Source organism: Dorea sp. AM58-8, assembly GCF_003464045.1.
Classification (GTDB): domain Bacteria; phylum Bacillota; class Clostridia; order Lachnospirales; family Lachnospiraceae; genus Claveliimonas; species Claveliimonas ammoniilytica.
This window is the reverse complement of sequence record NZ_QSDM01000017.1, coordinates 1-57,671: the sequence shown is the minus strand read 5'-3', so window position 1 is coordinate 57,671 and position 57,671 is coordinate 1. Positions and strand designations below refer to the sequence as shown.

Below are 57,671 nucleotides of genomic sequence, written 5' to 3'. Positions count from 1 at the left end.
GGATCTCATTGCACAGCACCGGAACATCCAGTGCGACACCGTTACCGATAATGCTTGTAGTATGTCCGTAAAACACACCTGATGGTAATGTGTGAAGTGCAAATTTACCGTAATTATTAATTATTGTATGTCCCGCATTGGCACCTCCCTGAAAACGAACAATGATATCGGCTTTTTCGCCAAGCATATCTGTAATCTTACCTTTTCCTTCGTCTCCCCAGTTTGCGCCAACTACTGCTCTAACCATAACAATTCCTCCTGTGTTATTCATCTTGCTGATGACTATTGTGAAGCTATTCTTATAACAGCCATCTGATATTATACTATAAAATAATTTTTTTGTACATTGTTATTTACATCAAAGGTGCAATTAATCGTAAAATCTGCCCCATCACCTTATATGTAACTGGTCTGTTCTCCACTTCTGTCAGGCTGATTTTCTGACACTTTTTAAGTGTTTCCTGAAAATCCTGCTCAATATCCGCAACGACCGGATGATCATAGATATATGCACCACACTCAAAATGCAGATACAGGCTGCGGTAATCCAGATTAATTGTTCCTACAGTTGCAGTATCATCATCAGATACAAACACCTTGGCATGTACAAATCCCGGCGTATATTCATAGATGCTTACCCCCGCCTGAATCAATTCTTTATAATAAGTATGTGCCAGTACAAAAGCATACCATTTATCCGGAATATGCGGCATAATAATGATCACCTCTATACCGCTTTTCGCTGCTCTGGTAAGCGTTGTAATCATCTCACTATCCAGGATCAGATACGGCGTCATGATATGCACATACTTCTTGGAATGATTCAGAATATGGAAATACACTTCTTCGCCTACATTTTCATTATCATACGGATGATCTCCATACGGAATCACATAACCATGCGGTGGATCCGGCACTACATGCTTCGGTGTCAGATAGTTCTGGCAGTCCGCAGGTTCCATCTGATTGACTGCCCACATTTCCAAAAACAACATAGTGAAACTCTGTACTGCATCGCCCTTCAACATGATCGCCGTATCCTTCCAGTGACCAAAACGTGTGATTTCATTGGCATACTCATCTGCCAGGTTGACTCCGCCGGTAAACGCAACCTTGCCGTCAATTACACATATCTTACGGTGATCTCTGCTATTCTGCACCGTAGACAGGAATGGGATGATCGGATTAGACACCCGGCACTGGATGCCCATTTTGCGAATTTTTTTGTAATAATAATATGGGAAATTTGAAATTGCACACATGCCATCATACATAAAGCGAACTTCTACCCCTTCATCTGCTTTACGCTTCAGAATATCCAGCACCGTATCCCACACATGTCCTTCTGCTACAATAAAATACTCCAAAAAAATATAATGCTCCGCCTTCTCAAGTTCCCGGTAAAGTGCCTGCATCTTATCTTCTCCTAATGGGAAATACGTGATCTCTGTATTCTTATATACCGGAAAATGCATCTGACTAGAAAGATACGCCGCAAGATTCGCCTTGCCGGGACCTTCTTCCTTCAGTTCCTGCAGTACCCTCCTGTCCTGCTGCATATAAGGGCGCTCTTCTAACTTCAGATTCCGCAGTCGTCCTCTTACCCATCTGGTTCCAACTTTGCTCTTCACATATACATAAAACAAAGATCCGATTGCCGGAAATGCCATGACACACAGCATCCAGGTCATCTTAAATGCAGGATTATCCTCTGAATTAATAATATAAATCAGCACGATAATACCTAGTATTCGAAAGAAACCATTGATCACTTGTGAATACTGCTGCAGTCTGCTCATGGACACCACAAAAAGACCAATCTGCAGTAAAATCATAACCAACACAAGTCCGGTACGACTGAATATAATTCGAAATAAACCGCTTTGGACTTTTCTCAGCTTCTTCTTCTCCATATTTCTAATATTCTCCTCACAAATGTATATCTATCCCTTAAATCTGATACTCAGTGTAGCACATTTCCATATGCTTCACAAGAAATCTTTCCCAGAGCAGGAAAGCTCTGGTATTTTAGTAAAATTTTATATCGCACGCCTTTCTTTTTCTGTCAAAAAGTATTACAATACATTTGTATATGACGTAAATGTCAGAAAAGACTAGAAAGGAGTCATACCCATGTCAAAATTTTTCAAACGTGCATTAGGTCTTGCTGCTGTTGGTGGTGCAGTTGCTGCCGGAGTAGCTTATTATCTTAAAAAGGAAGATAACTCTGATGATTTTCTGGATGAATTCGATGACGATTTTGCCACCGAAGATTCCGATTCTTCTGAACGTGAATATGTTCCGCTGAACACTGCTCCTAAGGCTGAAGCTGAAGAAGATAAAACGAAAGAAGATAAAACAGAGGAAGCTGTAACACCTTCCGAGGAAGAAAATGCCGAGGATACTGAAGAAAACGAGTAAGATACTTATTAAAAACGAATAATATAGTAATCTGAAAAGATGCTGCCCGGAACATATTCCGGACAGCATCTTTTTCGGGTTACTATATTTAGGAGAGTGTTTCTTAATATCTTTTTATTTTGCAAGGTAGTTCTCCAGCGCATATGCGATTCCGCCTTCATTATTTGTTTTTGTCACATAGTCCGCTTTTTCTTTCAGTTCCGGAATTGCATTTTCCATTGCAATACCGATACCCGCAACCTCGAGCAATGGAATATCCAGTTCATGATCTCCAAATGCCACCACTTCCTCGCGCTTAATACCTAATCGATCACATATCTCACAAACGGCTTCACCTTTGTTAATTCCTTTTGGCAAAAGCTCAATAAATGTATCTGCTGAACATGCATAATCAATTTCCGGCCAGTTATAATTTTCAATTTCCTGATACATGATACGAATTTCTTCCGGATCAGCCGCAAGCAATATCTTGTTCGGGCCTTTTCCTTCTTTTTTCCACTGTTCCACAAGATCTTTTATATCAACAACAATTGGCTGCTGTTTAATATCAACAATCTCTTTTTCAATGAACTTGTCAATTCCAGTTACGTACCAGGTTTCTTCACAAAAAATCCATAATTGCAAGCCATGTGCTTTTGCAATTGTATTATAGACCTTTTCAAGAGTCTCTGCCGGCAGATATTTATTACTAATACGCTGATCACCAAGCAGAATATAGCTACCTGCATGACATACTTTCACGCATGAAATTCCTAATTCCTGCTCAATGAGTTCTACTCCTGCAGGCATCCGCCCGGAAACCAATGCAATCTTCACACCTTTATCCGCTTCTTTTTTCAATGCTTCTTTTACCTGAGGAAGTAATACTTTATTCTGATCCAGCAAAGTTCCGTCAATGTCTGTACAAATCAAACTATATTTCATGAATTTCATTCACCTTTCAGTACAACAAGCATTTTCTCTACGTTTCTTCTTCCATTTTTTAATCCAAGATTAATGATCAGACCGCAGAACAGTCCCACAGCCATGATAATAATACCAAGAATGCAGAAAAGCGATTGATTAACAGCACCTGCAATTCCTGCATATAGCAGTGCCATTCCTATTGTAGAAACAGCGATTGCACAGTTCTTCCAGAGTGCGATTTTACGAAGAGCCTGTGTCTGCATTTCCACTTCCTGCGATAAGTACTTTCTTTCATCTGCATTCATGATATTACCTCCTAATTAATATGCAAGATTTGGATCAAAGAATCCAACTAATACACCAACAAATGCGATTACTACAAGCAACAGCATTACCTTGATTGGTGAAAGTCTCTTCTTAGACATCAAAAACCAACACAAAATAATAAATGCAGCTGTAAGTAAACCAGGAAATACTGCATCCAGTTTATCCTGCAATACAAGATATGGCTCACCGGCATCATTTAACAGCTGCAGAGAAGTAGTTACACTTACCCACGTTGCAGATACCGCACCAATAACGATACCACCCAGAGTACCAATTGCATCTCTTAATGCTTCACCCTGTTTTCCGATCAGAAATTCTACTGCTTTTCCACCAAGCTCATATCCTTTGAAATACATGAATCTCATTCCAAAGTATGCAAATAAGTTCCAGACAATAATATAGAAAATTGCTCCAAGCGGTGATCCACCTGTTGACATTCCCATGGCAATACCAAGCAGGATCGGAATAACTGTTCCTACTACCAGAGAGTCACCAATACCTGCGATAGGTCCCATAAGCCCGGCACGAAGACCATTGATTGTCTCTTCATCTACATCTTCTGCACCATTTGCACGTGATTCTTCCAGACCTGCAGTGATACCTACAACTACAGAACCAAGCTGTGGTTCGGTGTTAAAGAATGCTGTATATGTATTCATAGCAGTTGCTTTATCATCTTCATTATCATACAGTTCTTCTACCAGTGGAAGCATAGAACAAAGGTAACCAAATGTCTGCATATGCTCCTGAGAGAAACAGGTCAGGTGTCCATAATACCAATTATGGAAAGATTTTAATAAGGCTTTTTTCGATAATTTCTTTTCCATGATTAGATATCCTCCTCTTCATCGTCAAAACCATCTGCTACAGCTGGTTTGTTAATTGTTGCCATTTTCAATCTGTATGTAAGAATAGCAAACATAGAAGCAACAACTGTTGCTGATACCAGATTAATTCCCATAGATGCTGCTAAAACGAATCCAAACAGGAATGGGACAAAATCTGTTATATTCTTTACAATCTGCTTCAGCAGGATAGCAATTCCGACACAAGGAAGTAATGCCCCTACAGTAAACAGTGTCTTCATAGCAATTCCATCCATTGGAAGAGCTGTCTTGATCAATTCAACTACGTTCGCTCCCATTTTACACATAATCATAGTCGGGATGAATGAACAAACAAGATGTGAAATCCAAGGAAGTCCCATATCGATAAGGTATAATTTCTTATACTCTCTCTTCTCTACTGCTTTCCATCCCATATGCTGCCACAGCAAGTTGATGGTAGCTGTTCCATAGAAAAGTACTGTTCCCAGAGTACCAACCATGGTTCCGAAAGATGTTGCCAGTGCAGCACCTTCTGTAGAAGCTGCATCTAATCCATAACTGTTTAATGCAACCATTGCAAGCGGAATACCAATGTAGCTGACTGCACGCACGTCAGCAGATACTGTTCCACCCGGTGTAACCAGAGAGATATATACAACCTGCATTGCGCAGCCAACCATAATACCTGTCGGAATATCTCCCAGGATAATTCCACATACCAGACCACCGATCAACGGACGACCTAATGTATAGTTACCAATTGATGATCCACCCATACCAGGCATGCTTGACAAACATGCAAACAATCCCAGCAGGATAGCTTGAATCCAACTAATCTGCATCTCATTTCCTCCTCTTATTTAAATCCGAACTGACCTCTGAATTTTGTCCAGTTTCCGATTGCCTCTTCCTTGATCAATGCAAATTCCACATTGTATCCGGCATTCATAATATTTTCCAGTGCCTGCGCCTCTTCCTGTGTAATAGACTGATTGTTTCCAAGTTTTGTGGTTCCCGGTCTGTCATTGCAAGGTCCGATAATCACTGTGTCAACTCCTGGTTTGAATCCCTGTTTTACAAGAATTGTTTCCATATCAATCGGATTTTTAGTAATCAGGAAATAGTTGTCTTTGCTCTGTAATACCTTTTCACATTTTGCTTTAAATTCTTCTAACGTCCATACAAATGTCTTTTTGCCACTTGCACTCTTATATGCAGACTTCAGAATCGGATTCTTGGCTGCTGCATCATTAACTGCAATTAATCCATCACATGGATATTCCAAAGCCCATCTTGTACAAGTCTGACCATGGATCATACGATCATCAACACGAATAAATGAAACTGACATTTTCTTCTTCCTCCTTAAATATCATCGTCATCTTCTACAACGTCTACTTTAAATTCTGCAATTCCGTCTTTTGCCTCTGGCATCATCATGTCCGGCATATCCTTCAAATCAACCGCATCTTTCATAAGTGCAGCATTCAATGCCAATGGCAGATTCATCCCACCAATGATTACTGTATTTGGCAGCAATCCTGCTTCTGCAATTACATTAGAAGCAATGGTAAGCGGAGAACCACCAATCAGATCTCCCAGCAAAAGAATTTCATCTTCCGGAGTAATGCAGGATATACATTTGCGGACATTTTCAGTATAAACATCAGCCCCCATTCCATTCTCAAGACTGGTAGAAAGAATGTCTTTTCTGTTCTCTCCAACAATCATTGATAATGCATTGTGCAGTCCCGGCGCCATCATTCCATGGCTAACCAATACTATGTACTTCATCCTTAACACCTCATTTCTTTCTTCCTTTTGTTTCTGGTATAACTATATAAAAAAAATGACACTTGTTCATCTCACAAGTGTCATGCTTTTCCTGTTACATTTGTCATCTATTCCCGAAAACAATTGTAATTACCAGCCACTGTTCTTTAGTTTTCTGTTGATTGATCGATTCCAGATAATAAGTTCCGTACCAATATTGGATTGTCCTTCTATTATTTCATTAATTGCACGATCAATTTCCGCCACAGCGTAATCATAATTTCGAAATCTAGGTGCTACTGCTGCATTTTCTATCGCATCGCTCAATATCTGCTGATCCAGTATACCAGATCCATCAATGTGCTGTCCGAGTTCCTGTGGTGCCTCGTCAGAATCTGTAACTGACTTTAATACAGATGCCCCTTCCGAGTATTTAAATATTTCAGACTGTATCTCTTTATCATATGTCAGTATTTTCATAAATTCCCAGGCATACTTCGCATTTTTTGTATTTCTGTTCATAGCGACCATAAGTGTATCTAACGAAGAGATATTATCCCCATTCGGTCCCGACGGCATAGGAATACATTCCCATTCGAATCCAGAATACTTTTTCACGCTCAAAGGATAAGACTTATATGCCCGATACTCCGAAAATGACATTGGCTGGAATGCCACATTACCTTTATCAAAATCTCGACTTCCAACATTGACTCCGCCACTGCACTCTTCCAGTCTGTCCATAAATGTAACTGCTTTTTTGGTATTCTCCCCGGCAAGATAACATTGTGTTCCATCCTGATTGAACAGTTCTACACCGTTGGAAGTAAAAGCATCTCTCCACGAATATCCAACTTCTCCAAACTGGTCAATTTCTCCATCTCCATCCGTGTCTTTCGTAACCTTACTACAAATCTCATAAAAATCATTCCAGGTCCAATCTTTTTCCGGCATAGCTATATCTTCCCGATCCAGTATCGACTTATTGACAAACATCAACTTCGGTGCACATTCATATGGAAGTGCAAATTGCACACCTTCCAACTGGCCATAGGCATAAGCAGAATCATAAAACTGTCCGTCATCAAATGTTGAATCACCAGCCGTAAAATCCGACAGATCTTTCAATGCACCAAGTTCTGCCAATCCGTTAAAATCATCTGGCAGTACAAAAAACACATCTGGTGTATCACCTGACAGCATTTTCTCTGCCAGCCACTCCGAATAGTCTTCTTTCATAATGCCACTCTCAAATCTAACCTTCACATTAGGATACTGTTCTTCAAACCTCTGAATTGCATTGTTCAGAATATAGTAGGAATATCCATTCTGTACTTCCCAATAGCTGTCTGAAAAAGCACCAACTGTAATCACATGCTTCGTACCCCAGGCAGTTCTTTTGTACATATCTGACTGAATCACTGTAGTGAATATGAGTATAATGGCACACAGCACTCCAATGATCACATTTTTTCTGCGACTGAATTTATCCATTATACCTCATCCCCATATTCCATATTTGCCACACCTGTCTGAACCGCCCAGATAGCAACTTGTGTGCGATCCCTCAGCGACAACTTGCTCAGTATCACACTGATACTGTTTCTTACCGTTCCTTCTGACAAACTGAGTTTTGCAGCAATTTCTTTATTAGACATTCCTCTTCCTATCAGTGCAACCATCTGCATTTCCATTGGTTTCAAACTTTCCGTCTGCTGCTTGTCCACCTGGATAGTCAGATTCGTCTGAGCCATTCTGGAAAACAGTTTCACTACCTTTGATGCAATATCTCCGTTAATCATTGCAGTCCCGTTATATACTTTGCGGATTGCTTCCGCTAATTCCCGCGTAGACGCTCCTTTTAACAGATATCCACTGGCTCCATACTTCAATGCATTAAACACATATTCATCATCATCAAACGTAGTCAGGATTACAATTTTAATCTCCGGATATTGTTCTTTGAGCACTTTCGTACATACTACTCCGTCCATTTCCGGCATTCTGATATCCATCAATATGACATCTGGTTTCTGCTTTTTCACAAAGCGTATTACTTCGCGCCCATTTCCTGCTGTACCAATCACCTCAAAATCATGCTCTAATCCAAGAACAATCTGCAGACTCTGCCGGATTAATTCCTGGTCATCCGCTATTAAAATCCTGATCATTTACACTTCCTCCATTCCCCGGCGAATCGGAATACAGGCTTCAACCTCAAATCCTTCTTTCCCATTGTATCTCAGGCTTCCACCCAGCATCTCAAGTCGTTCTTTCATATGATGCAGTCCAAATCCTTCCTTAATATCTTTACAGCCTATTCCGTTATCTTTGACGCTGATTTGCAACGTATCGCCTGTGCATCCGATCAACACCCGGATATAATTAGCATGACCATGCCGAATCGCATTTGTAATGCTTTCCTGGACAATCCTGTAAATCATATCTTCTTCGTCTTCTGTAAAACAATCCAACCGGGTATCACATTGATATTCAATTTCAGCATTAGTCGCTGTACACATATCGTTAATCGTTCTGCTTAATGCATTCTCCAAATCAAACTTCTCCAATGCATCCGGTCTTAATGCACGTACAGAACGACGTACATCTGTCATTCCCTGTCTTGCTACTTCTCCAATCGCACCCAACTGCTTTTTTGCGACTTCCGGCGCCACATCCATAAGTGCCATACATGCATCAATACCCGTAATAATTCCCGTCAGAGCATGGCCAATCGTATCATGGATCTCACGAGCCAAGCGATTCCTTTCCTTAGTTTCAGCCATTTTCACAGATTCTCTGGCATATTCTTCCAGTTGGACATTAGCATCCAGCAAATCACTGTACAGTGCATCTAGGCGTTCATTTAAAACCATAATACGCTCTTTTTCATTCATCTGCACCCGCATCAGCATGATCATATAAATAATAAATACCAATACATTCAACGAAGATGCAACATTTCTGATTCCAAGCCAAACAGCTGTAACATCCTTCTGATAATATGCAAGATACGCATCCAACGGTATGATATCCCGACAAATTGTGATCAGATCATAATCAATCAACAGATAAAACAGACCTATGATAACCGCAAATGGAATCTGTCCTTTTGTCCTCGGAATATACCTTATCGTATCAGCAAGAATAAGCAGAATCATACCTGTATAGCTAAATCCGAGAAAAGAACTGATCCATACAGCGATTCCCAGTTCCAGACAAACTTTTAGGACAAGACCTCTTCCCTGAATATTTTCCATATTCATTAACAATACACAACAACCGAATAAACATATCGTAAGAACCGGAATCTTCCACGGTGCTTCCGGCAGTGTATTCACCTGAGCCAGAAAATTCATTGCCGTATTCTCCTGAATATACCCCTGTAATCCACAGAATATCATTACTGATGTATACAGAATAATCAAAAAATTCAAATTCTTCATAACCCTGAGTATATGATTCAATATACGATTTTCATTCATATTCTATCTCCCTAGCTATTGCCATCTGTCTATTTCAAATTCTTCGACATTGTCCTGCGTAACCAGTTCTACTGGAATCAGTATCTTTTTTTCCACCTTCTTATGCTCTAGCAAACGATAAATAACTTCTGCCGCTTCGTTTCCGATTTCCGATGGGTACTGTGCTGCAGATGCCTTCATCATCCCTTCATATATCAGAGATTTTGAGTCTGGCGAGGCATCTATCCCATACACACCAACCTGATCCAGCAACTGCTTCTCATCCAGAGCTGCCACCACACCAATACTGGACAGATCGTTCAGGCAAAATACATTATCAAAATCTACACCCTCATCTATAACCTGCTGCAATTTCGGCATTGCAATTTCCAACTGTCCTTCGCAGTCAATCTCCTTCACAATGGTAATCCCTTCATGCCCACTCACCGTATCAATAAATCCACGCACTCTGTCCTGTCCGGATTTGGCAACTTTATGTGTCATAACCACCACTTTAGCCTGATTACATTGTGTCAGAAAATATTCTCCAACAATAACACCTGCCGAATAATTGTCCGATGTTATCGTACAATCAACCAGCCGCTCATCCTCTACGTCCGAATCAACCACCACTATATAAACATTCTGCTCTTTTGCACGTTTCAGCACAGAGGTCAGACTCTGCCAATCTACAGGAGTCACCACCAATACATCAATTCCCTTATCCAGCATCTCTTCAATCTGTTCAATCTGCCGTTCCGCATTCAGCGCCGGATCCCTGAGTATCAACTGATCTCCTTCTGATTCCACCTTTGCATTGATTTCTTCACTGATAATCTTATAGAATTCATTATTCATTGTCATATAACTAACTCCAATAAGATGCGCATTCTTTTTCTGATTAACAGAATAATCCTTTGTCGTCCAGCTGATGGAGCTAATCATACCGATAAGAACAATATTCACCACAATATAAATGCAACTGAATATTTTCTTCTTATTATTTTTCATTCTCATTCCCTCAATATTAATTCTCGTACGACTATTATAACACACAAAAACAGATTCTTATTATGCACTCCATATTCTACACAATATTTTTACAGATTCACGTATTTCTTCTTCTGAAAGATTTGCATATCCAAGCAAAACCGTTGCCCCCTGTTGCATTTCCCCAATCACATAATCAGATAATCCATACACTTTAATTCCTTCTTCTGCAGCTCGTCTGATCAATTCCTTTTCTGTAATTCCAGAATGAAATGTCAACAACAAATGTACTCCTGCATTTTCCCCTAATATTTTGCAGACCTTTGACAAAGGCTGCAAACCCTTGAGCAGCACATCGTGTCTTCCCTTATACAGGGCACGCGTCTTATTCAGATGTCTCTCATAATATCCTTCTTCAATAAAATGCTGCACGATAAGCTGGTCTACTTTGGAAACCGTCGAACTGATAAATCCACATTTTTCATGATAAACTGTCGCCAACTCTTCCGGCAGCACCATATAGCTCATGCGGATCGCCGGGGCAATGGATTTGGAAAATGTACCAAGATAGATCACTTTACCGTTCGCATCGCTTCCTTGAAGTGCCGGGATCGGCTTGCCCTTATATCGGAACTCGCTGTCATAATCATCCTCGATGATATAGCGCTTCTCTGATTCATTCGCCCATCCGAGCAGTTCAATCCTACGCTTCATTGGCATCACGATACCGGTAGGATACTGATGGGATGGCGTCACATATGCAATATCCGCTACAGATTCCCGAAGCATATCCACCCGCATACCATAACGGTCCATCTCTATTGGCTCTACCGGATATGACTGGCTGGAAAACAGACGATACGCCTGCTTATATGCCGGATTCTCTACTGCAATCACATGATTTCTTCCGATTACAGAGCACAGCATCATCAGAAGATAATCATTTCCTGCTCCTACTATAATCTGATGGGGATCACATTTCACCCCACGCGCCTGATAAAGATAATCACAGATTACTTTTCGAAAACTTAATTCTCCCTGAGGATCACCCAGGCGAAATAACTCCACCTCGTCATCCAGCAGGATCTCCTTGGAGAGTTTCCTCCAGGCATTATGAGGAAAACTCTTCAAATCTACACCATTTGGCGTAAAATCATAACGACAGGTCTCTTCCTTCTCCCGTACTTCCGGTATCTGTCGCTTCTTCACTTCTCTGATCTGATACAGACCCTCAATCTGCGCTACATAGTAACCCCGATAAGGTTCTGATTCAATATATCCTTCCGATAAAAGCTGTTCATAAGCCAGATCTACTGTACTCCGACTCACCTCAAGATGCTTTGCCAGCGCTCTGGTAGACGGAAGCTTCTCGTGGTATGCGAATTTGCCGTTTACAATATTTTCTTTAATATATAAATATATCTGTTCGTACAAAGGCGTCCCATTACGGGACGCCAATGTCATAGTCAGTTCATTCATCTGTTTATTCTCTTATTTCTTAGGCAGTCTGAAAGAACTCTTCAGAGATACAATACGGTTAAATACCAGTGCATCCGGTGTAGAATCCTTTGCATCAATACAGAAATATCCGTTTCTCACAAACTGGAAGCTGTCATATGCTTTTGCATCGCCGAAGTTCGGCTCTACAAAACAATTCTTTCTCACTTCCAGAGAATTCGGATTAATGTTCATAGATCCGTCTTCTTCATTATACACACCCTTCTCTTCATCGATCAGGTTCTCATACAGACGTACCTCTGCCTGTTTTGCATACGGTGCTGCCACCCAGTGGATCGTACCTTTGACCTTACGTCCTGTAAATCCGCTTCCGCTCTTAGTCTCCGGATCGTACGTACAGTGTACAACTGTCACATTGCCATTCTCATCTGTCTCATAGCTTACACACTTTACAAAGTATGCCTGCATCAGACGTACTTCATTACCTGGGAACAGACGGAAATATTTCTTCGGTGGCTCAATCATGAAGTCATCACGCTCGATATACAGTTCCTTGCAGAATGGAATCTTTCTCTTGCCAAGCTCTGGATTCTCCAGATTGTTCTCGGCTTCCAGCCACTCTACTTCTCCTTCCGGATAATTATCAATAACCAGCTTGATCGGATCAAGCACTGCCATCATACGAGAGCGCTTCATCTTCAGATCTTCACGGATACAGTACTCAAGCATTGCATAATCTACAGATCCCTGAGACTTGGATACACCACACAGATCTACGAACATCTTCAGTGACTCCGGTGTGAATCCTCTTCTTCTCAGTGCTGCAATAGATACCAGTCTTGGATCATCCCATCCGTCTACCACGCCATCCTGTACCAGCTTCTTGATATAACGCTTGCCGGTTACTACATTAGTCAGATATAACTTGGCAAACTCAATCTGACGCGGTGCCGGGTCAAACTCGCACTCTCTTACTACCCAGTCATACAGCGGTCTGTGATCTTCAAACTCCAGTGTACAGATCGAGTGTGTAATCTTCTCAATCGCATCCTCAATTGGGTGAGCAAAGTCATACATCGGATAAATGCACCACTTATCACCGGTGTTGTGATGATGCATATGTGCCACACGATAGATAACAGGGTCACGCATGTTGATATTCGGTGAAGCCATATCGATCTTCGCACGAAGTACCTTCTCTCCATCCTTATATGCGCCGTTCTTCATTTCTTCAAACAACTTCAGATTCTCTTCGATACTGCGGTCTCTGTACGGGCTGTTCTTACCAGGCTCTGTCAGTGTACCGCGGTACTCGCGGATCTCATCAGCACTAAGATCACAGACATAAGCCTTGCCCTTCTTGATCAGCTTCACCGCACATTCATACATCTGATCAAAATAATCAGACGCAAAATACAGATGATCCTTAAAGTCAGCACCCAGCCACTCTACATCTGTCTTAATAGACTCTACATACTCAGTATCTTCTTTTGTTGGATTCGTATCATCAAATCGAAGATGGAATGTTCCATGATACTTCTTAGCCAGCCCTGAATTAAGCAGGATAGACTTGGCATGTCCGATATGCAGATAACCATTCGGCTCCGGCGGGAATCTGGTGCAGACCTCTGTATATCTGCCTTCAGCCAGATCCTTATCTATCTCCTGTTCAATAAAATTCTTTGAAACTACTTCTTCTCCCATGGGTTTCCTCCTCATCGTCTTTCTCATCATGTGTTTTATCTTATCATAATTCCAGTTAACCCACAATACAATATTTTCAAATTTACCATTGACAAACTACGCTCTTATATTGTATATTAATCACGTTGCATATGAAATATATCTTATGCGTGCTGTTGTGGCTCAGTCGGTAGAGCGTCGCCTTGGTAAGGCGGAGGTCGGCGGTTCGATTCCGCTCAACAGCTTAGAGAAAAGAAGCCGGGAAGATTCTTACTTATTCAGAATCTTCCCGGCTTTGTTTTTGATTCTCTGTAATGCATTATCTATGGTTTTGGGGCTCTTCTTGAGAAGCCCTGCGATCGTCTTATAATCCGTTCCAAGAAGGTGCAGATACAGCACTCTGCTTTCCAGATCACTCAAACTCTCTTCCAGTTCCTCTCCGATGCGGTTCATGGATTCCTGCATGATCATCGCATGCTCCGGATTGCTCTCCACACCCGCTTCAATAGTATCCAGCACATACTCTCTGCCTCCCTGTTCCGCTTCTTCGTAAAAAGACACATAGGAATTAAGCGGTATATGCTTCTTCCGACCGGAAGCTTTTGCCGCGCTGTACATCTGTCTTCGGATGCACAGTCTGGCAAAACTTCCAAAGGACACTTCCTGCTCCGTATCATAATCACGCACCGCTTTAAACAGACCGATCATCCCTTCCTGGATCAGATCATCATTCTCTCCGCCAATCAGATACATTGCTTTCGCTTCTTTGCGCACTACATTTTTATACTTTTCCATGATATAATCCATAATCTTCTTATCACCATCTCGAAGATTGCGAATCAGCTGCTCATCTGTCAGCTGCTCATAGTTTGACGTGCCCATAACTGCTCCTGTTCTTATTAAAATTCAAGTCTCATTCTGAGTCTTTATCCCAATCTCTGTCTGACAATCTCATAAGCCAGTACACCTGCCGCCACCGATGCATTCAGGGAATCAATATCACCTTTCATCGGTATGCCTGCAACAAAATCGCAATTTTCTTTCATCAAACGGCTGACACCTTCGCCTTCATTGCCGATTACAAGACCGATCGGTCCTTTCAGATCCAGGTCGTACATCACCGTACCATCCATATCTGCACATACGAACCACAGTCCCTGCTTCTTCAGCTCTTCTACTGTCTTCTTCAGATTAGTCACACGGGCAACCGGCGTATAATTCAGTGCTCCTGCCGATGTTCTCGCTACTGTCGCAGTAAGTCCTACCGCTCTGCGCTTTGGAATGATCACGCCGTGTGCTCCCGCCAGATTAGCTGTACGAATGATTGCACCCAGATTATGGGGATCTTCAATATTATCCAACAGGAAAATGAACGGATCTTCGCCACGACTCTTTGCAAGTTCCAACATATCTTCTACCTGCGCATACTCATAAGCTGCCGCATGTGCAATCACACCCTGATGCTTTCCGGTCTCCGAAAGCTGATTCAGGCGTTCCTTTGTAACAAACTGCAGGATCACATCATGCTTCTTCGCCTCACGCACGATTGTACGGATCGGACCGTCCTGGCATCCATCCAGTACATACAGCTTATCCATCGGCTTGCCAGAACGCAGTGCTTCCAGCACTGCATTTCTTCCTTCTATTACGAGACTCTTACTCTCTTCATAATTCTCATTCATTTCTTTCATGACTGCTCCTCATTGTTATCCAGACTGTCCAGTCCCATTTTAATCAGTTCCAGCATTCTCTCATATCTGCGCTGCAGATAGAGATACCCCATAAGTGCCTCGAATCCGGTGGCGCGTCTGTAATCTGTCACAGACTGATTCTTTGCCGGACTGATCGTCTTGGAATTACGTCCGCGCTTATAGATCTGATGCTCCTCTTCCGTCAGTTCGTCCTGCAGCACACGCATCATTTTCGACTGACTGGATGCCTGTACGATCTGACTGGTCTCCTTGTGGAGCTTTTTCACCTGTTTATTGCCCCGGTTCAGTACCAGGTTCTTAATCACTAAATCAAATATGCAGTCCCCGATATATGCCAATGCAAGAGGTGAATAGGTCTCCGCCTCCACCTCCTGCATCTGAAACATCTCCTGCATACAAGTATCAAAATCCCACTTTATGCTTTTTTCCATTTTACTCCTTCTCTGGTATCCAGAAGTACAATTCCCTTTGCCGCCAGTTCATCACGGATCTCATCGGCTCTTGCAAAGTTCTTCTCTTTTCTTGCTGCCTGACGCTCTGCGATCAGTGCTTCAATCTCATCATCCAGTATTTCTTCCTTCTTGTCAACAATAAGTCCCAGTACATCAGTAAGTTTTACAAGCAGGTCATAAAGTGCCTTTGCATATTCCTTTGAACCTTCTGTCGTGGCTGTTGTATTAGCATATTTAACAAGATCAAAGATTGCTGCGATTGCATCTGCTGTGTTGAAATCATCTTCCATTGCAGTTTCAAATGCAGTTACGAATTCTTTTGTCTTAGCCAGATTATCTTTTTCAGCATCCGTCATGGATTCTTCTTTTGCCTGTTCCATCATGTAGCGAAGGTTATCTGCCGCGTTCTGAATACGCTCCAGACCGTTCTTAGATGCCTCCATCAGTTCCGCGCTGAAGTTCAGTGGACTTCTGTAATGTGCACTCAGCATAAAGAAGCGAAGTATCTGCAGATCATACTGCTCGCTGATCTCACGGACTGTACGGAAGTTGCCGAGAGATTTACTCATCTTGTGGTTATCAATGTTCAGAAATGCATTGTGCATCCAGTATTTGGCAAATTCTTTGCCGTTGCATGCCTCACTCTGTGCGATTTCATTCTCATGATGTGGAAATACCAGGTCTTCACCACCAGCGTGAATGTCAATCTGCTCGCCCAGATATTTTTTTGACATTACAGAGCATTCGATATGCCATCCCGGACGTCCATCACTCCACGGAGACTCCCATGACGGCTCGCCTTCTTTCTTTGGTTTCCAGAGTACGAAATCCAGCGGATCTTCCTTCTCGTCCTCACCGCTTACCAGCAGGGCACGATTACCGGAACGCAGATCATCCAGATTCTTATGAGATAATTTGCCATAATCTTTGAACTGTCTGGTACGGAAGTATACGGTTCCGTTCTTCTCATATGCATAGCCTTTCTCGATCAGAGTGCTGATCATATCGATCATTCCGTCAATTTCCTGTGTAGCCAGCGGATTAGTAGTAGCCGGCTCAATGTTCATGCCATCCATATCCTTCTTGCACTCTTCGATATAACGCTGAGAAATCTCCTCTGCCGGAACACCCTCTTCGATCGCTTTCTTGATGATCTTATCATCTACATCTGTAAAGTTGGATACATAGTTCACATCATATCCTTTGTATTCAAAGTATCTGCGCACGGTGTCGAACACGATCATTGGTCTTGCATTGCCAATATGAATAAAGTTGTATACGGTTGGTCCGCAGACATACATTCTTACCTTACCTTCTTCGACCGGTACAAATTCTTCTTTTCTTTTGCTCATGGTATTATACAGTCTCATTCTTCTTCTCCTTTTTTGCTTTATCTTTATTATTCTTTCTCAGTTCTTTTTCCAATTCACTGACTCGTTCTTTCAGCATAATGTTATCTCGCTGCAGCTGGCTGATATCGCTGGTAACCGGATCCGGAAGATGTACCTGATCCATATCCGCTCTCGGGATCTTCAGATTACCCATCTTCACGATACGTCCCGGAACACCAACCACAGTACAATTCGGCGGCACTTCATTCAGCACCACAGATCCTGCTCCGATCTTCGAATTCTCTCCTATGGTAAATGATCCAAGCACCTTTGCTCCGGCACTGACCATGACATTATCTTTCAGCGTAGGATGACGCTTGCCCTGTTCCTTGCCGGTACCGCCAAGAGTTACCCCCTGATACAATGTTACATTGTCGCCAAGTTCTGCTGTCTCTCCGATGATCACACCACTTCCGTGGTCAATAAATAACCCCTTGCCAATAGTTGCTCCCGGATGTATTTCAATGCCCGTCTTTCTGGCAGCTCTCTGGGAAATCCATCTTGCCAGAAAATAATGCTTACAGAGATACAGCTTATGTGCGATCCTGTAACTCAATATCACTTTGAAACTTGGATAAAGAAATACTTCCATATTGGATTTGATCGCGGGATCTCTCTCCCTGATCACATTTATCTCTTCCTGTATATAGGATAACGCTCCCATACAAACCTCTCCTTTTCATTCACACTAAAGCAGTCCGCATGTTATTATATCCGTTCAGAGCCACTTCCAAAATGCTGTTCTGAACGTAAATCATCGAAAGTGCCAAAAGGCACATTCCGAGATTGTACGCGGTCGTCAAGGTCCTTAGCAAGCTAGGACTTTGACTCGTCGCGATACAAATAAAAGCTTCGTCTCTTAAAAAAGAGACGAAGCTTAACTCCGCGGTTCCACTCTTATAGAGAACCTGACTTCTGACACTTTTCGTATCTGTCTGATTCTCCACTCCTGTACGCGTAACGTGCGTCTTACGTGCCCGGCTAATAATTGTCCCACAGACAATGGTTCACCAGACCAACTCCCGAATGCACTTCAGAAATACTTCCCTCAGGACTGCTTACAGCCGGTGACAATCCCTCTCTGCCAGTTCCGCCATTTCTTACTCTCTTCGTTCTGCGTCTTTCTCATATAGATTATATCTTATGCGAATTCCGGCGAATTGTCAACATTTTTAACCGCTTTAAGTGGAAATCTGACTTCCACTTTAAACATATCTCCTTCTATCGTCAAATGGAAGGTTCCCTGCTGTAATTCGGTAAAGCTTCTGGCAATCGCAAGTCCAAGTCCGGAGCCTTCTGTATTGCGGGATACATCCCCCCGCACAAAACGCTCCGTCAGATCTTCTGCCTTTACCGTTATCTCTGCCGCAGACACATTGAGAAGCTGAATCACAGCTTCATTGTCTTCCCGGCATACCTTCGTATATACTCTGGTTCCGTGCATGGCATATTTGGAAATATTCACCAGCAGATTTTCAAAGATGCGGTACGTCTTCTGACTGTCCAGTTCACAGATCAGCTTTTCCTCCGGCCAGGTACACCGAAAGCTCAGTTCTGCTTCTTCAAATCTGCTGTCCAACTCCAGCTTTACCTGTTTAAACAGATTTACCACGTCCACATCCATCTTGTTGAGAATTACCGTCTGGCTGGTTGCTTTACTGATCTCGAACAGATCCTCGATCAGCACCTTCAGGCGCAGAGATTTCTTTTCCAGTATCTGGATATACTCTTTCCGCTTCTCCTCATCCTTTTCCAGTTTCAGAAGATCCACATAAGTAATAATCGCGGTCAGCGGAGTCTTGAGATCATGCGACATATTCGTGATCAGTTCCGTCTTCATCTTCTGGCTTTTCACCTCTTTGTCTACCGCTTTCTGGTAACCATCCTGAATTTTCTCCAGTTCTTTCTTAAATGGATTAAACACACCCAGATCATCGGTCACTTCTACATTCAGGTTACCTTCTGCCATCTGATTGGTCGCATTTAACAGCAATGCATATTTATCCTTCAGATCGTTAAAATACTTACGCAAAATGAAGAATAATATGATTGAATAAATCACAACTGCTACGATTCCATAGAACCACAATACGGTAATTACCGTCAGAATCAGCGCATTGATCAGCACGATTTTCAATATTGTTTTATTATTCCGGTCGGTGAAATCAATATTATCAAAGGAACAATATACTTTCTCTATCCCTTTTTGTGCTTTTTTTATTGCCTTACTGCACCATCCCGGAATCTGTTTCCCATAGCGCACCAGAAGCACCCGTTCTTTCACATAAGCCGAAACTCCCATCACATAAACCTGACGTACACAGCCAGAACACCAGTAAGCGGCTGCGATAACAGCCATGCCCCACAGCATTTTTCCAGTTCCATCCTCCCGCATCATCAGCCATGGAAGTCCTCCGAACACGCCGGTTCCCACAGCAATGGATCCAACAAGGATTACCAATTCAAGAGGCGCATAAAATATTTTTTCATTGCCCGTCTCAAAAAATCGGAACATCGGAAATATCCACGCAGCCACTGCCATTACTACCATTTCTGCCGCCACATCGTTTGCCGCCTCTGACGTAGTCATATACATGTTATCGAGATTAACACTGAGGCAAAGTACAAAAAGCACCCATATTACCACAAATAATTTATGCCTGTTTTTCAATTTTGTATCCAACTCCCCACACCACCTTCAAATATTTAGGCTCTCTTGGATTGATCTCAATCTTCTCCCGGATATTGCGGACATGAACCATGATTGTATCCGTATTGATCGCTCTTTCATTCCAGACACGCTCATAGATCTCATCTGCCGAAAACACTCTTCCCGGATTCTTCATCAACAGCAGCAGAATCTTATACTCGATGGGAGTCATTTTCACCGATTCGCCATCCACCGTTACTTCCACGGTGTCCTCATTAAGTTCCAGACCTCCTACCGTATACACATGCTCCTGCTGTTCTTTTGCACCGAGTCGTTCCATAAATCTGCTGTACCTGCGGAGCTGGGAGTTCACCCTGGCGAGCAGTTCCATTGGGGTAAATGGCTTCGTCACATAGTCATCGGCTCCCATGTTCAGTCCCAGGATCTTATCTACTTCTTCTGACTTGGCAGAAAGAAAGATAACCGGAAAGTCATATTTTTCCCGCAGCTTTGCCGTCATGGTGATTCCATCCATCCTCGGCATCATGATATCTACGATCGCCAGATGAATCTCTTCCTGGTCAATCACTTCCAGTCCTTCCACGCCGTCCGTCGCCTGATATACCTGATAACCCTGGCTTTTCAGATAAATCTCAATTCCTTCCCGTATTTCCTTGTCATCCTCCACAATCAATACATGATTATATATTCCACTCATTCCAATTCAGCCTCCTGTTTCATCTACGCCTTTAGTATAGGGATTCATTCTTAAAAGAAGCGTTCGGAATTTCCAAAGATTTTCTAAAGAATATTTCCGCACGCTTCTGTTTTCTGCTACACCTCTTCGTCCAGACGAATCTTAGACAATGGTATAATCTTCTTCATTTCTTCCTTCATCCGATCCGACATGGAGACTCCTTCTTCCAGACATATTTCTTTTACTGTCTTTACTCCAAACAATAATTCACCCAGCGCTTCCACCGTCACTGTACCCTCGCTGTTCTCTTCTTTACCGTCCATCAGCATTACGCCAGAATGTTCCGTACCGGTCACTACCACCGTACGGTTATTCTCTTCAATGATCGGATCCGTAATCTGAAAGCACACCGCGGTAAGTTCACGCAGACTCACGGACGACAGCATCCGTTTAGCATCCGTAATACGGATCATAATCTTCGGTGCTTCTTCCTCTTCCTGCTCCGGCACATACGGACAGTTTCCCACTAGATGTCCATTCAGATAATACAGCATCAGCTTTGCATCCTCACTGGCATATTCTTTCATCAGCCGCTCGTAATACATTTCGCTTTTCAGCGTATATACCTGATATCCTTCTGCTTCCAACGCTGCATTTTCCGCATTCACAAGCATCGGAATATCCTGATTTGCCACCGGACGCACCTGACAGGTGATGCCATTTTCCAGCTGTACTTCTCCTCGTTCTCCAATTGGACAATACTCCAACTGTTGCTCATACACTGTACGAAATCCATACGGCGTATAGATTGCTTCTGCCGCTGGCATCAGATAGGTAAAACTCTCACCTTCCCGATACATATCCTTCAACGCCGTCTCTAGCAGTGCTTTCATAAAGCCACGTCCCCGATATGACTCTCTGGTCGCAACCGCCACGATATAATTTGCCTTCTTTTTCATGCCATTTACATTCAGTTCATACGGATTCAGATGCAGCATTGCCTGGATTCCTCCATCCTCTTCTGCCACATAAATCTGATTATCTTTCGTTTTCTCGGTATAATAATAATCTACGAAGCGCTTACTGTCCTCACTGAACACTTCTTCATACAACGGTCTAGTAAGTCCATGCTCTGTCTGCTCCAAATGTCTAACTTTCATCTATTTTGCTCCTTTCGGGCATCCGCCACATCCCTGGCATCCGCTTTCTGCACCAGTATCTACCGCATAGCTGTAATCTCGGATGCTTTCCAGTGCTGCAATCGCCTGGGAGGATATCCCTTCCCCAGTTCCGGTGAAACCGAGCCCTTCTTCGGTTGTTGCCTTAATATTGATCTGGTCTACTTCAATTCCAAGTGCTTCTGCAATATTTTTCCGCATTGCCTCAATATGCGGTGCCATCTTTGGTCGCTGCGCAATGATCGTAGCATCAATATTGCCGATTACGTAGAGATGCTCTTCCAGAAGCCCTCTTACATGCTGTAACAGCTTCACGCTGGAGATTCCTTTATATGCCGGGTCTGTATCCGGGAAATGCTTCCCGATATCCCCCAGTGCCGCTGCTCCAAGCAGCGCATCCATAATCGCATGGATCAGCACATCGGCATCTGAATGACCAAGAAGTCCCTTTTCATACGGTATCTTCTCACCGCCAAGGATCAGGTCTCTTCCTTCTACTAATTTATGGACATCATATCCCATACCTATTCTCATATATATCATCCTCCCTGGATATTTTTCGTAGTTTCTGTCTGCTGTATACGCAGGCAGGGTTCTCCTAAAGGATAGCATATGTATTCTGCTTTTTCAAAAAAAGTTTTCTACACGGAGGCTTATTGCACAAAAAAAGAAGCTCACATTCGCGAACTTCTTTTCAGTAGCGGGAACTGGATTTGAACCAGCGACACCACGGGTATGAACCGTGTGCTCTAGCCAACTGAGCTATCCCGCCATACTCTATATTCAGTTCTTATCGAACTGCTCACAGCTTGTTGCTGTAATGGGACCTACAGGGCTCGAACCTGTGACCCTCTGCTTGTAAGGCAGATGCTCTCCCAGCTGAGCTAAGATCCCTTTCGTTCAGCAGGTTAAGTTGTTTCCCTCAACCTGCTTCGCTATTATACAATTATTTTAAGGCAAATGTCAACACCTTTTTTGAAATTTTTTTTAAAAAATATTTTTATATACTTTTCACGCAATTATAAGGCATATGTTTTCCGTGCCACGCCCAGTTCTTCATTAGCCGGAATCACTTCTATTGTCACCGGAGAATCATCTTTAGAAATACATGCCGCCTCGTTACCGATCGCCTGATTCTTCTCTTCATCAATCCAGATCCCCATGTGTGCAAGCTTGCCACACACCTTAGATCGGATAGTTGCATTATGCTCGCCGATACCTGCTGTAAACACCAGGTGATCCAGTCCGCCAAGCTCTGCATAGTACATGCCAATATAACGCACAATATCGTTACAGAATATATCAACAGCAAGCTTTGCCCTCTCATTGCCTTCTGCCGCAGCCTCTTCTACCAGACGCAGATCGTTGCTCACACCGGAGATACCCTGCAGTCCTCCGTTCTTGGTTAATCCGTATAATACATCATCCAGATCCATGCCTTCTTTCTGTAAGAATGGAATAATAAATGGATCAATGTCTCCGCAACGGTTAGAATTATTGATTCCTACCTGCAGCGAGATTCCAAAGCTGGTGTCTACGCTCCTGCCATCATCAATCGCACACAAAGAACAGCTTCCACCTAAATGACAGGAAATGGTTTTTCCTGTAGATCCGTATTTTTCTGCCACTGTATCAGAGATATATTCATGGGATGCCCCGTGATAGCCGAGTCTGCGGATACCGTATTTCTCATACCACTCATAAGGAATACCATACATATAACGTTCTGCCGGAATGGTTCTATGAAATGCCGTCTCAAACACGCCAACAAGCTTCGCATCCGGTGTCAGCTTCTGAAACTGACGGATTGCACTCAGATAAGGTGTATTATGTGCCGGAGCAATCACCATATAATCCTCCATGCCCTGCAGCACGTCTGGCGTAAGCTCATGCACTCCATAATGATCCTTCGACAGCACCGTCTTAAATCCTACTCTCTCCAACTCGTCCAGAGAATTTAATACTCTGTGCTCCGGATCCAACAGACAGTCCAGGAACTTCTGAATACCGTCTGTATATGTAGGAATGCACTGCTTTTCTAACTTCACCGCATATTCTTCCGCGTCCTGATAATGAAAGATTGCATTATCTTCACTTCCCACACGTTCAATCTTGCCTGTTGCAAGCACACGCTCTTCCGGCATATCAAATAATTTAAACTTCAGCGAGGTACTTCCCGCATTACATACTAATACCTTCATAAAAGCCTCCTTTTACTCATTCATGCATCCTAAAATCTTGAATTAACTATAGCATAAAATGAAAAAGGATGCCACAACACATTATATGTTATGGCATCCCATCATTCTATATCAGATTACAATCTGTGATTCTAAATCGAAATTAGCAGATTCCCTGAGCCAGCATTGCATTTGCTACTTTCTCAAATCCGGCAATGTTAGCACCTACTACGTAGTTGCCCTTGTGTCCGTATCTCTCAGCAGCATCTACCATGTTGTGGCAGATATTTACCATGATTCCCTGAAGCTTAGCATCTACTTCTTCGAATGTCCAGCTCAAGCGCTCGCTGTTCTGAGACATTTCCAGTGCAGATGTTGCAACACCGCCGGCATTAGCTGCTTTACCAGGTGCGAAAATAACTCCGTTCTCCTGCAGGTACTCTGTAGCTTCCATTGTAGTAGGCATATTAGCACCTTCTGCAACCATCTTGCATCCGTTAGCAACAAGCTGTTTAGCATCTTCAATGTGAAGTTCGTTCTGTGTAGCACATGGAAGTGCGACATCACACTTAACAGACCATACGCCACGTCCTTCATGATATTCTGAATTCGGACGGTAATTCTTATATTCTGTCAGTCTTGCACGTTTTACTTCTTTGATCTCTTTCAGTGCTGCCACATCAATTCCGTCCGGATCATATACCCAACCTGTAGAATCACTACATGTAACAACCTTAGCACCAAGCTGCTGTGCTTTTTCAATAGCGTATGTAGCTACATTACCAGCACCAGATACAACAACCGTCTTGCCTGCAATATCATCACCATTAACTTTCAGAAGTTCTTCTGTCAGATACAGAAGTCCATATCCTGTAGCTTCTGTTCTTGCAAGTGAACCACCGTATGTAAGTCCTTTTCCTGTCAAAACTCCTTCGTATACGTTACGGATTCTCTTGTACTGTCCGAACATATATCCGATCTCTCTTGCACCTGTTCCGATATCTCCTGCAGGTACGTCTGTATCAGCTCCAATATGCTTGCAAAGCTCTGTCATGAAGCTCTGGCAGAATGCCATAATCTCTCTGTCAGATTTGCCCTTAGGATCGAAATCTGAACCACCTTTACCTCCGCCGATCGGAAGTCCTGTCAGGGAGTTCTTGAAAATCTGCTCGAATCCAAGGAACTTGATAATACCGATGTTTACTGATGGATGAAGTCTGATTCCTCCCTTGTATGGGCCAATTGCACTGTTAAACTGTACACGGAATCCCTTGTTGACCTGAACCTGTCCGTTATCATCTACCCAAGGTACACGGAACAGAATCTGTCTCTCTGGCTCAACAAGTCTTTCGAGAAGAGCCTCTTTACGATATTTCTCTTCGTTAGCATCAACGATTGGCTTCAGTGACTCCAACACTTCTTTTACTGCCTGATGGAACTCTGGCTGTGCCGGGTTCTTTTCAATAACTTTTGCAATAACCTCATCAACGTATGACATTCTTTTGTCCTCCTAATTGCATATATTTTTCTCATATCATATTATATTACGAACCATCAAAAAACAAGAGGTTTTTTTGCTGTTTTTTGTTTTTTTTGCAATCCAATCTCCGTTTTCCTGCAAAAAAGACAAAAATAATCAATTCTTTTGTCCCTATTTTATACTATTTATTCTCGCATACCATCTATAAACTATAAATGCTTTATTTTCGAATCTGCCACATTTTTTGCATCAACGCACAGACAGCCCTCCGGGATATACTTCCCAGAGGGCTGCCACACATTTCAATCAACTTATTTAAAATACTCTACACCTGATTCAAATACTTTCATATCCTGCTCACCATAGATATTAATTGCTACAGAACGTCCTCGTCTCTCGGAATGCGCCATCTTACCAAGCACTCTTCCGTCCGGGCTTGTGATTCCCTCGATCGCGCAGTAAGATCCATTAACATTCCACTCTTCATCCATAGTAATATTACCCTCTGGGTCACAATACTGGGTTGCTACCTGTCCATTTGCAAAGAGTTTGGCAAGCCATTCTTTGTTAGCGACAAAACGTCCCTCTCCATGAGATGCAGGATTGGTATATACTCCGCCAAGCTCTGCTTTCTGAAGCCATGGAGATTTATTTGTAACCACTTTGGTATATATCATCTTGGAAATATGGCGTCCAATCGTATTGTATGTCAGTGTCGGTGCATTCTCATCCTGTCCTACGATATCTCCGTTTGGTACAAGACCAAGCTTGATCAGTGCCTGGAATCCATTACAGATACCAAGTGCCAGACCATCTCTCTCATTCAAAAGCTTCTGCACTGCCTCTTTCAGTTTTGCGTTCTGGAATGCAGTTGCAAAGAATTTGGCTGATCCATCTGGCTCATCACCTGCACTGAATCCGCCCGGGAACATGATGATCTGCGACTGACTGATTGCTTTTTCAAATACTTCTACCGAATCACGGATATCTGACGCATCCATATTGCGGAATACCTTGGTGATCACCTTTGCTCCGGCGCGCTCAAATGCCTTGGCACTGTCATATTCGCAGTTGGTTCCAGGGAATACCGGGATGAATACTGTCGGCTGTGCGATCTTATGCTCGCATACATATACCTTAGATGCACGGAACAGCCCATCTTCTCCAAGTTTGCCATCAGAAGACTTCTCTTCTCCCACTTCCGGAACTGCACTTCCTGTCTCTTCTCCGGATACGGTCTTAAATACTCTTTCCAGAGTCTCTTTCCATGCGTCTACTGCTTCTTTCATTGTGATTATGGTATTACCATATACAAAGTTCGGCTCTGCAGTCACTTCACCGATCTCAACATATTCAAATCCAAGTTCATCAATCTTATCAGCTTCCACCTCAGCCACGATATCTGTAAATGCCGGTGCAAATAACTGACCTGCCGGAATCTCGTCAGACAGCTTCACACCCATGCTATTACCAAATGCCATCTTGCTAACTGCCGGAACTACACCGTGACGATCCAATACATATGCAGATAATACCTTACCTGTATGCACTCCCTCCGAGAACTTCTCGTAAACTGCCATCAGTTTCTCATAATCCGGAAGATCATACTCTGCCTTTGGAGTCTTGATCCAGATCAGCTTGCTTCCCGCTTTCTTAAGTTCCGGAGTAATAATATCTTTTTCTTTTGCCACATCTACTGCAAATGATACCAGTGTCGGCGGTACATCAATATCCTCAAATGTACCTGACATACTGTCTTTACCTCCGATAGACGGAAGTCCAAATCCAAGCTGTGCATCATATGCGCCAAGCAGTGCTGCAAACGGCTGGCTCCATCTGTGCGGGTCTTCTGTCATACGACGGAAGTACTCCTGGAAAGTAAAACGAATCTTCTTATAATCTCCACCTGCTGCCACAATCTTAGCTACAGACTCTGTCACTGCATAGATTGCACCATGGAACGGGCTCCAGCTCGACAGATATGGATCAAATCCATAGCTCATCATCGTTACAGTATCACAGTCGCCCTTCAGTACTGGAAGCTTCGCGACCATTGCCTGTGTCTCTGTCAGCTGATATTTGCCGCCATGAGGCATGAATACAGAACCAGAACCAATGGAACCGTCGAACATCTCTACCAGACCCTTCTGTGAGCATACGTTCAGGTCTTTTAATGTCTCCAGCCATTTCTCCTTTACATCTGTCACTTCCACTTCATCTGTGAGAATTGTATCTGCACGGTTCGGAATATCTACTGCTACCATAGTCTCCTGATGTGCTCCGTTGGTATCCAGAAATGCACGGGACAGATTCACGATATCCTTGCCTCTCCAATTAAGCACCAGTCTTGGATCTTCTGTTACAACCGCCACCTTAGTAGCTTCCAGATTCTCTTCGCTGGCATATCCCATAAATTCATCTACATCTTTTGGATCTACGACAACTGCCATACGCTCCTGAGATTCGGAAATTGCAATCTCAGTACCATCAAGTCCTGCGTATTTCTTAGGCACCTTGTCCAGATCAATCTGCAGACCATCTGCAAGTTCACCGATTGCTACAGACACGCCACCTGCTCCAAAGTCATTACATTTTTTAATCAGACTGCTGACTTCTTCTCTACGGAACAGTCTCTGAATCTTACGCTCTGTAGGTGCATTACCTTTCTGTACCTCAGCACCGCAGGTCTCGATAGACTCTTCTGTGTGTACCTTAGAAGAACCGGTAGCTCCACCACAGCCGTCACGCCCGGTACGTCCACCAAGAAGAATGATGATATCTCCCGGATCTGAAGTCTCACGGATAACCGCACGTCTCGGTGCTGCTCCCATAACTGCTCCGATTTCCATACGTTTAGCCACATAATTCGGATGATAAATCTCTTTTACTGCTCCGGTTGCCAGTCCGATCTGGTTACCGTATGAGCTATATCCATGAGCTGCTTCACGTACCAGTTTCTTCTGCGGAAGCTTACCCTTAATCGTCTCTTTTACAGATACTGTCGGATCCGCTGCACCAGTCACACGCATAGCCTGATATACATAGGTACGTCCTGACAACGGATCACGGATTGCACCTCCCAGACAGGTAGCAGCACCACCAAATGGCTCGATCTCTGTCGGATGGTTGTGCGTCTCATTCTTGAAATTCACCAGCCACTCTTCTTCTACACCATCAACAGTTACAGGTACTACAATACTGCAGGCATTGATCTCGTCAGACTCTTCCTGATCCTGTAACTTTCCTTCTTTTTTCAACTTTCTCATTGCCATCAGTGCAAGATCCATCAGGCAGACAAACTTATCTTCTCTTCCCTTAAAGATCTCACTGTGATCAGCAAGATACTGCTTATATGCACCTTCAATCGGCTCTCTGTAATCACCATCACCAAAAGTTACATCCTTCAATTCTGTAGAGAATGTTGTATGACGACAGTGATCTGACCAGTATGTATCCAGTACCCGGATCTCTGTCATCGTCGGATCTCTGTGCTCTTCTCCTGCAAAATAATTCTGAATATGGCAGAAGTCACGGAATGTCATTGCAAGTCCCAGTGAATCATATAATGCTTTCAGATGTTCTTCATCCATCGTCTGGAATCCATCAAATACCTTTACATCCTCCGGCTCATCAAACTTTGTGATCAACGTCTCCGGCTTCTCTTCTTCTGCTTCTCTGGAATCTACCGGATTAATGCAGTGATTCTTGATTGCCTCTAACTCTTCTGCTGAAATACAGTTATCGCCTTTTCCATGAATAATATAAGTCGTAGCTGTACGGATAACCGGCTTCTCATCCTCCTTAATAAACTGCACACACTGCTCTGCCGAATCAGCTCTCTGGTCAAACTGTCCCGGAAGGAACTCTACAGAAAACACACTGTCTCCCTGCATGACCGGAACACTCTCTTTCCATAAAATATCTACCGGCATCTCAGCAAAAATACCTCTGCATGCCTTCTCAAACGTCTCATCAGACAGGTTCTCTACGTCATAGCGAATCAGGACTCTTACACTTTCTACATCCTTAATTCCAAGATAGCCCTTAATCTCATGTAACAGACCCTTTGCCTGAACTGCGTATTCTCCCTTTTTTTCAACAAACACCCGTTTTACATTACTCATAAAACTTCCTCCATATGGTTCTTCTCTACTAAATGTTGCTGTAAGGCCGGACGCCTTCTTATCTATGTCTTATCATACCACGCCTGATGTTATTAATGAAATTAATATAACTTAACTCTTTTATAAGTCTATCTAATCACTTAATTTTTCTTTTTATGTTTCTCCATGAAGATGCAAACTGCAGATACAACCCCTAATACTGCCAGACTTCCTACAAAAAATCCTCCGATCCGGAATACGAAATCATAAAAGAATCCCTCCGGAAGCATACGGATCATATAGTCTGTCGCCGGGTCAAACATCCATTGATCATTATCAAAAAATATCTCATGAAAAATGCGAAAATATTTATCAAAATCTGAAGCAAACAGTCCTCCTAACACTATTGTTATCACACCAGTAATGCCAAGTGTCACAAAATACGCCCTTGGAAGCAGCTTTATCATATCTGCTTTCCGTGCCGCCAGCAGTATCAAGATCAGCAGTACTGCCACCAGCATAATATTACGTATCTTAAGTCCTCCAAGAAACAGATTCTTTACTTCTCCCATATGAAACCTGTCCTGTTCATTGAAGAAATCCTGTGTTTCACCATCTACATCTGTAATTACCGAAAGTTCTGCCTTATTTCCGATCAGATATGCCATCATCTGGTCTGTCACATCCATAATGTTATCCATCGTCATATTCAGACTGTCTGCCACCTGATACTTCTTATATTCTCTTTCATAGAATCTGTACTGACTATCACCATAGATTGCCACTTGAAAACTGGTCAGCAAAAGTACACCTATCAGTAAAAACATCATAATCACTGCAGAAATCTTCTGTGTTTGCTTCATTTTATTTCTCCTTGTCTATTCTTTATTGTCATTCCATCCTTTTTCCCTTATAATATTTCCTAATGGGAGGAATTTGCAATGGATATTAATTATGAATTATATAAAGTATTTTACTATGTAGCAACTACTTTAAGCTTTCAGAAGCTTCTAAAAAGCTCTACATATCTCAATCGGCAGTCAGCCAGTCTATTAAAGCGCTGGAAGGAAAATTGTCTCAGACTCTCTTCATCCGCAGCACTAAGAAGGTACGCCTGACTCCGGAAGGCGAGATTCTGCTCCGTCACATCGAACCGGCGATCAGCTTGATCCGCCGTGGCGAATCACAGCTTCTGGAATCCATCACTACCGGTGGACAGATCCGAATTGCTGCCAGTGACACAATATGTCGGTATTTTCTGGTGCCATATATTGAACGGTTTCATCAGGCATTCCCGAATCTGCATATCAAGGTTATCAATGCAACTTCTATCCGCTGTGTCGATATCCTGAAAAACGGGCAGGCAGATTTTATCGTCGTGAATTATCCAAATGCTTACCTGAACAATCTCTGGTCTATCAAACGAATCAAACAGTTCCGGGATGTATTTGTAGCTAACCAATCTTTCTCGCAGTTAAAAGATCGAAAGCTTTCACTTGCAGAGCTCTCTGAGTATCCGCTTCTGATGCTGGACAAGCAAAGCACCACAAGCGAATTTCTGCACAGTCTCTTTCAGCAGCACCAGCTGGAACTGGTTCCGGAAGCAGAACTCAGCAGTAATGACCTGCTGATCGACCTTGCACGTATCGGATTAGGCGTTGCCTTTGTTCCTGACTACTGTGTACCTGAGGATTCCGACGAACTCTTTATTGTAGAAACCAGAGAATCCCTGCCACAGAGAGAACTTGCTGTTGTCTACAACGATAAGCTTCCGGTATCTCCGGCTGTGACAGAGTTCTTAACTTACTTTAATGAACTGCCGGACCAGAAACTTTGAATCTGATCTCTCACATTATGAATATTGCAATACCGGATACCTTTCCACTCTCGTGGAAAGGTATTTCTATATCTGGCTTCCCGAAAACGTTCATCCAGCAAAAGAATCACTCCTCTGTCTTCTTCCGTTCGGATTACTCTTCCTGCCGATTGCTGTACTTTGTTCATTCCAGGATATACATAAGCATAATCAAAACCATTCTGACCTCTGGCGTCAAAATAATTCTTCAAGAGTTCCCGCTCCAGGCAGACCTGTGGAAGTCCTGTTCCCACGATCACCGCTCCGATCAGACGCTCTTTTGCAAGATCAATCCCTTCCGAGAAAACTCCGCCCATAACACAGAATCCCATCAGACTTCCCTCACGTTCCTCTTCAAACCCTTCCAGAAAAATTTCCCGTGCTTCTTCCGACATATAAGGTGCCTGTACCAGACACTCAATCTGTCCGACATTATACTCTTCTCTTCCTTCTGATGCGCTCTGTTTCCTGTCTGCTAATTCTACAAAAGCGTCATATACCTGTTCCAAAAAATGATAAGATGGAAAGAAAGACATGTAATTGCCTTCTTTGGCAGATGCCATCTCATAGAGATATTCTGCATACCGTCGGTACATCGTCTCGCCTCGCATGGTATATCTGGTACTCACATCCGTTCCCAGCAATAATCTGCTCTGGCTTTCTTCAAATACCGTTTCCGCATACACTGCATAATCATCCTTCTCTGTGCTGAGCAGTTCTTTATAATACTGTATCGGCAGTAATGTAGCCGAAAACAATATCGTACTATTCCCTTTCTCAATATATTCTTTGAGATTCACCGCAGGATTCACACAAAACAAGCGGAGGAAAAACTCTCCATCCTTTGCAAGTTCTGCATAGATCAGATAATTTTCATCCAGCTTCTCATACACCGTAATAAACATACGTACTTCAAAATATAACTTCAGTACATCCTCGCGCTCTGCAAACTGCTTATAATCCTCCAGGAACCGTTCCATCTCCGCCATCAGTGATAACAGCTTCAGATAAACATGCATGACACTGTCAAGCACTGTCACACCATCACAGTTTCTCTTTAGTTCCAACAGTTGTCGATTGCACTCTTCCAAGCGCTTTGTCAGTCTCATATCAATATGCTTTACCTGTCGCTTCACCCGTAAGATTTCTTCTTTGCACAGACTGGCACTGTACATTTCTCTGCCGCGTTCTACAAGATTATGCGCCTCATCGATCAAAAACAGATATTCTCCTTTTACGCCCTCTCCAAAAAAACGCTTCAGATGAGCGTTAGGATCAAACACATAATTATAATCACAGATTACGGCATCCATCCAGATTGCAGTATCAAGCCCCAGTTCAAATGGACATACCTGCCATTTCTTCGCCTGTTCTTCCAACACGCTTCTAGTGACTGCATCCTGTCCTGTGATCAATTCATAAACTGCATCATTCACTCGGTCAAAATGTCCCTTTGCATAAGAACAGTACTCAGGATTGCACTCCGCTTTATCGCAAAAACAGATCTTCTCTTTTGCAGTCAGCGTAATCACTTTATACTTCAATCCCTGTTCTTTCAGAGTATTAAATGCACCTGCGGCTGCCGTTCTGGTAATCGTCTTTGCTGTCAGATAAAAGATCTTTTCTCCAAGCCCTTCACCCACTGCCTTCACCGCAGGAAACACGGTTGCCAGAGTCTTCCCCGTACCTGTAGGTGCCTGAATAAATAATTTCTTCTTTCGCAGGATCGTCCGATATACTGACGATACCAGTTCTCGCTGTCCCTTTCGGTAATCATAAGGAAACTCCACCTGCTTCACAGATGCATTGCGTTCTTCCCGCCATTCAATCTGGAATCTTGCCCACTTCTCATACCGATGCATCAGATCCATAAACCATTCTTCCAGCTCGTCTGCCTTATATGACTCACGGAACCTGCGAATATCCTCTGTCTCCATATTACAGTAAGTCATCTGCACATCAATCTCAGCCAATTCCTTTTCTCTTGCATAAATACAGGCATAACACTTCGCCTGTGCCAGATGTACCGGAACCGGTTCTTCCATCCGCTCCAGATCCTTGAACACACCTTTAATCTCATCGATACATATCCGTTCTTCCTCAATAATTCCATCTGCCCGACCTTCTACCTGTATGTCGAATGTATCAAATTCCACCACCCGGCGTAGCGTAACCTCCGGATGATAAGAGGCTCCCATCCGTTTCTGAATCTTGCGGTGAAGCTTTGCTCCCATCTGCATAGCATCCTTGTCCTGAGCTGCTATTCGATTGTCAATGTCTCCGCTCCTAAGGATGAATTCCACCAGATTACGGACTGAGATCTTTACTTTTTGTCTGTCCATAACTTCCATCTTTCTTTCCGATTTGTTATGAACCATTGTACACTATATCGGATCGTTATTCAAATTCCACCAGATTCTTTCTGCACCATAACGGTAGATGTCCCATCTGACATCGTGGATTCTTTCTCTCCTTAATCGCGATCGCATCTGTAAATTCTTTCCACAATTCACTGAACTTCTCTTCCTTCGCTGAGTATGAGCTGAACCTGTCTTCATCCACATGCTCACCGGATACCAATATCCACTGTCTGCCAGCCTCATGCACCGCATATTCTTCATGAACTGCATCATGTATCATCCAGTTTTCAACCGACAACCGTTCTGCAAAATGTGGTGCCACACAGGAAAGCACTCTGCACTTAGGTTCAAATCTGGCATATAGGATTCCCTGTTCCAGTTCCCGGAAACGTATCAGTTCAATCCATCTGGTCGTCTCATTATTCACTGTTCTGCTAAGTTCAAAAGTCTGTTCCACCTGCGCATTCCCCAGGTGATCCATGATCCTTCTGCTGTCCGGAATCTCTCTGGCAGCAAGCATCGTCCCAAGGATCACATCTCCCCTGTCCGGATCATCAGAAAGAGCTGCCTGATAGATCAACTTATACGTATACCACCCCATATGGGATAAAATCATGCGTTCCACCGATAGTGCCTTCTTCTCATTCGATTCAACTTCTGTATATTCACAAAACAACTCCTGCTCCAGGTGCCCGCGAAAACGGATTCCACACTCTGCTCCATGGTCCGGCACAAGATACTTCCACGCATCGTAAAGCGCTGAAAAAAGTCCTGTCACTTCATTCTCACACACATAAATTCTTTTCATTCACACCACCGCCAAATCTCACATCATCAAACAACGATAACTGCCGATACGTCATGCCACGCACTTCCTGTGGCAGCCTTTCTCCTGTATCCAGCAGATTCCTTGCAATATAATCCTGCTCTAGCTTCACCGGATACATCGTACGCCCATTACAGGTCAGAAAATACATTGCCCGTTTCAACACCACTCCGATCTTCTTCAAATCCTGAAAATCCAATGTGCCAAGTCTTCTGGCACGGACGATCCGTCCTGCCGACCGGTAACCAAGTCCCGGCACCCGCAGAAGCATCTCATAGGACGCGCGGTTCACTTCCACCGGAAAATACTCCAGATGTCTGAGTGCCCAGTTACACTTCGGATCAAACAGCGGATTGAAATTAGGTTCCTCTTCTGTCAGCAGTTCTTTCGCCTCAAACTTATAATATCTGAGAAGCCAGTCCGCCTGATACAGGCGATGCTCTCTGAGAAGCGGTGGTCCCTGATCTGTTTTAGCCGGAAGTGCCTTATCCACATTCACTGACACAAATGCTGAATAAAACACCCGTTTCAGATCAAACCGCTGATATAACGTCTCTGCCACATGGAGCATCTGATAATCCGTCTCCGGCGTCGCTCCTACGATCATCTGTGTGCTCTGTCCTGCCGGCACAAAAGACGGTGCATGATGGTATACTTTTAATTCATAAGCATTCTGGCTTCTGCCATTCTGCACCAGCCGCATAGGCTTAAGAATCTTATCTCTGGTCTTATGCGGTGCCAGCGTTCTTAATCCTTCTGCCGTAGCAAGTTCCAAATTCACACTCATCCTGTCTGCCAGAAATCCCGCCCGCTGTATCAGTTCCTCACTGGCTCCGGGAATCGCCTTCACATGGATATAGCCCTGGAAGCGATATACTTTTCTCAGCTTCTCAAGTGCCGCACAGATCAATTCCATCGTATAGTCCGGACTCTTCAGTATCCCGGAGCTTAAAAATAATCCCTCAATATAATTCCTCCGATAAAATTCTATCGTAAGCTCACAGAGCTCATCTGGAGTAAAAGATGCCCTCGGAACATCATTACTTCTCCGGTTAATACAATACTTACAATCAAAGATACATTCATTGGTAAAAAGGATCTTAAGCAGAGAGATACATCTGCCGTCTGCCGCAAAACTGTGACAAATTCCCATCTGCACACAGCTTCCGATCCCTGTACCGTCATTCCCCCTGAATGTACCGCTAGAAGTACATGCCACATCATACTTGGCGGCATCCGTCAATATCCGCAGCTTCTCCATTACAGACATATTCTCTGAAATCTGCATCTTCGCTCCTCCTCTTTTTCTTCTTTCTGTATGCTTGTTTCATCCGTGCAAAAGCGAACGTATGTTTGATATTATTATACAAACACATGTTCGCTCCGTCAATACACAATTCTCATTTTCCTGGATCTTCCAGGTACTTATGCCCTCTTTACAATCCTGTAATATGCTTTCGCCGTCAGACTATAGATCAGTATATAAAGAACTGCAAATCCCAGATAAACACCGATCGTACCATTCCTATACAGTTCTGTATTCTTCATATTGAATGCTTTCAACAGGTTCTGAATCATTGGAAATGCCACTGCCATATGTACACCCGCTGCCACTAATGGCAGGAAGAACACCATCAGGATCTGGGAACGGATGACTTTCTTCACTTCCTGCTGAGACATACCTACCTTCTGCATAATCTCAAACTGTCTCCGGTCTTCATAGCCTTCCGAGACCTGCTTATAATAAATGATCAGCACCATCGCCATAACGAAAAGGGTTCCCAGGAACATGCCAAGCATAAACATGCCTCCATAAAGTCCAACAAAATCATTTCTGGACGTTTCTCTGCATTCGATATCTATACTGTCTGCGCCCTGATCCTGCGCCGCCTGCCACATATAATCCTTTAGCTTAAGTTGTGCATCTTTGTCCAGCGATACATCAAACCCATAATATTCATGTATTTTCATATCATATCTATATGCATCCTTGATCTGCTGATACAATGCATCAAACGTATCATCTGCAAGCACCACCGTAAAGGAATCCCGAATATTCGAATTCACCTGACCATTACCTTCGAAATGCCGAACCTTCCCTTTGACCTTATACACCTGATCCATCAGTTTCATATTCGAATATTTATATGAATTACGTCCTGTTCCCAGAAGCATTTCCTGTCCGGACAATTCTACTTTTTCCCCTGTCATTGCACAATACCCGGACAATGGCATTACCATCATAATCCTGAGATTGCCATTATCATTTAAATAATCAAACTTTGTCTGATCAAACAACACATGATCCTTCTGCAGACATCCAGTCACTGTATAATATCGATAATCCGTCGTATCCTTTTCCGCGATCTGATATGCTTCGCAATGTGTTTTAATTTTATCAAGAACTTCCTGATTCTTTTCCATATCAGATGTATCCATATATATTCCAAAATCATTCGGATGACGCGCCTGTACCATATCTTCCATTCCAATCATCAGACTTCCGGTAGACGACAACATAACTAATACCATCGTAGACAGGATACAAATACTCGCAAGACCCGCTGCATTCTGCTTCATCCGGTACATCATTCCTGAAACGCTGATGAAATGCTCCGGTTTATAGTAGAATCTGCGGTTTTTTCTGAGCATTTTAAGAATCACAATACTGCCTGCAATAAATAGAAGATAGGTTGCAAGAATAACCAGAATAACTGCTACAAAAAATAGCTTTATAGAATCTATGGTTCCTTTCGCTGACAATGCCAGATAGTATCCTTCAATTAATGCTGCAGCTCCCAGAATTGCCAGAATCCATTTACTCTTGGGCTCTCGTTCTCCTGCGCTGCTGCCACGTAGCAATTCAATCGGCTGAGAAATACGAATCTTCCTTCTGCTTTTCAGATAGATTAAGAAATGTATCACCGCAAATAAAAATGCGGTAACAAGTATTGCTTTACTTGAAATGAAAAAGCCAAATACATTTTTCTGTCCGATTATTTTACAGAGCATCAGAAACATAATCTTACTGAAAAGAACACCAAAAAGAATACCAAGCACTACACTTCCCGCTGCCACCATCATAGTTTCCAGAAAAAGCACATGTCCCAGATGCTGTTTTTCCATTCCAAGGATATTAAATATTCCAAATTCCCGCTGTCTCCGTTTCATCAGGAAGCCATTAGAATACATTAAAAACGCAAATACAAAGATACCTACAATCACGGTTCCATACCTCATGATCAGGCTCAGCGTCCCCCCTGCAAACATCTTTTTCACCGCAGGATCCAGGCTTAAAGACATCATCACATAGAACATAACTACCGACAGCACACAGGTAAATATATACGGAATATAAAGTTTACTGTTTTTTCGGATGTTATTTGCAGCCAGTCTCACATAAAATCCTTTTTTCATCACATCTCACCACCTGTCGCGAGCAATGTTAGTGTATTCGAAATCTTCTGATACATCTGCTCATCTGTACTGTCACCACGGTAGATCTGATGAAAAACTCTTCCATCCTTAATAAACAATACTCTTCCTGCTCTGCTGGCTGCTCTTGCGGAATGTGTCACCATAAGGATCGTCTGACCTTCTTCGTTCACTTCTCCAAACAGACGCAGAAGATCATCTGCTGATCTGGAGTCCAGAGCTCCGGTCGGTTCATCTGCAAGAATCAGTTTGGGATCTGTGATCAGCGCCCGTGCTACAGCCACACGCTGTTTCTGACCACCTGACACTTCATATGGATACTTATCCAACAGCTCTCGGATACCAAGCTTCTGCGCAATCGGAAGCAGGCGGCTGTTCATCTCCTTCACGCTTTTTCTGGATAATACCAACGGAAGAAAAATGTTATCCCTCAGGCTGAACGTATCGAGCAGATTAAAATCCTGAAATACAAAGCCAAGATTTTCTCTGCGGAACTTTGTAATCTCCTTGTCTCGGATCAGCCCTATATCTTTTCCATCCAGTTTCACTCTTCCACCTGTCGGGCGATCCAATGCTGCCAGAATATTCAGCAGCGTACTCTTACCAGATCCGGACTCTCCCATGATTGCCACGTATTCTCCTTCTTCTACCGAAAATGACACATCCGCCAGAGCCTGTACCTGATTGCCACCCAGACGAGTCGTATATACTTTTTTCAGACATGATACTTCTAAAATAGTCATTATCTATAACCTCCTTTTCTGTTCTGCTATCAGTATAGACCTGCCCTGCTCTGTCAGACATCGATTCCGGTGACAATATGACCATCTCATGTGACATTTTTGAAAGACGCTATCCGATCATTCAATATTAAACTGACGTTCTTTCAGATCCAATGTAAAACAGCTGCCAACTCCTGGCTTTGACTCAACTGCGATCCCGATATTCAGATGTTCGGCCGCTTTTCGGCAAAGATTCAGTCCCAGCCCTGTCGCCTTTTTATCATTTCTTCCATTATATCCGGTAAAACCTTTTTCAAATATTCTCGGCAGATCCTCTGGTGCAATGCCAATCCCTGTATCCTCCACCGACAGTTTTTTATCTTCTGTCACCCGGATCGTAATAGTTCCCGATGGTGTATATTTCACCGCATTGGAAATGATCTGCTCTAAAATAAATAACAGCCACTTTTCATCCGTCAATACTTTTACTTCTGTCGACTCGTACACCAGATGCAATTTTCTCCGAATAAACTGTGGTGCATACCTGCGGATTGCCTGTCGTATGATATCATCCAGATTATATTCTTTTATTACAAAATCCGACTCACTGCTTTCCAGACGAATGTAGGACAGTGCCATTTCCGCATATTGTTCAATCCGAAACAGCTCTGCCAAAAGTTCTCTGTTCTGTCTGGTATCTTCCTCCTGAAGAATCATCCGCATCACAGCGATCGGCGTCTTAATCTGATGTACCCAGATTGTATAATACTCTTTGCTCTCCTGCTCCTGATTCTCCAATTCCATAAGGTGTTCATAGCAACTCTTTCCAAGATCCATAACCATCTGCCGGTAATCTTTTTCTGCCAAGGTATCTGCCTCCGGCATATCCCGGTATGCATACTCAATTCCTGGTAGCAATTCCATTCTCTTCTGGTGCTTTCTGCAGAACTTCCAGAACCATAACACATTCATAACCAGAAGAAAGGTCACACCAAGTACCGTTCCATACGCCACCGCTTCCACCGGAACATTATACAGATAAAACACACTCCCATAGATTGCACCCAGCAATATAACCAGCCAGATTCCCCGCTTATGCTCGCGCATATACCATCTCAGCAGTTCTCCTATCCGTTCCTTTTTCATCATCACTCATGTTCCTCCGGCAATTCAATCAGATATCCGTGTCCCACTCTGGTCGTGATAAAATCTTTCAGTCCCGCCTGTTCTAATTTCTTACGAAGTCTGGTTACATTTACAGTCAAAGTATTCTCTTCTACATAACAGTCATCTTCCCAAAGCCTTGTCATAAGCGTATCTCTGCTGACAATCTTGCCTCGATTCTCCATCAAGGTCTTCAAAATACGAAATTCGTTCCGCGTCAGTTCAATCTTCTGATCATTCCAATTCAGCGTCGTATCATTCAGATTCAATACTGCTCCTCCGCATTCCAGCACCGGCACCTGATTACTTCTGTCATAGGTTCTTCGGAGTACCGCCTGGATCTTTGCGATCATCACATTCAGATCCACCGGCTTCGGAATAAAATCATCTGCCCCCATATTCATTGCCATAATAATATTCATATTATCAGATGCTGAAGAAATGAAAATTACCGGAATATTGGAAATCTTCCGTATCTCGCTACACCAGTGATAACCGTTAAAAAACGGAAGCATAATATCAATCAGCACCATGTGTGGATCATATTCTATAAATTCATGAATCACATTCTGAAAATCCGATACCAGACGCACTTCATTGCCCCATGATTCAATCTGTTTTTTCATGGCCTCTGCCATCGTAAAATCATCTTCTATAATCAGGATTCGATACATTTCCACATTCCTCCTTATCCGCATATTTTACCACAGGTTACAATACAATTCCTCCTGAAACCGCAAATGTAAGATAAATGTAAGGTCACACAGATAAGAAAGAAGCAGCCCTGTTTTTCCCAGAACTGCTCCATTTCATTATACCTTATTCAATTATAATCACAAAGTCTGTACCGTCTTCTGTAACCGATGTCTTCTTGCCACGATCCTTGGCGAGCTTCTCAACATTCGTCTTCTGATGTGGCTCGCTTACGAGTACCTTAACCGGTCCGTTTGCACTTGACAGCGCCTCTGCTGTCAGCATGATTGGCTCTGGGCAGGATAATCCTCTTGCATCTACTTCTACCATAATGGTTGCCTTCCTTTCATTCGGATTTTTATTCTATTGATACTTATTTGTTTGTGATTGCTGCAATTTTGCGTTTATTAGTAAATGCAATCACAAAGCATGCGATAATACAAATAATTACCGCCACCTTACCATTAGCTGTTACAGCTCCGGCAACAACTTTCTTAGTCTCAGGATTAATTGCTGTACCACTGGAAGCCAGTCCAAGGTTATGGCACAGTGCAGCACCTATGAACATTCCAAGCACAGTCACGGCCGAATCAGAAGATCCCTGCCCTGCAAGAATCAGCTGACGAAGTGGGCATCCACCGGCAAGTACTGCTGCAAAACCAACTACATACATACCAAGGATACTCCACAGATGATCTGAATGTGCAATCACTCCCGGAGTATCAAATCCAAGAACAAATCTGCCTGAAGCTACATTAAAAATCAACATTACTACAAAGAGACTTCCGATAATTGTCAAAAGATCAAAATTCTTCATAAGAATCACGTCACGGATACCGCCAGCAAAACACATTCTTGATTTCTGAGCAAATGCTCCAAACACAAGACCTCCGATTAATGAAGCGATGATTGGTGCATGCATACTTCCCGGTCCCGCTGTGCTGCTTTTCAGAAGGCTTGTGCACAGTGCGAGAATCAAAACTACAATCATTAAAATTGAAATCACTGATCCATTAGCCTGATTGGTCTCATGTGAACGTCCAAGTGTAGTACCTTTTTTCAACATCAATGTTCCTGTAGCAACACCAAGAATAAATCCGATCAATGCTACCCATGCATTCAGATCTCCTGCTGACATACGGATCACCATACGCAATGGGCATCCTAAGAATACAAGAGAACCGATCATAATCATCATACCAAGGATAAAACGAATCATCGGTGATGACCCTGCTGTTGAGCGATACTCCTTCGTTGCAACAGAGATAATAAAGGAACCCAGTACCAGTCCGATGATCTCTGGCCTCGCATACTGTACTGCTTCCGCCTGATGCATTCCCAGTGAACCAGCCATATCACGGACAAAGCAGGCAATACAGAATGCCATGTTTGCCGGGTTGCCGAGGAATGCAAGAACTGCAGCTACAACGCCACAGCCTGCGCCTGCCAGCGCAAGTTTTTTCTTTGAATCACATAAAGTCATTTTCGTACCCTCTCTTTCCTAAATTGACTTATATATAACATCTTAATTATCCTATATATCCTCGTGACTGTCTAATTGATAATATGTATAAGCAAGCCCACTTATAGTTTTAATCTATAATCATAGATATAAAGAAAGCAGCATGTACATCCTATACACACTGCTTCTATCATTCTAAATCTGTAATTATAGAATCTGCACATCCAGATATTATAATTTGTTCACTGCATCTGCAAGATACGGATTATCGCTCTCATAGAACTTCTCAGACTCTACCGCTTCCGCAAGTGCCGGATCGATCGGCATCTTGCCAATTACCGGAACCCCGAGTTCTTCCGCGATCTCATCAATATGACTTTCTCCGAACACGGAAATCTTCTTACCGCAATCCGGGCACTTCAGATAACTGTAATTCTCTACAATACCAAGTACCGGAATATTCATTGCATCCGCCATATTATATGCTTTCTTCACGATCATTCTAACCAGATCCTGTGGTGATGTGACAATCACTACGCCATCCACCGGAAGCGACTGAAATACTGTCAGCGGTACATCACCGGTTCCAGGCGGCATATCAATAAAGAGATAGTCCAGATCGCCCCACATGACATCTGTCCAGAACTGCTTCACAACACCTGCGATCACAGGTCCACGCCAGATAACAGGATCTTCTTCATGTTCCAGCAAAAGATTGACTGACATGATTCTGGTGCCATCTTTTGCCTCACACGGAAACATCCCTGCATCACTGCCTTTTGCAGATTCATGGATACCATACATCTTAGGGATAGATGGTCCTGTAATATCTGCATCCATAATACCTACAGAAAATCCCTGCTCACGCATCATACGTGCAAGTGATGCGGTTACCATAGACTTGCCGACACCACCCTTGCCACTGACTACAGCAATCACTTTATTAACATGAGAATATGGATTCGCCGGTTCGTGCAGATCTACCGGTTTCTTTCCACATGTAGCTCCCTGCGCACAGCTGGCGCAATCGGATGGTGTGCATCCATTCTGCTGTTCTGCCATGATAATTCCTCCTACTCTTCTACTGCTGCAATCAGTTCTACTTCACACAAAACTCCCTTTGGAAGAGTCTTTACTGCGACACAACTTCTTGCCGGTTTGGATGTAAAGTACTTACCATATACTTCATTAAATGCACCAAAGTCTCCCATATCAGCCAGGAAACAAGTGGTCTTAAGTACATGTGCAAAATCAGTTCCTGCTTCTTTCAGAACTTCACCCAGGTTCTTGCATACCTGCTCTGTCTGCTCTTCGATTGTCTTGGCTGTCACATCATTCACTGCCGGATCGATAGCAATCTGTCCTGCTGTATACAGTACGCCTCCATGTACGTATCCCTGAGAATATGGTCCTAATGCTTTTGGTGCTTTTTCTGTTGCTACTACTTTCATTGCTGTTTCTCCTTTGACTTTGCTAATAATTTCTGTGCTACACATATATCAAAGAGTGCCATTCCAACGGATTTGAAATACGTTGTACCTGCTGCAATCTCTTCTTCATCCGCTCCGGACTGCAGATAATTGCTCATGAGAACAGTTCTGTCTTCTGTCAGTCTTCCTTCCGCGATCGGCTGACTCAGATCTCCGCTTTCCTCACACGCATAAGGGAGCTCTATATACACTTTATCTGTCAGATCCCAGATCGCGTCTGGAATCTCACGCATCTCCGGTGTATAAGATCCGATTGCGATAATGCATTTGCCCCGCAGTAATTCTTTATCATTTGGAAGTACCGGAACCGCAGATGGTGTAGCGGTACAGATAATATCACTGTGTTTCACCAGTTCTTCTGTCTTCTTACACCATACCACTTTTGTATTCGGATTATCAATCGCTTTCTCCAATCTTGCAATAAAATCTGTAAGATCTCTGTCACTGTGATTGTAAATGTATACGGTATGGATATCTCTGGCTGCGCATGCATATAATGCCAGATGGAATCCCTGCACTCCTGCTCCTATGATGCCTACTGTATGACAATCCTTACGTGACAGATGACGGATACCCACACCGCCAACTGCACCTGTCCTCCAGGCAGTCACAGACTGTCCGTCAAGCAATGCTTCCGGAGCACCTGTCACAGCATTATTCAGCAGGATTACGCCATCAATAGACGGAAGTCCAAGCTTTGAATTCTCCGGAAATATCGTCAGAATCTTGGTGCCAATCACATCATCCGTATAACATGGCATATAAATCAACGACTTATTATCATGTTCAATCACCGGACGAGGCGGCATGAAGAATTGATTCTCTCCATACAAGCGATATGCCTCTTCAATCTGATCCATCATTTCATTTGGATCAATCAGCTTTTCTATTTCTTCTTTACTGAGTAAGATCATATATCCCCCTATGCACAAATCTGTTAATCTTCAAATGCTTCTTTTACTTTTTCTTTGAAACTTTTCTTCGCTTTGTGCTTCTTGTCATTCAGATCCTGATTCAGTGAATTACCGGACAGTTCATCAAACCTGCGCAGTGCCTCTTTCGCCTCTGCACTCAGCTTCTCCGGTGTCTGGATTACCAGCGTTACGTAGTGATCTCCACGGATCTGAGAATTACGTACAGACGGTACACCTTTGCCTTTTAATCGAATCTTCGTATCCGTTTTTGTGCCTGGCTTAACCGTATAAATAACATCCCCGTCTACCGTCTTAATCTTCACATCACCGCCAAGTGCTGCCTGTGCAAAGGAAATCGGTACGGTAGAGAAGATATGCATATCCTGTCTCTGGAAGATTGGATGTCTGGATACAGCCACCTCTACCAGCAGATCTCCTCTCGGTCCACCATTTACACCTGGTTCACCCTTTTCGCGAATACGTACACTCTGACCATTATCAATACCTGCAGGAATCGATACCGAAATCTTCTTTCTGCTGGATGTATATCCCGTACCTCCACAATCCGGACACTTCTCACGGATAATCTTACCGGTTCCGCCACAGTCCGGACAAGTCTGTACATTCTGTACCATACCAAACAATGACTGCTGTGTATAGACAACCTGACCTTTGCCGCCACATTTGCTACAGGTCTCTGGTGAAGTACCCGGCTTAGCTCCGGTACCATTACACTTGGTACAAGGATCTTTCAATACTACATCAATCTCTTTTTCACATCCAAACACAGCCTCTTCAAAGGTGATGCGCACTGCTTTACGAATGTTCATACCTTTCATTGGCCCCTGATTTGCACGACCGCCGCCTCTGCGGCTGCCGCCAAACAGATCTCCAAATATATCTCCGAATATATCGCTAAAATCAGCACCATTAAAATCAAATCCACCATATCCGCCGGCACCACCTGCGCCGCCTTCAAATGCCGCATGACCGAACTGATCATACTGTCTTCTCTTCTCTGGGTCACTAAGTACAGCATATGCCTCCGAAGCTTCTTTGAACTTCTTCTCAGCTTCCTTGTCTCCCGGATTCATATCCGGATGGTATTTCTTAGCAACCTTTCTGTATGCTTTCTTCAGAGTTGCATCATCAACATCCTTGCTGACTCCAAGCACCTCATAATAGTCGCGTTTCTCCGCCATAACCACTTCTCCTTAATTCAAAACATGCAGTTTTTACATAAATATTTTTATACAAAGAAATCTGCCAGACCGGTTTCGTCACCTCCACCGGTCCAGCAGAACCACCTTAGTACCAGTTCCCTGGTCACTCAAGGATTATACCTCTTTATAATCTCCGTCTACAACGTCATCTCCGTCAAATCCTTCCGGAGCAGGTCCCGGATTCGGACCTGCGCCTGCTCCTGCTCCTGGGTTAGGACCTGCGCCCTGTGCACCCTGTGACTGCTCATATACCTTAGCAAACAGCTTCTGTGCACTCTGCATCAGTTTCTCTTTGCCAGCGTTGATCTCTGCAACCTGTGCATCGGAGATATCATCCATATTTACTTTCTCAAGAAGCTCTTTCAGTGCTTTGCAATCTGCCTCAACAGCAGCCTTGTCTGCTGCATCGATCTTGTCGCCAACTTCATCCATAGCTTTCTCTGTCTGGAATACCATAGCGTCTGCATCATTCTTAGCATCGATTGCTTCTTTACGTTTCTTGTCCTGAGCTTCGAACTCTGCTGCTTCCTTTACAGCCTTATCGATCTCATCATCAGACATATTAGAACCAGCTGTGATTGTAATATGCTGTTCCTTACCTGTTCCAAGATCCTTAGCGGATACATTTACAATACCGTTGGCATCGATATCAAATGTAACTTCGATCTGTGGTACACCACGTCTTGCCGGCGGAATACCATCCAGACGGAACTGTCCAAGGGATTTGTTATCTCTTGCGAACTGTCTCTCGCCCTGTACTACGTTGATATCTACAGCTGTCTGATTATCAGCTGCTGTAGAGAAGATCTGGCTCTTCTTAGTAGGAATTGTAGTATTTCTCTCGATCAGTCTTGTAGCCACACCGCCCATTGTCTCGATAGACAGTGAAAGTGGAGTAACATCAAGAAGAAGGATATCACCTGCGCCGGCATCTCCTGCAAGCTTACCACCCTGTACGGAAGCACCAAGTGCTACACACTCATCAGGATTCAGGGATTTGCTAGGCTCTTTGCCTGTCATCTGTCTTACTTTGTCCTGTACAGCCGGGATACGTGTAGATCCACCAACCAGCAGTACCTGACCAAGTTCAGAAGCCGTGATACCAGCATCTGCCAGAGCTCTTGTTACAGGCTCAGCTGTCTTCTCTACCAGATCGTGAGTTAATTCATCGAATTTAGCTCTTGTAAGGTTCATATCAAAATGCTTCGGTCCTTCACTTGTTGCAGTGATGAATGGAAGGTTGATATTCGTTGTTGTTGCAGAAGAAAGTTCTTTCTTAGCTTTCTCAGCTGCTTCTTTCAGTCTCTGCAGTGCCATCTTATCTGTAGAAAGATCTACGCCTTCCTGTTTCTTGAACTCAGAAAGCATATAATCTGTAATCTTCTGGTCAAAGTCATCTCCACCAAGTCTGTTGTTACCAGCTGTAGACAGTACTTCGATAACGCCGTCACCGATCTCGATCACGGATACATCGAATGTACCACCACCAAGGTCATATACCATGATCTTCTGCTCTCTCTCATTGTCAAGACCATAAGCAAGTGCTGCTGCTGTAGGCTCATTGATAATACGTTTTACATCAAGTCCTGCGATCTTACCTGCATCCTTAGTAGCCTGACGCTGAGCATCGTTGAAATAAGCAGGAACAGTGATAACTGCCTCTGTAACCTTTTCACCAAGGTATCCTTCTGCATCAGCTTTCAGCTTCTGAAGGATCATTGCTGAAATCTCCTGTGGAGAATATTTCTTGTCATCAATCGTTACTTTATAATCTGTACCCATCTCTCTCTTGATAGAAGAGATTGTCTTCTCTGCATTAGTTACTGCCTGACGCTTTGCAGGCTCACCTACCAGACGCTCGCCTGTCTTTGTAAATGCTACAACAGATGGTGTCGTTCTTGCTCCTTCTGTATTAGCGATAACGGTCGGCTGACCACCTTCCATAACAGCTACACAACTGTTTGTTGTACCTAAATCAATACCAATAATTTTTCCCATGTCTATTTCCTCCTTAATTTGCAACCTTTACCATACTGTGTCTCACTACGGAGTCACGATACATATAACCCTTCTGGAATTCTTCGGTGATCGTATTCTCACCGGCTTCTTCATTCTCCTCATGCATCACTGCATTGTGGAAATCCGGGTTAAATTCCTGACCAACTGCTTCGATCGGTTTCACACCGATACCATCCAGGGTGGTCATCAACTGTTTGTAAATCTTATCCATTCCCTGAACAAATGGATCTTCTTTGTCATCCTCTGCCACTGCTGCAAGACCTCTTTCGAAGTTATCAACAACCGGGAGGATCTTCTCTATGATATCTTTCGCACCAATCTCGTACATCTGGGACTTTTCCTTTTCTGTACGCTTACGAAAGTTATCAAACTCTGCCATCTGACGAGTGAGTCTGTCTGTCAGCTCTTCAATCTTCTCGTCCTTTTTGTCTTTTTTCTTCTTACCGAAAAGCTTTCCCTTCTTTCCTTCTGAAGCTTCTTCCTTATCGGCTTCTGCCTGTTTCGCTGCTTCCTCTGAACTTTCCTGTTCTTCGGCTTCAGCCTCAGGCTTCTCAGCTTCTGCTTCCGAAGCAGCCTTCTTAGCTTCTTCTACAGCTTCCTTTACCATCTCTTCCTGAGTCTTTTCTGTATGATTAATATCTTTTTCTTTCTCCAATGGTATACCACCTTTCTCTTCTATTCTGATTTATGGAAAATCGCATCCAATTCGCTCTGCAGCTTCTTCAGCGATTTTAATACATGTTCATAATCCATACGCTTTGGTCCGATGATACCAATCGTACCTTTCATTCCTTCTCCCAGCTCGTATGTAGCTGTCACAACACTGCAGTCCTTCATTGTCTGTACAGGCGTCTCATCACCGATGTATACCTGAATACCTGTGTTGTCTTCCTGTGCCAGTGTCTGTGTCACCAATTCGGATAACTGCTGCTTCTCTTCAAAAGCACTGATGATCTCCTGCGCGCTCTGTTTATCGGATAACTCCGGATAACGGAAAATGTTGGTCGCGCCGCTGGTGTAAATATGCATACCGTCATCTACCTGAATGGCATCTGCGACTGCATCCAACACATCACTGACTACTGCGCTGTGAATACCTGCCTGCTCCTTCAGTCTGGCGATCAGTCCAAGATTAATCTCTTCAATAGACATACCATTCAGACTCGTATTAAGAAGCATGTTAAGCTTCAGCAGGTTCTCATTACTGAGCTGCTCATCCATGGTAATGATCTTGTTCTTGATCACGTTACCTCCCAGTACAATAACTGCAAGTAACTGTTCTTCATCCACATTGGATAACTGAATGAACTTAATCTTATTCGCATTATTCACTGGTGCGGAAACCATCGTCGCATAATTCGTGTTATTCGCCAGAACCTTTGCTGCCTGACTCAATAACTGATCCATCTTGTCGGCTTTCTCAAGCATCTGCTCCTGCATATCGTTGAGCTCCTGCTCTTTCTCTTCCATCAGCATATCCACATATAAACGGTATCCTTTATCTGATGGAATCCTTCCGGCAGATGTGTGTGGCTGCAGGATGTAACCCAGTTCTTCCAGGTCGGCCATCTCATTACGAATGGTCGCTGAGCTCAAGTTCAGATCCGAATACTTGGAAATCGTTCTGGAACCTACCGGCTCACCTGTCTCCAGATATGTCTGGATAATCGCATGCAATATCGTAAGCTTTCTTTCGCTTAACTCTTCTCTTGCCTGCATCTGGCTTCCTCCTTTCAGCTTATTAGCACTCGCTTCTTTCGAGTGCTAATCTTTACAGTTATTAATCTATCACCAGGTGTTTCATTTGTCAACACCGTTTATACATTTTTTAGAAAATTCATCCATTCTTTGATATCTTTCTCATGTCCGTTATCACTTGGATGGTAAAATTTCTCATCCTTGATCTCATCCGGAAGATATTGCTGTTCCACATAATGATTCGGATAATCATGTGCGTATTTATAACCGATGCCCCGTCCCATATTAGCCGCACCGCCGTAATGGGCGTCCTGGAGATATGACGGCACTGTGGTCTTCATTTTCTTAACATTATCCATTGCCTCAAAAATCGCATTGACCGCAGAATTGCTCTTTGGTGCAGTTGCCACGTAGATTGCTGCCTGAGACAAAATGATCTGTGCCTCAGGCATACCGATCCGCTCAATTGCCTGTGATGCCGAGACTGCCACAGTGAGCGCCATCGGATCTGCATTACCCACATCTTCTGCCGCACAGATCATAATACGTCTGGCAATAAACTTAATATCCTCGCCGGCATAAAGCATCTTAGCAAGATAATATACTGCCGCATCCGGATCTGAGCCACGCATGCTTTTGATAAATGCAGAAATGGTATCGTAATGATTGTCTCCGGTTTTATCATAATTCATGACTCGTTTCTGAATACATTCAGCAGCCACATCGATTGTAATATGGATCTTGTCATCCGTGCTCCGTTCCGTAGTAAGGATTCCAAGCTCTACCGCATTCAGTGCACTTCTCGCATCACCGCCTGCCACATCTGCCAGAAAATCGAGTGCCTCTTCATCGATCACTGCGCCGTAGCTTCCCATACCTTTTTCGACATCATATACCGCACGCTCCAAAAGCTTTTTAATATCTTCCTTACTCAGCGGTTTCAGTTCAAAGATACTGGATCTGGAAATCAACGCACTGTTCACCTCAAAATACGGATTCTCAGTCGTTGCTCCGATCAGTATGATCGTACCGTCCTCCACAAACGGAAGCAGATAATCCTGTTGCCCTTTGTTAAAGCGGTGAATCTCATCTACGAAAAGGATCGTCTTCTTCTGATACATTCCTTTCAGATCCTGCGCTTTCTTTATTACATCCTCCATGTCCTTTTTACCTGCAACCGTGGCATTGATCTGCCTAAATTCCGCGCTGGTCGTATGTGCGATCACTTTAGCAAGCGTCGTCTTACCAGTTCCCGGCGGTCCATAGAAGATAATGGAGCTCAGCTTGTCCGCCTTAATAGCCCGATATAAAAGCTTATCCTTTCCTATAATATGCTGCTGTCCTACCACCTCTTCCAGCGTCGTCGGGCGAAGCCGTGACGCCAGCGGTGCTTCCTTCTCCAGATTCTTTTCTCTTACATATTCAAATAAATCCATCTCAAATCTGTCCTTTCAACTCTCTTTTGTATTCTTAACCTTTTCATTTCATCAGTTCAATAGTAATTCATCTACCGTTACAAACACAAAGCCTTCCTCCTGAAGAATATCTACGATCCGGAGGCCGGCTTCTACCGAACTTTTATAACAGTCATGCAATAGAATAATATCATTTTCTTCTGCCTCCGTCACTACTTTATTTACGATCTCATCTTGATTCTCCGTCGTCCAGTCCAGTGGATCAATGGTCCAAAGCACAGGAAGCATCTCGATCTCCTGTTCTAGTTTTCGCTGCCATGCACCAAACGGCGGACGCATATACTCCGGCTCTTTTCCTGTGATCCTGACAATTACAGCACTGGTATCTGCAAGTTCCAATCGTGCTTCATTTTCCGATACCTTTGTAAGTTCCACATGATGATAAGTATGATTGCCGATCAGATGTCCCTCCTCGGCCATGCGTTTCACAATCTCCGGATTTTTATCTGCATTTTCTCCTATTAAAAAGAAGGTTGCTTTCACCCCCCTCTCTTTCAGCCCATCCAACAGAACTGGGGTCCACGCAGCGCTTGGACCATCGTCAAATGTAAGCGCAATCTTTGGTGCTTCAACAGGCGTCGCTGATGCGCTGACATAGCCACATGCATCTCGCACATCCTCCATTTTTACTGCATTATAGTCATATTCCAACCATGTTAATAATCCGCCAATCAACAGTAAACAGGCGTAACACGCCATCAGCACACCATCTTTTTTTCCATTCATTCTCATAATCTGTTTCCATACCTCACACATTTTCCTTATTTATCATATGAAAATGCCAAATAGGGTATGTTGCACATTGCATTATATATATGAAAATGTTATAATTGCCGCTGTACGCTTTGTTACAGACCGGATAACCCCGGTAAAATATTCACATATTTTTATAGTTAAGAAAGGAAGAGTACTCGTGAGTCAGACAGTACAAACAGAAAACAAAATGGGCATCATGCCTATTCCCAAACTACTTATTTCTATGTCCCTGCCGATGATGATCTCCATGCTCGTGCAGGCTCTGTATAACATTGTAGACAGCATGTTCGTTGCCAAGTTGTGTGAAGAAGCTCTTACAGCTGTATCACTGGCATTTCCGATCCAGACTCTGATGATCTCAGTGGCATCCGGAACCGGAGTCGGTATCAATGCATTGCTGTCAAGGAACTTAGGCGAGAAGAATTTCAAGGGCGCCAACCGCGCTGCCCGCAACGGTATCTTTCTCGGCATCATAAGCTGTATCGTATTCGCTGTGATCGGCATTACCTGTTCGCATGCATTCTTCTCAGCGCAGACCAGCGACCCGCTGATCGTCAAATACGGTACACAGTACATGACTATCATCTGTGTCATGTCTGTCGGTATCTTCATGCAGATTACATTTGAGAGACTGCTGCAGTCCACAGGCAAGACCATTTACAACATGATCACTCAGGGACTCGGCGCGATCATTAATATTATTCTGGATCCGATTCTGATCTTCGGACTGTTCGGTCTGCCCAGACTGGAAGTTGCCGGAGCTGCAATTGCCACTATAATCGGTCAGGTCATCGCTGTTCTTCTCTCTTTCTACTTCAATATAAAGAAGAACCGCGAAATCAGCATTAACATGAGAAGCTTCCGTCCTTGTAAGCAGACCATATCAGCCATTTACCGCGTCGGCGTACCATCAATCATCATGCAGTCGATCGGATCTATCACCACATTTGGTATGAATAAGATCCTGCTGATGTTCTCTTCTACTGCCGCAACCGTATATGGTGTATATTTCAAACTGCAGAGCTTTATCTTCATGCCGGTATTCGGTATGAATAATGGAATGATCCCGATCATCGCATACAATTACGGTGCCGGACATAAAAAACGTATTACCGACACAATCCGCATGAGTATCCTGATCGCGATTGGGATTATGGTAATCGGTCTGATCATTTTCCAGACCATTCCAGGCTTCCTGATGAAAGCGCTGTTCAATGCTTCCGAACATATGCTGTCCATTGGAGAACCGGCACTGCGGATTATTTCTCTCAGTTTCCTGTTCGCTGGATTCTGTATTGTAGCCGGATCTGTATTCCAGGCACTGGGAAATGGCGTCTACAGCTTGCTCGTATCTGCTGCCAGACAGTTATTCGTCATCCTTCCGGTCGCATTTATCTTTGCTAAGCTGTTCGGATTACATATGGTATGGTGGGCTATCCCGATTGCAGAGATCGTTTCCGTAATCCTGTCTGCACTGCTGTTAAAGCGAATCTACCGAATAAAGGTAAAGCCTTTGGAGAACCGATAATACAAGATAAAAAGACGTTTGCATGAACGATAGTCACGCAAACGTCTTTTATTATTTTTTCTTCTTTTTATTCTTAGTATTCTTTTTATTTTTATGCACGCTGTAACCAAATGTGCCGATTGGTTTCCCAGTCTCCAGATAAGTACCATGAGAATATGCAACCAGTCCTGTCTTATTCAGTTCAAACTTGCCAGTCTCTGTCATATATGCCTGATCCACATGCACTGCCTGCACTTCCGCCAGAAACATATGATGACTTCCAAGTTCTTTGATCTCTGTCACCTTACACTCGATATTCACCGGACTCTCCTTAATCATCGGTGCATATGCAAGCTTCTCTGCTTTCTCCGGTGTCAGTTTCATCTCTTTCCACTTATCTACATCCCTGCCAGACTTCACGCCGCACCAGTCTGTCGCATAGACCAGATCCTTCGTCGTAAGGTTCACCACAAATTCACCCGTCTCTTTGATCATATGATAGGTGTATCGTTCCGGTCTGACGGAAATATATAACATCGCCGGATTCGTGCACACAGTTCCGGTCCATGCTATCGTAATAATATTCTGATTGCCTTCTTTGTCTGCCGCACTAACCATAACGGCCGGCAAAGGGTAAATCATGTTACCTGCTTTCCATGTTTCTTTCGTCATCCTGCTCTCCCAATGTTGTCTTAATGCTGCAATGTAGACATCAAAAGCGGTACGACCTGCTTCTTTCTGGACACCACTTTCTTAAGTATGATCTCTTCTGAATCCTCCGGAAGGTCAAAAGCTTCGATCACTATCTGCTTTGCATTCTGTCCACAGCACAGAATCTCAGAAGATTCTGTCATAATATTAGTCAGCATAAAGAATATCATATCTACACGATTGTCTCTCAATGCTTTCTGCAGATAATCCTTCAGCATCTCCTTCATCTTCTTAATCTCTTCTGCATCCATAGAATTAATCTGACCAACGCCAAACTGCATATCTCCTACACGGAACTGTTTGAAATCTCTGTAGAAGAGTTCTTTCGGAGTCTTTCCTTCCAGATTGCTTCCTGCCTTAAACATCGCTGCCGACAGTTCTTCCATATTAACATCTGCGATCCGAGCCAGATGCTCTGCGGTAGAGATATCGATTGCTGTACAAGTCGGAGAACGGAACATCAATGTATCGGAAATAATCGCTGAACACAGAATACCTGCATACTGTGGTGTAATCTCTACTCCATGCTCCTGATACATCTGATAAACAATCGTAGCCGTGCATCCTACTGGCTGATTCCGGAAATATACTGGACCTGCAGTCTCAATATTCCCCAATCTGTGGTGATCGATGATCTCCATAATCTCTGCTTCTTCCAGTCCATCTACTGCCTGCGATCTCTCATTATGATCTACGAGGATCACCTGCTTCTTACTTACATTCATGACACGACGTCTGGATACGAATCCTTGCAGCTTGCCCTGCTTATTCAGAATTGGGAACTCTCGGAATGTACGCTTCGTGATTACTTCACGAATATCATCAATATAATCATCTATGTAGAACTTACACAGTTGATCCTTCGGTGTCATAAAATGCTTCACCGGAATACTCTGATTGATCAATCTCGCTACATTGAATGTGTCATACGGTGTCTGGATGATCACAATTCCCTGTGACTCTGCTCTCCGTACCAATACCTCTGATACCACTGCATTCTGGCACACGATGATACAATTGACATTAATATCAATCGCACAGGAATGTGATTCATAACGGTTCCCCAAGATTACCAAATCGTCCGGTGCGATAAATTCTGTCATCAGATCCGGACTGGAAGCTCCAATGGATACCTTACCTTTTGTAAAATATTTTTCCGGATCTCCCGTGATCAGTGTTCCGTCCAAGGTGTCAATGATATTACTATACTGTGTCTTAGCCCCTGCCAGGATCGTATTATCATAAATATCCATATAAGAGCTTGCGATATCTCCTGCTGTGATAATACCAAGCAGCTCATCGTTCTCTAAAATCGGCAGTGTCTTCATCTTCTGCTTCTTCAGCAGTTCCCATGCACGCTTAATTGATACATTCGGTCCACAGCCCTCAATCTTATTGATCTCTGCATCCTGCAGCTGTAGCTTAACGTCTGGTAAAAGCTTAGGTGCCCGCATCTGAAAACGCTTCAGTACATACTGTGTCTCCTCGTTAATCTGTCCTGCTCTTCTGGCAGAATACCTCTCTCCGGTAATCTCTTTCTTCAGATGTGCATAAGCAATTGCTGAACATATAGAATCTGTGTCCGGATTCTTATGTCCAATTACATATGTTTGTTTTGTTTTGTTATTCATACATACATCTCCCTGGAATATATTCCTCTATTATCTAGATTGCCATTTTTTTTAGCTTTCGTCAACCGCATTTTCACATATCTTCGTATTTTCTTTTGAACTGTAGTTATCTCTATGATATAATATTACTAATTGATTGAGAAAGCTGCTACGCAGTGAGGAAAGGACAGAACATTATGAGCGAAGAAATTATGCAGAACGAAGCAACACAGGCCGAAAGTATGGCTGACTATGAGGCACACTTTGACGATGCCAATCCATGGAACGTAGTCAAAGGTTATATGGACAACAAGACCCGCCTTCATATTAAGATCGAAGGTATTGTAAATGGCGGTGCAATTGCCATGGTCGAAGGGCTGCGCGGATTCATCCCTGCTTCCAGAATGTCCCTCTCTTACATTGAGAATCTGGAAGATTATCTTCTGAAAGAATTAGATGTCATCGTTATTGATGTAAATGAAGCAGAGAACCGTCTGGTACTCTCAGCCCGCGAGATTCTGAAGGAAGAAGAACAGAAAGAGCGTGAAGCGCAGATCGCTGCTATTCAGACAGGAAGCGTTATGTCAGGTGTCGTAGAAAGCATTCAGAACTACGGTGCATTCATCCGTCTGGAAAATGGTCTGTCCGGTCTGGTACACATCTCCCAGATCAGCAGCAAACGCGTCAAATCTGTCGGCGACGTACTGAAGAAAGGTGACGAGGTTCAGGTTAAAGTCATCGGCGTCAAAGATGGCAAGATCAGTCTCAGCATGAAAGCACTGGAAGAAAAACCGGAGGAAGAAGAGATTGTAGAAAAGGTAGAGATCCCGAAAGCAGAAGAGATTGGAACAAGCCTTGGATCACTGTTCAAGAATATCAAGCTGTAAGACTGTTTCAATTTTTGTGCATATAAAACATGTCATGAATGATTAAGGACAGAACCTGAGAGAGATTTTCAGAGCTCTGTCCTTTACTTTTATTTTTGATCTACAAACACTGATATTTTTATCTCCAACTCATCTCTCGTGTAGACAATGCCATGGATATATCTTCCATCATCAGTCACTCTGCTGATTATATTATCATAGCAAGTCCTGCCCTGATACTGATACTGTTTAACCAACTGTGCACGGTCTACATCTTTTGTGTTTAATTTTCTCACTGGAAAATACACATATACTTTTGCAGATCCCGTCTCAACATCATACGCGTCAGCCACCTGTTTCGCATCAATAAAACCATTTCCGTTCCAGTTATCCGGTGAATCCAACACAGACTTTTCAAGATCAACTCGTTCTTCAGGCTTCTCGGTAATTAAAATGATATCATCCTGAATTTTCTTCTCACATTTCATATAACTATCTTCGCCCGCATTTACAACGCGATACCCATTCACCAGATACAGCTGATCTTCAATACCATTCTCAATCGGCCATCCAGTCAGATTATAATATGGCTGGCAGACTGACTGATACGCTTCCTGACTCTCATAATCTACCAGCAACATGGTATCCACACCAGTCTTCCAGCTCACTTCCGATACAGGAATCTGATCCACCGGATGATTCACATAGGATATAACTGCTCTAGAAGATTCATTTTGCAGAATTTCTGCTAAATTCTCTCCGTCATAAAATGTATGAATCATTCCATTCTTTTCTTCATTTGTCGATCCATATTCTCCATAACTCACATATACACCATCTGCATGAAATCCCGTAATTTCATACAGCTCCTGTTTCAATGCTGTGGCAATCTTTTTAAGCTGATAATTGTCAATTCCATCCGTATTCGTATTCTCTCCGGAAATAACAACCGAGAAATCTTCTCCATGATAATTCATTTTCACAAACACATTTCCAGTCGGTGAAGGCGAAAAATCTGGCACCGGACCAGAATTGTATGTCTCACAGGTCAGTTTCTTAATCGCTGCGTCAAATCCATACTTCTCTTTTATATAAATTATATATGTCTTTTTGACTATCTTTTTATATCTTCTTAAATGTCCGCAAAGCCTTATTTTATAGGCTCTACGGGCATTTTGCTTTTGTGGTAAACC

The 57,671-nt window shown here is 43.2% G+C and carries 51 protein-coding genes, 3 tRNA genes, 1 pseudogene and 1 other annotated feature (1 of these 56 running past the window's edge); of the genes and pseudogenes, 5 read left to right on the top strand and 50 right to left on the bottom strand.

Features of this window, described 5'->3' with window-relative positions; all coding sequences use genetic code 11:
* Positions 1–247 carry the 5' end (the start) of an adenylosuccinate synthase gene (locus DXA18_RS12030; protein WP_118384099.1) on the bottom strand. It extends 1,037 nt beyond the left edge of the window, so the window shows 247 of its 1,284 coding nt (coding positions 1–247); its start codon is at positions 245–247; its stop codon lies beyond the left edge, outside the window.
* Positions 248–353: 106 nt separating this feature from the next.
* Positions 354–1,913 (bottom strand): cardiolipin synthase, encoded by a 1,560-nt coding sequence (cls, locus tag DXA18_RS12025; protein ID WP_118384098.1) that lies wholly within the window; start codon positions 1,911–1,913, stop codon positions 354–356.
* A 220-nt stretch (positions 1,914–2,133) separates the two neighbouring features.
* Between cls and DXA18_RS12020 the strand changes: the two genes are divergently transcribed.
* Complete coding sequence (locus tag DXA18_RS12020; protein WP_199665577.1) at positions 2,134–2,421, top strand: hypothetical protein; 288 nt, start codon at positions 2,134–2,136, stop codon at positions 2,419–2,421.
* A 114-nt stretch (positions 2,422–2,535) separates the two neighbouring features.
* On the opposite strand, the gene DXA18_RS12015 is transcribed toward DXA18_RS12020, so the two are convergent.
* From DXA18_RS12015 to DXA18_RS11960, 12 genes are all read right to left on the bottom strand, one after another.
* Positions 2,536–3,345 (bottom strand): Cof-type HAD-IIB family hydrolase, encoded by an 810-nt coding sequence (locus tag DXA18_RS12015; RefSeq protein ID WP_158567132.1) that lies wholly within the window; start codon positions 3,343–3,345, stop codon positions 2,536–2,538.
* 5 nt (positions 3,346–3,350) lie between these two features.
* Positions 3,351–3,632, bottom strand: a complete 282-nt coding sequence (locus DXA18_RS12010; protein WP_118384096.1) for a hypothetical protein — start codon at positions 3,630–3,632, stop codon at positions 3,351–3,353.
* Between the two features lie 15 nt (positions 3,633–3,647).
* Positions 3,648–4,481, bottom strand: a complete 834-nt coding sequence (locus tag DXA18_RS12005; protein ID WP_199665576.1) for a PTS system mannose/fructose/sorbose family transporter subunit IID — start codon at positions 4,479–4,481, stop codon at positions 3,648–3,650.
* A 2-nt stretch (positions 4,482–4,483) separates the two neighbouring features.
* A complete protein-coding gene (locus DXA18_RS12000) occupies positions 4,484–5,323 on the bottom strand; it encodes a PTS mannose/fructose/sorbose/N-acetylgalactosamine transporter subunit IIC (protein ID WP_118384094.1) in 840 nt (279 codons plus the stop codon).
* 14 nt (positions 5,324–5,337) lie between these two features.
* Entirely contained in the window at positions 5,338–5,832 is a 495-nt protein-coding gene (locus DXA18_RS11995) for a PTS system mannose/fructose/N-acetylgalactosamine-transporter subunit IIB (protein ID WP_118384093.1), read from the bottom strand.
* Positions 5,833–5,846: 14 nt separating this feature from the next.
* Positions 5,847–6,275 carry a PTS sugar transporter subunit IIA gene (locus DXA18_RS11990; protein WP_118384092.1) on the bottom strand — a complete coding sequence of 143 codons (429 nt, stop codon included), beginning with the start codon at positions 6,273–6,275 and terminating at the stop codon, positions 5,847–5,849.
* 129 nt (positions 6,276–6,404) lie between these two features.
* Positions 6,405–7,748 carry an ABC transporter substrate-binding protein gene (locus DXA18_RS11985; RefSeq protein ID WP_118384091.1) on the bottom strand — a complete coding sequence of 448 codons (1,344 nt, stop codon included), beginning with the start codon at positions 7,746–7,748 and terminating at the stop codon, positions 6,405–6,407.
* Entirely contained in the window at positions 7,748–8,425 is a 678-nt protein-coding gene (locus tag DXA18_RS11980) for a response regulator transcription factor (protein WP_118384090.1), read from the bottom strand. The genes DXA18_RS11985 and DXA18_RS11980 overlap by 1 nt, the downstream gene beginning before the upstream one ends.
* The gene (locus DXA18_RS16195; RefSeq protein WP_118384089.1) at positions 8,426–9,739 is read right to left on the bottom strand and encodes a sensor histidine kinase; all 1,314 of its coding nucleotides are present in this window, start codon (positions 9,737–9,739) and stop codon (positions 8,426–8,428) included.
* 15 nt (positions 9,740–9,754) lie between these two features.
* Positions 9,755–10,729, bottom strand: coding sequence for a sugar ABC transporter substrate-binding protein (locus DXA18_RS11970; protein WP_158567131.1), 975 nt, complete (start codon positions 10,727–10,729; stop codon positions 9,755–9,757).
* A gap of 60 nt (positions 10,730–10,789) precedes the next feature.
* A complete protein-coding gene (gene pdxR, locus DXA18_RS11965; RefSeq protein WP_118384087.1) occupies positions 10,790–12,187 on the bottom strand; it encodes a MocR-like pyridoxine biosynthesis transcription factor PdxR in 1,398 nt (465 codons plus the stop codon).
* 12 nt (positions 12,188–12,199) lie between these two features.
* Positions 12,200–13,870, bottom strand: coding sequence for a glutamine--tRNA ligase/YqeY domain fusion protein (locus tag DXA18_RS11960; RefSeq protein ID WP_118384086.1), 1,671 nt, complete (start codon positions 13,868–13,870; stop codon positions 12,200–12,202).
* A gap of 151 nt (positions 13,871–14,021) precedes the next feature.
* Here DXA18_RS11960 and DXA18_RS11955 point away from each other — a divergent pair.
* Positions 14,022–14,094: transfer RNA gene (locus DXA18_RS11955), tRNA-Thr, on the top strand.
* A 25-nt stretch (positions 14,095–14,119) separates the two neighbouring features.
* On the opposite strand, the gene DXA18_RS11950 is transcribed toward DXA18_RS11955, so the two are convergent.
* The 15 genes from DXA18_RS11950 to DXA18_RS11880 all read right to left on the bottom strand — a co-directional run bounded on the left by DXA18_RS11950 (position 14,120) and on the right by DXA18_RS11880 (position 30,555).
* On the bottom strand, positions 14,120–14,731 hold the full coding sequence (locus DXA18_RS11950; protein WP_118384085.1) for a sigma-70 family RNA polymerase sigma factor: 612 nt from the start codon (positions 14,729–14,731) through the stop codon (positions 14,120–14,122).
* A 44-nt stretch (positions 14,732–14,775) separates the two neighbouring features.
* The gene (rlmB, locus tag DXA18_RS11945; protein WP_442873208.1) at positions 14,776–15,531 is read right to left on the bottom strand and encodes a 23S rRNA (guanosine(2251)-2'-O)-methyltransferase RlmB; all 756 of its coding nucleotides are present in this window, start codon (positions 15,529–15,531) and stop codon (positions 14,776–14,778) included.
* Positions 15,532–15,536: 5 nt separating this feature from the next.
* Entirely contained in the window at positions 15,537–15,992 is a 456-nt protein-coding gene (locus DXA18_RS11940; RefSeq protein WP_118384083.1) for a Mini-ribonuclease 3, read from the bottom strand.
* A complete protein-coding gene (gene cysS / locus DXA18_RS11935; protein WP_118384082.1) occupies positions 15,977–17,383 on the bottom strand; it encodes a cysteine--tRNA ligase in 1,407 nt (468 codons plus the stop codon). The genes DXA18_RS11940 and cysS overlap by 16 nt, the downstream gene beginning before the upstream one ends.
* Complete coding sequence (gene epsC / locus DXA18_RS11930) at positions 17,370–18,068, bottom strand: serine O-acetyltransferase EpsC (protein ID WP_118384081.1); 699 nt, start codon at positions 18,066–18,068, stop codon at positions 17,370–17,372. The genes cysS and epsC overlap by 14 nt, the downstream gene beginning before the upstream one ends.
* A gap of 199 nt (positions 18,069–18,267) precedes the next feature.
* Positions 18,268–18,530: a binding site (T-box leader), on the bottom strand.
* 15 nt (positions 18,531–18,545) lie between these two features.
* Entirely contained in the window at positions 18,546–20,087 is a 1,542-nt protein-coding gene (locus DXA18_RS11925; RefSeq protein WP_243007119.1) for a sensor histidine kinase, read from the bottom strand.
* Entirely contained in the window at positions 20,059–20,772 is a 714-nt protein-coding gene (locus tag DXA18_RS11920) for a response regulator transcription factor (RefSeq protein ID WP_118384080.1), read from the bottom strand. The genes DXA18_RS11925 and DXA18_RS11920 overlap by 29 nt, the downstream gene beginning before the upstream one ends.
* A 116-nt stretch (positions 20,773–20,888) precedes the next feature.
* Complete coding sequence (locus tag DXA18_RS11915; RefSeq protein WP_118384079.1) at positions 20,889–21,911, bottom strand: GNAT family N-acetyltransferase; 1,023 nt, start codon at positions 21,909–21,911, stop codon at positions 20,889–20,891.
* Entirely contained in the window at positions 21,912–22,463 is a 552-nt protein-coding gene (ispF, locus tag DXA18_RS11910; RefSeq protein ID WP_118384078.1) for a 2-C-methyl-D-erythritol 2,4-cyclodiphosphate synthase, read from the bottom strand.
* A 164-nt stretch (positions 22,464–22,627) separates the two neighbouring features.
* A tRNA-Met gene (locus tag DXA18_RS11905) sits at positions 22,628–22,701 on the bottom strand.
* A gap of 49 nt (positions 22,702–22,750) precedes the next feature.
* A tRNA-Val gene (locus tag DXA18_RS11900) sits at positions 22,751–22,823 on the bottom strand.
* Between the two features lie 125 nt (positions 22,824–22,948).
* Positions 22,949–24,130: an acetate/propionate family kinase gene (locus tag DXA18_RS11895; RefSeq protein WP_118384077.1), complete on the bottom strand. Its 1,182-nt coding sequence runs from the start codon at positions 24,128–24,130 to the stop codon at positions 22,949–22,951.
* Positions 24,131–24,272: 142 nt separating this feature from the next.
* Positions 24,273–25,607, bottom strand: coding sequence for an NADP-specific glutamate dehydrogenase (gene gdhA / locus DXA18_RS11890; RefSeq protein WP_118384076.1), 1,335 nt, complete (start codon positions 25,605–25,607; stop codon positions 24,273–24,275).
* A gap of 293 nt (positions 25,608–25,900) precedes the next feature.
* The gene (locus DXA18_RS11885) at positions 25,901–29,713 is read right to left on the bottom strand and encodes a phosphoribosylformylglycinamidine synthase (RefSeq protein WP_118384075.1); all 3,813 of its coding nucleotides are present in this window, start codon (positions 29,711–29,713) and stop codon (positions 25,901–25,903) included.
* A gap of 140 nt (positions 29,714–29,853) precedes the next feature.
* Positions 29,854–30,555, bottom strand: a complete 702-nt coding sequence (locus tag DXA18_RS11880; protein WP_118384074.1) for a TIGR01906 family membrane protein — start codon at positions 30,553–30,555, stop codon at positions 29,854–29,856.
* 78 nt (positions 30,556–30,633) lie between these two features.
* Between DXA18_RS11880 and DXA18_RS11875 the strand changes: the two are divergent.
* A pseudogene (locus tag DXA18_RS11875) lies at positions 30,634–31,529 on the top strand (LysR family transcriptional regulator).
* On the opposite strand, the gene DXA18_RS11870 reads toward DXA18_RS11875, so the two are convergent.
* The 18 genes from DXA18_RS11870 to DXA18_RS11785 all read right to left on the bottom strand — a co-directional run bounded on the left by DXA18_RS11870 (position 31,496) and on the right by DXA18_RS11785 (position 51,652).
* Positions 31,496–33,889, bottom strand: coding sequence for an ATP-dependent DNA helicase (locus DXA18_RS11870; RefSeq protein WP_118384109.1), 2,394 nt, complete (start codon positions 33,887–33,889; stop codon positions 31,496–31,498). The pseudogene DXA18_RS11875 and the gene DXA18_RS11870 sit on opposite strands and share 34 nt — an antisense overlap.
* 55 nt (positions 33,890–33,944) lie before the next feature.
* Entirely contained in the window at positions 33,945–34,715 is a 771-nt protein-coding gene (locus tag DXA18_RS11865; protein ID WP_118384073.1) for a TIGR03915 family putative DNA repair protein, read from the bottom strand.
* Positions 34,693–36,021: a putative DNA modification/repair radical SAM protein gene (locus DXA18_RS11860; protein ID WP_118384072.1), complete on the bottom strand. Its 1,329-nt coding sequence runs from the start codon at positions 36,019–36,021 to the stop codon at positions 34,693–34,695. The genes DXA18_RS11865 and DXA18_RS11860 overlap by 23 nt, the downstream gene beginning before the upstream one ends.
* Before the next feature lie 137 nt (positions 36,022–36,158).
* On the bottom strand, positions 36,159–38,150 hold the full coding sequence (locus DXA18_RS11855; RefSeq protein WP_118384071.1) for an ABC transporter permease: 1,992 nt from the start codon (positions 38,148–38,150) through the stop codon (positions 36,159–36,161).
* A complete protein-coding gene (locus tag DXA18_RS11850; RefSeq protein ID WP_118384070.1) occupies positions 38,150–38,911 on the bottom strand; it encodes an ABC transporter ATP-binding protein in 762 nt (253 codons plus the stop codon). Before DXA18_RS11850 ends, DXA18_RS11855 begins: the two co-directional genes overlap by 1 nt.
* Before the next feature lie 117 nt (positions 38,912–39,028).
* Positions 39,029–40,039 (bottom strand): sensor histidine kinase, encoded by a 1,011-nt coding sequence (locus DXA18_RS11845; protein WP_243007122.1) that lies wholly within the window; start codon positions 40,037–40,039, stop codon positions 39,029–39,031.
* Positions 40,039–40,728 (bottom strand): response regulator transcription factor, encoded by a 690-nt coding sequence (locus tag DXA18_RS11840; protein ID WP_118384069.1) that lies wholly within the window; start codon positions 40,726–40,728, stop codon positions 40,039–40,041. The genes DXA18_RS11845 and DXA18_RS11840 overlap by 1 nt, the downstream gene beginning before the upstream one ends.
* Positions 40,729–40,873: 145 nt before the next feature.
* The gene (locus tag DXA18_RS11835; RefSeq protein WP_118384068.1) at positions 40,874–41,077 is read right to left on the bottom strand and encodes a sulfurtransferase TusA family protein; all 204 of its coding nucleotides are present in this window, start codon (positions 41,075–41,077) and stop codon (positions 40,874–40,876) included.
* A 43-nt stretch (positions 41,078–41,120) separates the two neighbouring features.
* Complete coding sequence (gene yedE, locus DXA18_RS11830) at positions 41,121–42,230, bottom strand: YedE family putative selenium transporter (protein WP_118384067.1); 1,110 nt, start codon at positions 42,228–42,230, stop codon at positions 41,121–41,123.
* Positions 42,231–42,440: 210 nt separating this feature from the next.
* The gene (locus tag DXA18_RS11825; RefSeq protein ID WP_118384066.1) at positions 42,441–43,271 is read right to left on the bottom strand and encodes an Mrp/NBP35 family ATP-binding protein; all 831 of its coding nucleotides are present in this window, start codon (positions 43,269–43,271) and stop codon (positions 42,441–42,443) included.
* An 11-nt stretch (positions 43,272–43,282) separates the two neighbouring features.
* Positions 43,283–43,660, bottom strand: coding sequence for a RidA family protein (locus DXA18_RS11820; protein ID WP_118384065.1), 378 nt, complete (start codon positions 43,658–43,660; stop codon positions 43,283–43,285).
* Positions 43,657–44,613 carry an ornithine cyclodeaminase family protein gene (locus DXA18_RS11815; protein ID WP_118384064.1) on the bottom strand — a complete coding sequence of 319 codons (957 nt, stop codon included), beginning with the start codon at positions 44,611–44,613 and terminating at the stop codon, positions 43,657–43,659. Before DXA18_RS11815 ends, DXA18_RS11820 begins: the two co-directional genes overlap by 4 nt.
* A gap of 23 nt (positions 44,614–44,636) precedes the next feature.
* A complete protein-coding gene (dnaJ, locus tag DXA18_RS11810) occupies positions 44,637–45,815 on the bottom strand; it encodes a molecular chaperone DnaJ (RefSeq protein ID WP_118384063.1) in 1,179 nt (392 codons plus the stop codon).
* A 135-nt stretch (positions 45,816–45,950) separates the two neighbouring features.
* Complete coding sequence (dnaK, locus tag DXA18_RS11805; RefSeq protein WP_118384062.1) at positions 45,951–47,834, bottom strand: molecular chaperone DnaK; 1,884 nt, start codon at positions 47,832–47,834, stop codon at positions 45,951–45,953.
* 13 nt (positions 47,835–47,847) lie between these two features.
* Positions 47,848–48,462: a nucleotide exchange factor GrpE gene (gene grpE, locus DXA18_RS11800; protein WP_118384107.1), complete on the bottom strand. Its 615-nt coding sequence runs from the start codon at positions 48,460–48,462 to the stop codon at positions 47,848–47,850.
* Between the two features lie 68 nt (positions 48,463–48,530).
* Positions 48,531–49,574, bottom strand: a complete 1,044-nt coding sequence (gene hrcA / locus DXA18_RS11795) for a heat-inducible transcriptional repressor HrcA (RefSeq protein ID WP_118384061.1) — start codon at positions 49,572–49,574, stop codon at positions 48,531–48,533.
* A 98-nt stretch (positions 49,575–49,672) separates the two neighbouring features.
* Complete coding sequence (locus DXA18_RS11790; RefSeq protein WP_118384060.1) at positions 49,673–50,989, bottom strand: replication-associated recombination protein A; 1,317 nt, start codon at positions 50,987–50,989, stop codon at positions 49,673–49,675.
* A 51-nt stretch (positions 50,990–51,040) separates the two neighbouring features.
* Positions 51,041–51,652, bottom strand: coding sequence for a polysaccharide deacetylase family protein (locus DXA18_RS11785; RefSeq protein ID WP_243007121.1), 612 nt, complete (start codon positions 51,650–51,652; stop codon positions 51,041–51,043).
* Between the two features lie 289 nt (positions 51,653–51,941).
* Between DXA18_RS11785 and DXA18_RS11780 the strand changes: the two genes are divergently transcribed.
* Positions 51,942–53,312, top strand: coding sequence for an MATE family efflux transporter (locus DXA18_RS11780; RefSeq protein WP_243007118.1), 1,371 nt, complete (start codon positions 51,942–51,944; stop codon positions 53,310–53,312).
* 51 nt (positions 53,313–53,363) lie between these two features.
* Here the strand turns inward: DXA18_RS11780 and DXA18_RS11775 are convergent, their stop codons facing one another.
* Together DXA18_RS11775 and DXA18_RS11770 are read right to left on the bottom strand one after the other, a co-directional pair.
* Complete coding sequence (locus DXA18_RS11775; protein WP_118384059.1) at positions 53,364–53,963, bottom strand: flavin reductase family protein; 600 nt, start codon at positions 53,961–53,963, stop codon at positions 53,364–53,366.
* A 20-nt stretch (positions 53,964–53,983) separates the two neighbouring features.
* Entirely contained in the window at positions 53,984–55,633 is a 1,650-nt protein-coding gene (locus DXA18_RS11770; protein ID WP_118384058.1) for a putative manganese-dependent inorganic diphosphatase, read from the bottom strand.
* Positions 55,634–55,809: 176 nt separating this feature from the next.
* Between DXA18_RS11770 and DXA18_RS11765 the strand changes: the two genes are divergently transcribed.
* Entirely contained in the window at positions 55,810–56,499 is a 690-nt protein-coding gene (locus DXA18_RS11765) for a S1 RNA-binding domain-containing protein (RefSeq protein ID WP_118384057.1), read from the top strand.
* Positions 56,500–56,588: 89 nt separating this feature from the next.
* On the opposite strand, the gene DXA18_RS16190 is transcribed toward DXA18_RS11765, so the two are convergent.
* Positions 56,589–57,671, bottom strand: a 1,083-nt coding sequence (locus DXA18_RS16190; protein ID WP_243007117.1) for a hypothetical protein, incomplete at its 5' end; no start/stop codon positions are given.

What these genes read in the sequence shown, in the direction of transcription:
- cls (WP_118384098.1), bottom strand. Translation starts at nt 1,913, where the DNA reads ATGGAGAAGAAGAAGCTGAGAAAAGTCCAAAGCGGTTTATTTCGAATT.
- DXA18_RS11895 (WP_118384077.1), bottom strand. Translation starts at nt 24,130, where the DNA reads ATGAAGGTATTAGTATGTAATGCGGGAAGTACCTCGCTGAAGTTTAAA.
- DXA18_RS11775 (WP_118384059.1), bottom strand. Translation starts at nt 53,963, where the DNA reads ATGACGAAAGAAACATGGAAAGCAGGTAACATGATTTACCCTTTGCCG.
- pdxR (WP_118384087.1), bottom strand. Translation starts at nt 12,187, where the DNA reads ATGAATGAACTGACTATGACATTGGCGTCCCGTAATGGGACGCCTTTG.
- DXA18_RS12015 (WP_158567132.1), bottom strand. Translation starts at nt 3,345, where the DNA reads ATGAAATATAGTTTGATTTGTACAGACATTGACGGAACTTTGCTGGAT.
- DXA18_RS12000 (WP_118384094.1), bottom strand. Translation starts at nt 5,323, where the DNA reads ATGCAGATTAGTTGGATTCAAGCTATCCTGCTGGGATTGTTTGCATGT.
- gdhA (WP_118384076.1), bottom strand. Translation starts at nt 25,607, where the DNA reads ATGTCATACGTTGATGAGGTTATTGCAAAAGTTATTGAAAAGAACCCG.
- DXA18_RS11885 (WP_118384075.1), bottom strand. Translation starts at nt 29,713, where the DNA reads ATGAGTAATGTAAAACGGGTGTTTGTTGAAAAAAAGGGAGAATACGCA.
- DXA18_RS11765 (WP_118384057.1), top strand. Translation starts at nt 55,810, where the DNA reads ATGAGCGAAGAAATTATGCAGAACGAAGCAACACAGGCCGAAAGTATG.
- DXA18_RS11950 (WP_118384085.1), bottom strand. Translation starts at nt 14,731, where the DNA reads ATGGGCACGTCAAACTATGAGCAGCTGACAGATGAGCAGCTGATTCGC.
- dnaK (WP_118384062.1), bottom strand. Translation starts at nt 47,834, where the DNA reads ATGGGAAAAATTATTGGTATTGATTTAGGTACAACAAACAGTTGTGTA.
- DXA18_RS16195 (WP_118384089.1), bottom strand. Translation starts at nt 9,739, where the DNA reads ATGAATGAAAATCGTATATTGAATCATATACTCAGGGTTATGAAGAAT.
- DXA18_RS11990 (WP_118384092.1), bottom strand. Translation starts at nt 6,275, where the DNA reads ATGAAGTACATAGTATTGGTTAGCCATGGAATGATGGCGCCGGGACTG.
- grpE (WP_118384107.1), bottom strand. Translation starts at nt 48,462, where the DNA reads ATGGTAAAGGAAGCTGTAGAAGAAGCTAAGAAGGCTGCTTCGGAAGCA.
- DXA18_RS11880 (WP_118384074.1), bottom strand. Translation starts at nt 30,555, where the DNA reads ATGAAGCAAACACAGAAGATTTCTGCAGTGATTATGATGTTTTTACTG.
- DXA18_RS11870 (WP_118384109.1), bottom strand. Translation starts at nt 33,889, where the DNA reads ATGGACAGACAAAAAGTAAAGATCTCAGTCCGTAATCTGGTGGAATTC.
- DXA18_RS11915 (WP_118384079.1), bottom strand. Translation starts at nt 21,911, where the DNA reads ATGAAAGTTAGACATTTGGAGCAGACAGAGCATGGACTTACTAGACCG.
- cysS (WP_118384082.1), bottom strand. Translation starts at nt 17,383, where the DNA reads ATGAGACTGTATAATACCATGAGCAAAAGAAAAGAAGAATTTGTACCG.
- epsC (WP_118384081.1), bottom strand. Translation starts at nt 18,068, where the DNA reads ATGGGAGCGTTATCCTATATACAGGAAGAGATAAATGTGATCAGGGAG.
- ispF (WP_118384078.1), bottom strand. Translation starts at nt 22,463, where the DNA reads ATGAGAATAGGTATGGGATATGATGTCCATAAATTAGTAGAAGGAAGA.
- DXA18_RS12020 (WP_199665577.1), top strand. Translation starts at nt 2,134, where the DNA reads ATGTCAAAATTTTTCAAACGTGCATTAGGTCTTGCTGCTGTTGGTGGT.
- DXA18_RS11980 (WP_118384090.1), bottom strand. Translation starts at nt 8,425, where the DNA reads ATGATCAGGATTTTAATAGCGGATGACCAGGAATTAATCCGGCAGAGT.
- DXA18_RS12005 (WP_199665576.1), bottom strand. Translation starts at nt 4,481, where the DNA reads ATGGAAAAGAAATTATCGAAAAAAGCCTTATTAAAATCTTTCCATAAT.
- DXA18_RS11995 (WP_118384093.1), bottom strand. Translation starts at nt 5,832, where the DNA reads ATGTCAGTTTCATTTATTCGTGTTGATGATCGTATGATCCATGGTCAG.
- DXA18_RS11855 (WP_118384071.1), bottom strand. Translation starts at nt 38,150, where the DNA reads ATGAAAAAAGGATTTTATGTGAGACTGGCTGCAAATAACATCCGAAAA.
- DXA18_RS11970 (WP_158567131.1), bottom strand. Translation starts at nt 10,729, where the DNA reads ATGAAAAATAATAAGAAGAAAATATTCAGTTGCATTTATATTGTGGTG.
- DXA18_RS11790 (WP_118384060.1), bottom strand. Translation starts at nt 50,989, where the DNA reads ATGGATTTATTTGAATATGTAAGAGAAAAGAATCTGGAGAAGGAAGCA.
- rlmB (WP_442873208.1), bottom strand. Translation starts at nt 15,531, where the DNA reads ATGAATGAGAATTATGAAGAGAGTAAGAGTCTCGTAATAGAAGGAAGA.
- hrcA (WP_118384061.1), bottom strand. Translation starts at nt 49,574, where the DNA reads ATGCAGGCAAGAGAAGAGTTAAGCGAAAGAAAGCTTACGATATTGCAT.
- DXA18_RS11860 (WP_118384072.1), bottom strand. Translation starts at nt 36,021, where the DNA reads ATGCAGATTTCAGAGAATATGTCTGTAATGGAGAAGCTGCGGATATTG.
- DXA18_RS12010 (WP_118384096.1), bottom strand. Translation starts at nt 3,632, where the DNA reads ATGAATGCAGATGAAAGAAAGTACTTATCGCAGGAAGTGGAAATGCAG.
- DXA18_RS11865 (WP_118384073.1), bottom strand. Translation starts at nt 34,715, where the DNA reads ATGAAAAGAATTTATGTGTGTGAGAATGAAGTGACAGGACTTTTTTCA.
- DXA18_RS11785 (WP_243007121.1), bottom strand. Translation starts at nt 51,652, where the DNA reads ATGGAGGATGTGCGAGATGCATGTGGCTATGTCAGCGCATCAGCGACG.
- DXA18_RS11815 (WP_118384064.1), bottom strand. Translation starts at nt 44,613, where the DNA reads ATGATCTTACTCAGTAAAGAAGAAATAGAAAAGCTGATTGATCCAAAT.
- DXA18_RS11960 (WP_118384086.1), bottom strand. Translation starts at nt 13,870, where the DNA reads ATGGGAGAAGAAGTAGTTTCAAAGAATTTTATTGAACAGGAGATAGAT.
- DXA18_RS11920 (WP_118384080.1), bottom strand. Translation starts at nt 20,772, where the DNA reads ATGAGTGGAATATATAATCATGTATTGATTGTGGAGGATGACAAGGAA.
- DXA18_RS11820 (WP_118384065.1), bottom strand. Translation starts at nt 43,660, where the DNA reads ATGAAAGTAGTAGCAACAGAAAAAGCACCAAAAGCATTAGGACCATAT.
- DXA18_RS11940 (WP_118384083.1), bottom strand. Translation starts at nt 15,992, where the DNA reads ATGGAAAAAAGCATAAAGTGGGATTTTGATACTTGTATGCAGGAGATG.
- DXA18_RS11825 (WP_118384066.1), bottom strand. Translation starts at nt 43,271, where the DNA reads ATGGCAGAACAGCAGAATGGATGCACACCATCCGATTGCGCCAGCTGT.
- DXA18_RS11845 (WP_243007122.1), bottom strand. Translation starts at nt 40,039, where the DNA reads ATGATGAAAAAGGAACGGATAGGAGAACTGCTGAGATGGTATATGCGC.
- DXA18_RS11840 (WP_118384069.1), bottom strand. Translation starts at nt 40,728, where the DNA reads ATGTATCGAATCCTGATTATAGAAGATGATTTTACGATGGCAGAGGCC.
- DXA18_RS11770 (WP_118384058.1), bottom strand. Translation starts at nt 55,633, where the DNA reads ATGAATAACAAAACAAAACAAACATATGTAATTGGACATAAGAATCCG.
- dnaJ (WP_118384063.1), bottom strand. Translation starts at nt 45,815, where the DNA reads ATGGCGGAGAAACGCGACTATTATGAGGTGCTTGGAGTCAGCAAGGAT.
- DXA18_RS11850 (WP_118384070.1), bottom strand. Translation starts at nt 38,911, where the DNA reads ATGACTATTTTAGAAGTATCATGTCTGAAAAAAGTATATACGACTCGT.
- DXA18_RS11835 (WP_118384068.1), bottom strand. Translation starts at nt 41,077, where the DNA reads ATGGTAGAAGTAGATGCAAGAGGATTATCCTGCCCAGAGCCAATCATG.
- yedE (WP_118384067.1), bottom strand. Translation starts at nt 42,230, where the DNA reads ATGACTTTATGTGATTCAAAGAAAAAACTTGCGCTGGCAGGCGCAGGC.
- DXA18_RS11985 (WP_118384091.1), bottom strand. Translation starts at nt 7,748, where the DNA reads ATGGATAAATTCAGTCGCAGAAAAAATGTGATCATTGGAGTGCTGTGT.